This is a genomic window from Amycolatopsis sp. WAC 01416, assembly GCF_003947485.1.
GTDB lineage: Bacteria > Actinomycetota > Actinomycetes > Mycobacteriales > Pseudonocardiaceae > Amycolatopsis.
This window is the reverse complement of record NZ_QHHX01000005.1, coordinates 229542-284636: the sequence shown is the minus strand read 5'-3', so window position 1 is coordinate 284636 and position 55095 is coordinate 229542. Positions and strand designations below refer to the sequence as shown.

Sequence of the window (55095 nt, the reverse complement as noted above, 5' to 3'; positions counted from 1 at the left end):
CGTCGGCGCGGATCACTCGCGGCATCCAGGGGTTCTCGCGGCTGAAGACGACCTCGGTCATGACGCCCAGCCGCGGGCGACCTGGCTGAGGACGTCAACGATGCCGCGGGACACGACCTCCAGCTGACTGCGGCTGCCGATGATCGGCCGAGGGTAGGGCGGATCCGGATCGGGCTCGCCCCGGGAGCGGCGGATGGCCAGCGCCGGCGCATGCAGCATTTCGGGCTCACCCTGCCGCTCGCCGTCCGCGAGTACCACAAGGCCGCACTCCTGGGAGTTGAGTCCCCGCCCGAGCCGGACCGCCAGGCTGCACACGATCCGTCCCGCGGCGACCTCCACGGTGAACGACCGATGGCGCGCGTCCGGAACCCTCGATCCTCGCGAGACCTCGGCCCCGGCCGCGCGATACGCCCGCATGAACTCGCTCGCGGGGAGCGCGGCGAACGCGCCGCTGGCGGTGAGCAGGGAGTCTTCCTCGTAGGTACCCGTCGCCTCGGCCGCCCAGTCACGCTTGGCGTCGCACCAGCGGTACCAGTTCTCCGCGAAGTCGGTGCGCGCCAGGGCATGGGCGAGCGGTGAGAGGGTGGGGCTCGTCATGCTGTTCATCCTCGGTCCGTGGCGGCGTGCTCGAATGGCCGCATGAAGAAGACGAAACGCGGGCCTCTGCGGTTCCTCGTGATCGCACGCACGGCACCCGGGCGTCACCCCCACCCCATGGAGGTGGCCGTGCACCCGGCCGGCGCCGCTTCCCGCGTCTCGATCTCGGTCGGCCCGCATCCGGTGAACGCGGGTGGGCAGGTCGCGCTCTCCTCGGTGCTCGACGAGTCCCGGACCGGGCTCAGTCCGAACTGGGCGGAGGACTTCGACGAGGCGGACCTGCACTGGGTGGTGCCGTACCTGGTCCGCCTCCAGTCCGGAGAGGACACGACGGACGAGATCGTGGCGGCCTACACGGCACGGCACGGCAAGCCGCCCGCGACGATCCATCAACGCCGCTACGGCGTCTGATCAGGCGTTGAAGTGCGGTGCGGCAACTTCCGGGCGAGTCCACTCCGCAAGGCGCCGGGCCGTTTCCTCGTAGACAACGGCCCCGGTCGCCGCCGCGATCACCAGCTCGTACGCGTCGTCCTCCGGCGCTTCCAGGTCGGCACCGTTGAGGCCGTAGAAAACGAACACCGCCATCCAGCCCAGCCGCTTGTTGCCGTCGACGAGCGGATGGTTGCGGACGAGCGATTCCAGCAGAACCGCCGCTTTTTCGTGCAGACCCGGATAAGCGTCCTGCCCCATCAGCGACGACTGTGGCCGATGCGCCGCCGCGTCGAGCAAGCCCACGTCCCGAACCCGGGAAACACCCAGGTCGGTCGCGAGAGTGAGCAGGTCGTCCAGGGTCAGGTACTCGATCTTCACTGCGCCAGGCGATCGAGCAACGACGCGTAGCGCGCCCGCCCATCGCGCGACAGGGCACGCACTCGATCGTCACGGACAGACCGGGCCGCGGCGTCGGTGATCGCCCGCACGATCGCTTCGTGCTTGCTCACCCCGTTGGCCTCGGCGAGCAAGGCCAACGCGCGCTCCTGCTCGTCGTTCAGCCTCAACGTCATCGCCATGAGCCCATGATACCACTTCGGTATCATGATCAACTCCCGCTCAGACGTTGAAGCGGAACTCCACCACGTCGCCGTCGGCCATGACGTAGTCCTTGCCCTCCATGCGCACCTTGCCCGCGGACCGGGCGGCGGCCATGGAGCCGTGCTCGATCAGGTCGGCGAAGGAGACGACCTCGGCCTTGATGAAGCCGCGCTCGAAGTCGGTGTGGATCACGCCTGCCGCCTGCGGGGCGGTCGCGCCCTGCGGGATCGTCCAGGCGCGGGACTCCTTGGGGCCGGCGGTGAGGTAGGTCTGCAGGCCGAGGGTGTGGAAACCGGCGCGGGCCAGCGAGTACAGGCCAGGCTCGTGCTGGCCGACGGACTCCAGCAGCTCGCGCACGGAGTCCTCGTCGTCCAGCTCCAGCAGTTCGAATTCGACCTTCGCGTCGAGGAACACCGCGTCGGCGGGGGCGACCATCTTGGCCAGCTCTTCGCGACGGGACTCGTCGGTGAGGATGCCTTCGTCGGCGTTGAAGACGTAGAGGAACGGCTTCGTGGTGAGCAGGCTCAGCTCGCGCAGTGCCTCGAAGTCGACCTCCTTCTGCGCCTGGAACAGGGTCCGGCCGCCGTCGAGGATCTCCTTGGCCTTGACCGCGTTGTCGAGGGCGGGCTTGGCTTCCTTCTTGGTCCGCGCCTCCTTCTCGAGCCGGTGCAGCGCCTTGTCCAGGGTCTGCAGGTCGGCGAGGATCAGCTCGGTGTTGATCGTCTCGATGTCGCTCGCCGGGTCGATCCGGTCGTCGACGTGGATCACGTCCGGGTCGTCGAACACCCGCACGACCTGGCAGATCGCGTTGGCCTCGCGGATGTTCGCGAGGAACTTGTTGCCGAGGCCGGCGCCCTCGGAGGCACCCTTCACGATGCCCGCGATGTCCACAAAGGACACGACGGCGGGCACGGTCCGCTCGGAGCCGAAGACCTCGGCGAGCTGATCCAGCCGCGGATCCGGCAGCGGGACGACACCGACGTTGGGCTCGATCGTCGCGAACGGGTAGTTCGCCGCGAGCACGTCGTTGCGGGTCAGCGCGTTGAACAGGGTGGACTTGCCGACGTTGGGCAGGCCGACGATGCCGAGGGTGAGACTCACGGGCCAGAAGTCTACGTGCCGCCCGCCGCCCCATCCGCCGAGGCCTTGATCGCCGTGTCGGATTTCCGCCAGCCGCGCTCTCGGCCTGGTGGCACGATCGATGTCATGACAGAGCAGACCTTGGCCGAACGGGCCGTGTGGCGCGACACCGAACGGTGTTACCGCGCCGTCGCCGCCCGTGATTCCCGGTTCGACGGCCAGTTCATCATGGCCGTGGCCACCACCGGGATCTACTGCCGTCCGTCCTGTCCCGCGTCGACGCCGAAACAGCAGAACGTCCGTTTCTATCCGACGTCGGCGGCGGCGCAGGCCAACGGCTTCCGCGCCTGCCGCCGCTGCCTCCCCGACGCCGTCCCCGGCTCCCCCGACTGGGACATCCGGGCCGACCTCGCCGCTCGGGCGATGCGGCTCATCTCGGACGGGGCCGTCGAACGCGACGGCGTCCCGGGGCTCGCACGGCGGCTCGGCTATTCCGAACGCCAGCTCGGACGCGTCCTCACCGCGGAACTGGGTGCCGGGCCGCTGGCGCTGGCCAGGGCGCACCGGGCGCACTCGGCGCGCCTGTTGATCGAGATGTCCGGCCTCCCGCTGACCGACGTCGCGTTCGCGGCGGGTTTCTCCAGCGTCCGCCAGTTCAACGAGACGATCCGGGAGGTGTTCGCGACGACGCCTTCGCAGCTTCGCGCGGCGAGCCTGCGTCGCGGGCGTCGCAAAGCCGAAGAGTTGCCGACCGGCACCCGGCTGAGCCTGCGGCTGCCGTTCCGGAAACCGTTCGACGCGGGCGGGGTGCTGAACTTCCTGGCCGACCGGGCCGTCCCCGGCGTCGAGCACGTGACGCGTGACGAGTCCGGAGTCACCGGCTACGGGCGCACACTGCGGCTCGCGCACGGCTCCGGTGTCGTGTGGCTGACGGCGAAGGACGACCACGTCCGCAGCGATCTGCGGCTCACCGACCTGCGCGACCTGAGCAGCGCGGTGGCCAGGGTGCGGCGGCTGCTCGACCTCGACGCCGACCCGGAGGCGGTCGCGCGGGTCCTGGGGGCGGACCCGGCACTCGCGCCGCTGGTCGAGGCGATCCCCGGCATCCGGGTGCCCGGTACCGTCGACGGCGACGAACTCGTGCTGCGCGCGCTGCTGTCCCCCGCCGAGGCGGCGTCACTCGCCGAAGCCTTCGGTGAACGCCTGCCGAGCTGCGACGAGTCGCTGGAAGGATTGACCACGCTGTTCCCGACGGCGGCCCAGGTCGCCGAACACGGTCCGGAACGGGTGGCCGCCGTGGCCCGCGCGCTGGCGGACGGGGTTTCGGTCCACGTCGGCCGCGATCCCGCGGAGTTGCGCGCGGAACTGCTGGCGGTCCCGGGAATCGGGCCGCTGACCGCGGACTATGTCCTGATGCGCGTGCTGGGCGCGCCGGACGTCCTGCTGACCGGCGATCCGGCGGTGCGCCGAGGCGCGGCCGCGCTGGGGATCGCCGACGACGAAACGACGCTGGCCGAACGCGGACGGGCTTGGCAGCCCTGGTCCTCGTACGCCGGTATGTACCTGTGGCGCGCCGAAAAGGGAGAATGATGAGCATCGCGTACTGGTCCACGATGGACACGAAGATCGGCCCGTTCACCGCCGTGGTGGCGGGTGACGGGGCCGTGCTCGCCTCGGGCTGGACCGGCGACGTCGCCGAACTGACGCCGCTGATCTCGCCGTCGCTGGCCCCCGGCGAGGTGAAGGAGCGGCGCGACCTCGGACCGGTGAGCACCGCCATCCGTCGGTACCACGACGGCGACCTGCACGCGGTCGCCGACATCGAGGTACGGCAGCGCTCCGGCGCTTTCCGGGAGCACGCTTGGGAAATCCTGCGGAAGGTGCCCGCCGGCGAGCCGGTGAGCTACGCGGAGTACGCGGCGCTGGCGGGGAATCCGGCCGCGGTGCGGGCGGCCGCGTCGGCGTGCGCGAAGAACGCGGCGGCGTTGTTCGTGCCGTGCCACCGGGTGGTGCGGACCGGCGGTGGCGTGGGGAACTTCCGGTGGGGTGTCCCGGCGAAGCAGTGGCTGCTGACGCATGAAGCCGCCTGAATCCGCCTCCCGCAAGTGAGATGAAAGGCCCCTTCATTGCAAATTTTGCAATGAAGGGGCCTTTCATCTCACTTCACAGGCACGAGGTCAGGCGGCGTGGACCTCCACCGAAGAGCCAGTACGCGACTTCCGGATCCGCAGCCGCGTCGGGATCCGCTGCCGCAGTTCCTCCACGTGCGACACCAGCCCGACCACGCGACCGCCGGCGCGAAGCTCGTCGAGGATGTTCATGACGATGTCGAGTGTCTCGGCGTCCAGCGTGCCGAAGCCCTCGTCGATGAACAGCGTGTCCAGCAGCGCTCCGCCGGTTTCGGCGGCGACGACGTCGGCGAGGCCCAGTGCCAGTGAGAGCGACGCGAGGAACGACTCGCCGCCGGAGAGTGTCTTCGCGGGCCGGACGGTGCCGGAGTAGTCGTCGAGCACGTCGAGGCCGAGCCCGCCGCGGGTGCCCCGGGCCCCGGCCGCGTCGGAGTGCACGAAGGAGTAGCGGCCCTGGCTCATCGTCCGCAGGCGGGCGGTCGCCGCGACCGCGACCTCTTCCAGCCTCGCGGCGAGGACGTACGAGCGCAGCGACATCTTGCGCGCGTTCTGCCCGCGTCCGTTGACCACTTCGGCCAGCGCCTTCAGTTCGCGATACCGCTCTTCGACCGGCGCCAGTTCCGCCATGAAGGACGTCATCCGCTCGGCCAGCCCGGTCAGGTCCGTGTGCCGGGTCTTGGCCGCCCGCAGTGCCGCGAACGCCCGTTCGGCCTCGCCCCGGGTGTCCCTCGCCGCTTCCTCCGAGGTCGCGACGTCGATCTCGTCCTCCGGTGAGATGCCGAAGAGTTCCGGTTCGGCGAGGGCCTGCCGTTCGGCCTTCTCCATCACGTTGGCGTCGGCGAGGCTGTTCTCCAGTTTCGTGATCTGCTCGTCCGGCCGCGACGCGGCACGCATTTCGTCGAGGTCAGCGAAACCCTTGGCCCGCAAAGCTTCCTTGACCAGTTTCGCCTGCTCGTCGCGGCGTTCGCGGGCGCCGGCGACGGCGAGCCGCGCTTCGGCCAGCGCGTCGAGACGGGTCGCGAAGCCGAGCAGGTGCCGACGCTTCGCCCCGACGTCGGCGAACTCGCCGCGCGCGGATTCCAACCGTTCTTCGCGTTCGGCCAGCCGTTCGACGAGGCCTCGGGCCTCGGTCTCGACCTCGACGGCGGTCCGCTCGGCGGTGCGTCGACGTTCGGTCAGCTGCTCGATCTTCCGTTCCAGCGCACCGACCTGGGCCTCGAGAGCGGGCTTCCGACGAGCCGTCTCGGACAGCGTGGCGACCAGATCGCGTGCCTCGCCGAACTCGGCCCGCAGTGTCTCGGCGGTGTGCTCGCCCAGCCGCTCGACCAGGACCGTCAGGCGGTTTTCGGCTTCCTGCAACGCGGCTTTCGCCTTCTCGCGCCGCATATGCGCCTGCTGCTCCGCGGCTTCGGCGCGGCGTTCGTCCTCGGGATCGACCAGTCCGCCGGTGTGCGTCGCCGGCGACGGATGCTCGGTCGCCCCGCAGACCGGGCAGTCCTCGCCGTCGTGCAGACCGGCGGCGAGTTCGGCCGCCATCCCTTCGAGACGCCGCTCCCGCAGGTCCAGCCGGTGCTGACGGGCGTTCTGATGACCGTCCACGGCTTCACCGACCACTTCGCGCGCCTGCGTGACGGCCTGACGCGCCAGAGGCACTTCGTCGGCGTCGCGCACCAGCGCGGTCAGTTCGTCGGCACGGGTGCGAGCACCGTCGAGCTTCGCGTCGGCCTCGGCGGCAGCGGCTTCTTCGGCCCGCAAGGCCGCGAGCTTCTCCGGCACGGTGCCCAATTCGGCGGCGAAGTCTTCGGCCTGCTTCCGCGCCTTCTCCGCGGCGGCCTCCAGCTGCGCCAGACGAGCCAGATCCCGTTGCTGCTGCTCGCTTTCCGCCACGAGTTCGGCGAGCGCACCCGCCTCTTCACGCAGACTGCCGGCGCGAGCGCGAAGTTCGGCGGCGGAACTGGACGCGGCGTCGGGCACTTCCTGAGCACGGAGAGCTTCCGCGGCCTCGGCCTCCGCGAGCTGATCCAGCCTGCGTTCGAGGAGATCGGCCTCCGCGATCACGCCCGCCGCCCGATGAGCCGCCTCGACCTCTTCCGCCCACTCCGCGCGCTGCCCCGCCTGCTCGGCGATCGCCGAAAGGCGTGTGTACGCGGTGCGCACCCGGCGGATGCGTTCGGCGGCCGACCGGTTCTCCTGCCAGACGATCTCAGCCGTTCTCGCCGCCGCGCGAGCTTTCGCGTCCCGTTCCTGTGCTTTGGCGACCCGCTCGCCCGACTCGGTGAGCACCGCGTCGACCCAGTCGGCTTGGCCCTCTTCCGGCGCTTCCTCCTGTGCGACCTGTGCGAATCGCGCGACCCACTCCCGCAACGACTGCTGCCGTGCCGCCAGCTCGCGGCCACGTTCGGCACGCAGATTCGCGAACCAGTTCTCCACGTCGGAGAACCGCTCGGTGCCGAACAGCCGCTCCAGCAACTCCTCGCGTTCGGCCGTGTTCGCCCGCAGGAACCGGGCGAATTCGCCCTGCGGCAGCAAGACCACCTGGAAGAACTGCTCATGCGTCATGCCGATGAGCCGTTCGACCGTGCGTGCCACCTCGTCGATGCGCGTGATGCCTTCGGCGACGTGTCCGGCGGGCACCGTGCCGACCCAGCTCAGCACCGCCTTCGCCTGCTGGAGGGTCATTCCCTCGCCGCGGCGCTTGGGCCGCTGGTACTCGGGGTTGCGCGCGATCCGCATCCGCTGGCCCTGCACGGTCAGTTCGAGGACGACCTCGGTGATCTGGTCGGGCTCGGCGAGATCGCAGCGCAGCCGTTTGACCTCGCCACGTGCGCCGGGAACCGTGCCGAACAGCGCGAACGCGATGGCGTCGAGCAGTGTCGTCTTCCCCGCGCCGGTGTCACCGTGCAGCAGGAACAAACCGTCGGCGCCGAGCACGTCGAAGTCCACCACCTCGCGGCCCGCGTACGGCCCGAAAGCGGCGACCTCCAACCGGTGCAACCTCATACTTCGCGCTCCCTGCCCGCCGCGCCCAGTGCCGCCAGCACCAGCCGCTCCTCGCTCTCCGACGGCGCGGATCCGCGGCAGTCCTCGAGAAAACTGCGCGTGATCTCGACGTCGGACCGCCCGCGGACGGCTTCGGCGTATTTCAGCGCGGCTCCGTCATGCCCGCCCTCCGGCTGCCAGTCCATGTGCACGGCGTACGGGAACCGCTCACGCAGTTTGCGCATGGCGTCGACCGGGCGGACCCGGTCGGTCACGGTGAAGGACAGGAAGTGTTCGGTGAGGCCGTCGTGCGCCGGATCGGAAAGGAGGTCCGCCAGCTCGCCGCGCACCATCGCGAGATGTCGCGGCACCGGCAGCTCATGCCGCCGGACCTCGGCGAGCCCGTCGGCGTCGAGGTCCACCAGCCAGACGGATTTCCGTTGCCGTGTCTCGGAAAACGAATACGCCAGCGGACTGCCCGAATAGCGCAGGTGCTCGGCGAGGGTCTGCGGGCCGTGCAGGTGGCCGAGTGCGACGTAGTCGACGCCGTCGAACACCGAACCCGGCACCTGTTCGACGCCGCCGACCGCGATGGTCCGCTCGGATTCGGTCGGCTCGCCGCCGGTGACGAAGGCGTGCGCGAGCACCACCGACCGCGTCCCGGACGGCCGGGAGGCGAGATCCGCCCGGACCCGCCGCATCGCCTCGGTGAGCACGCCGGTGTGGCCACGGGCCTCGGGCACGCCGAGGGCGTGGCGCGCGGGCTCCGGTTCGAGGTACGGGATCCCGTAGAGCGCGACCTCACCGTGTTCGTCGGGCAGCAGCACCGGTTCGGCGAGACCGTCGATCGTGGCGCGCAGGTACAGACCGCCCGCCGCGGCGAATTCGGCGAACGCGCCCAGCCGCGGCGCGGAGTCGTGATTGCCGGGGGTCATCACCAGTTTCGCCCCGGCCTGCCGGAGCCTGCCCAGCGCGGTCGTGGCCACCCGGACGGCCTCCGCCGAGGGCACCGCGCGGTCGTAGATGTCCCCTGAAACGAGCACGACGTCGACCGACTCGGCGATCACGAGATCGGCGACGTGGCCGAGCACGGCTTCCTGTTCGGCGAGCAGATCGGCGCCGTGGAAGGTGCGGCCGATATGCCAGTCGGACGTGTGCAGGAGCTTCACGCAGCCCAAGGTAGGGCCGCGCACCGGCCGGAGAGGGGAGGCGCGCCCTTGGCGGCACCGCGCTTTCCGACACGCCGGGGACGGCGCAGGTCAGATACGGAGCGCGACCGCGCCGCCGCGTTTTGTCGGTGGGTTCCGCCATGATGTCCCCGACTCGGATCCGGAGGGGAGGTACCGGTGGCGACGGTGATCACCACCGCGGCCGTCGTGCTCGCGTTGCTGCTGCTCGCGGCCGTCGCGCTGCTGTGGCGGCTGTACAACGACGGCATGCGGCGGGCGGACGCCGCGGCGAAACTGGTCGCCGCCGAACGGTCGAAGGCGGATCAGCAGCAGCTCGCGCTGCGGCGGTACGAGGTGGCGTTCGCCTCGATCAGCGGCCGCGGCGAACTGGGCGAACAGGTACTCCTGGAGACCGCACGCGCGCTCGGGCTCCGCGAGGAGCTGCACTTCACCCTGCAAACGGATCTGGCGGGCGGCGGCGCCGCGAAACCGGACATGGTGCTGCGGGTCGGCGGCGGCCGGACCGTACCGGTCGACGCGAAGGCCAGCATGGCCTGCTGGGCCGAGGCAGTCGAAACGAACGACCCCGAGGAACGGCTGGACGCGCTGCGCGTCCACGTCCGGCAGCTCCGGTCGCGGGCGGCCGAGCTGGCAGGCAAGGGCTACCAGCGCTGGGCCGACGCGATCTACGGGACGATCATGTTCGTCCCGTCCGACGCGGCCGTGGTGGCCGCGCTGGACACCGACCCGGAACTGCTGCGCTGGATGCTGGACCGGCGGGTCTTCGTCTGCGGGCCGACCGGATTCGCCGTGCTGGCTTCCGCCGCGCTGTTCGCCGCCACCGAACGGGCACTGGTCGAGGACGTCGAGCAGGTCCGGGCGGGCGCCGCGGCCGCGCACCGGGCAGCGGGCAACGCGGTCGACGCGCTGAACCTGTCGAGCACCCACCTGCAGCGCTTCATCTCTGCCCGGCGGCGGGAACTGGAGGCGCTCGAGAGCTTCCGGAGCACGGTCTCCCCGCTGACGGACGCCGCGGGCAGCCCGGCGGCGGTCCCGCTGATCAGGAAGGCGGACGAACTCCCGGCCTCGTGAGCGGTGGGGGTCGCGAGTCGTCCATCCAGAGACACGTGTGTCGTCCAGCAGATCACGCGTGTCGTCCATCTGGACACGTGTGTCGTCCAGCCGATCACGCGAAACCGCCATCAGCCGCACCGTCCCAAGTACGTGAAGGACCCCTTCATGTACCTAGGCGCAATGAAGGCCCCCTTCATGTACTTCCGGAGGCCGGCGCGCCCGTACCGCACGGCCGATCACAGCCTTCCCCACCTGCGTTTTCCGGAACCCGAGGCTCCATTTCGCCCGGCCTGACAACCTTGTCGGCCACTTACTCGTAGTACCTCCCGTAAACACCCGGACAGCCCGTCCGGGTGGTCCGGAATGACCACTACCAGGCGATAGACACACCGCCTGTTGGCGGTATGCCCGCAGCTTGGATATACGGTGGGGCCTGTGACCGCGATTCGCGATCGCCAGAGCGATCCTGATGCCGACGACGTTCCCGTTGCCTGGGACGAGCGTCCGCTCGTCGGCGCCAGGCGCGGGCTGCCCTGGTGGGCTGCCGTCCTGGTCGGCTTCGGGCTCGCCATCCTTGGCGCCTTCGTCGACATGATGATGCAGAAGGACCTGGGCCTGCTGTTCAAAGCCTGCTACGCGCTCGGCGCGGTGGCCGCCGTGGTGGCCGTCCAGCGCCGCGGGTTGTTCGGCCCGATGGTGCAGCCGCCCCTGGTCCTCGCCGTGACCGTCCCGGGAGTGATCCTCCTGACCTCGGACGGCAGCAAGGGCACGGACCTGCTCTCGAGAGCCTTCGACGTCGGAACGCCGCTGATCAACGGCTTCCCGACGATGGCCATCACCACCGGCGTCACCTTGGCGATCGGCGTCTTCCGGATCTACCGGGAACGCGATCCCGACGCCCCGGTGAAGGTGAAGCCGGGTACCAAACCGGAACGTCGCGACGAGGCCAAGCCCGCCGTCCGTCCCGCGGCCGCCGCACCGGGTCGTGGCCGCCCCGCGTCCCGGACCGGGCAGACCCCGCCCCCGCCTTCCCGCCGTGGCGCTCCGCGAGACGGTGCCCCGCGAGAGGGTGCGCCGCCCCGCCGTCGTCCTGTCGACGACGAGCGCCGCCCCCGCCGCGTTGCCGAACCCGGCGCCCGCAAACCGCCGCCCCCGGGACGTCAGCCTCGACGGCCGCGGCCGCCTGAAGAGGGCGAACCCCGCCGCCGCGACCCGCGTGGCGAAAGCGCTCCCGGCGCCCCGCGCCGCCGTCCGCCGCGCGCGGACGACCCGCGCCGCGGAGGGCAGCCTCCCCGCCGCCGCCCATGGGACGACGAGCGGTGAAGCAAGGGACCTTTGCTCTCGCCTGAGCACCTGACCAGCAGAAAGGGCCGCCCGAGGAACTCCTCGAGCGGCCCTTTTTCGTAGCGGGCGTCAGGCCTTGGCGGCCTTGCGCAGCTCGTGCGGCAGCGCGAACGCGATCTTCTCGTTGGCCGTGGTGACCTCGTCGACGTTGTCCCAGCCGCGCTCGGCCAGCCACGCCAGCAGGTCCATGACCAGGACCTCCGGCACCGAAGCACCGCTGGTGACGCCGACGGTCTCGACGCCTTCGAGCCACGCTTCGTCGACTTCGTGCGCGAAGTCGACGAGGTGCGACGCGCGCGCACCCGCCTTCAGCGCGACCTCGACCAGCCGCTTCGAGTTGGACGAGTTCGTCGAGCCGACCACCAGCACCAGGTCGCACTCGGCGGCCATGGCCTTGACCGCGACCTGACGGTTCGTGGTGGCGTAGCAGATGTCGTCACTGGGCGGGTCGGCCAAGCCGGGGAACTTGTCCCGCAGCTGATCGACGCGCTCCATGGTCTCGTCCACCGAAAGGGTGGTCTGCGACAGCCAGATGACCTTCGACGGATCGCGGACCTCGACCTTGTCGACGTCCTCGGCGGTGTCGACGAGCTGCACCTTGTCGGGAGCCTCGCCGGCGGTGCCTTCGACCTCTTCGTGACCTTCGTGGCCGATCAGCAGGATGTCGTAGTCGTCCTTCGCGAACCGGTTGACTTCCTTGTGCACCTTCGTCACCAGCGGGCAGGTCGCGTCGATGGTCCGCAGGTTGCGCTCGGCCGCCTCGGCGTGCACCGCGGGCGAGACGCCGTGCGCGGAGAACACCACCAACGCGCCTTCCGGCACCTCGGAGGTCTCGTCGACGAAGATGACGCCGCGTTCGCGCAGGGTCTCCACGACGTGCCGGTTGTGCACGATCTCCTTGCGCACGTACACCGGTGCGCCGTAGAGCTCGAGTGCCTTTTCGACGGCGATGACCGCGCGGTCGACCCCCGCGCAGTAACCGCGGGGCTTGGCGAGCAGGACACGTTTGCCACCTGCCGGCACACCGGACTCGGTGATCGTCGGACTGCCGGCTGGCGTGATTCCGGGACTCGCAGAACTCATGCCCCCAGGGTACGGGCTGCCCTGGGGGCTCCTCGCACTCACGTTCAGGTGACCAGGGAACCCCTCGAAAGGATGTGCGTGGAGTCACGTCGGGTGAGCCGACCCACCCGTTCGGTTGGGCAGGATGGCCCGAATACGGCAGGCTGGACGCATGAAGCCTCTCCCGCTCCCCCTCCGGGTCGCCGCGGGCCTCGCCGTCACCACCGCCGAGCGGGTTCGCGAACTCCCCAAGCAGCTCACCGGGCTCCCCGTCACGGTGGTCAGCCAGGTGCTCCAGTTCTCCATGCGCGTGCAGCAGCACGTCACCGAACTCGCGATCAAGGGCGACGACGCGCTGTCCGTCCTCCGCCCGGTCGAGGACACGCCCAGCTGGGCCACCTTCGACGAGGATCTCCCGCCCGACGTCGGCGAACGCCGCTACGAACGCGACTCGTGCGTCATCCCGCTGAGGGAGGACACCGAGAACCCCGAGGTTCCCCGGCCGCGCGCCGAGACCAACGGCCACCTCCCCGACCTCGAAGCGCTCACCGAGGATCCGTGGGCCGAGGAGGAACGCGCGCTCGCCGAGGACCACGCCGACGGCGAGTTCGACAGTTCCGCGCCACTCGTCGACACGAATCCCGCCGGGCTGGACGACTACGACACGCTCACCCTGCCGCAGCTGCGCGCCCGCCTGCGCCGGTTCGACCTCGCGCAGCTGGAAGAACTCCTGACCTACGAACGCGCGAACGCCGACAGGCCGTCGTTCGTCGGCATGCTCGCGCGCCGTATCGGGAACGTGAAGAAGGCCGAGAGCGACGGCGACAGCGCGGAAGGCCAGTGAGCGCCGAGCCTGCCGCCGCTCAGGCCGGTCCGTCCACCACCGCCGAGAACCCGTGGCCGGTCCGCACGGTCGCCCGCAAGGTCGGCGAGTGGATCAACCGGCTCGGCGCGGTCTGGGTCGAGGGCCAGGTCACGCAGATCTCGGCCCGCCAGGGCACCAACACCGCGTTCTTGACGCTGCGTGACCCGTCGGCGGACGTCTCGATGTCGGTGACCTGCCCGATGGGGCTGCTGCGCACGATCGAACCGCCGTTGCGCGAGGGCGCGAGCGTCGTGGTGCACGCGAAGCCGACGTTCTTCATGAACCGCGGTTCGCTGAGCCTGCGTGCCAACGAGATCCGTGCGGTCGGCATCGGCGAGCTGCTCGCGCGGATCGAGCGGCTGCGGCGGCTGCTGGCCGCCGAGGGCCTGTTCGCGCCGGAGCGCAAACGCAAGATCCCGTTCCTGCCCAAGGGAATCGGGCTGATCACCGGACGCGCCTCCGCCGCCGAACGCGACGTGCTGGTGAACGCCCAGGCCCGCTGGCCGCATGTCGCGTTCAAGGTGATCAACACCGCCGTCCAGGGCTCGCTGGCCGTCCCGCAGATCCTCCAGGCACTGTCCAAATTGGACCGCGACCCGGATGTCGACGTCATCGTGATCGCGCGCGGCGGCGGCAGCGTGGAAGACCTGCTGCCGTTCTCCGACGAGGCGCTGTGCCGCGCCGTGTCCGCGGCCGGGACCCCGGTGGTCAGCGCCATCGGGCACGAACCCGACACCCCGCTGCTCGACCACGTCGCCGATCTCCGCTGCTCGACGCCGACCGACGCCAGCAAGCGGATCGTGCCCGACGTCCGGGAGGAGACCCAGCGCGTCCACCAGATGCGCGATCGCGGCCGCCGCGCCCTGCACGGCTGGGTGGACACCCAGGTCAGGCTGCTGAACCAGATGCGCAGCCGTCCCGTGCTCGCCGATCCGCTCGGCCCGATCCAGCGGCGCTCGGACGACGTCGAGATCCACCGCGAACGCGGCCGCCGCGCGATGCTCACCCTGCTCGCCAAGGACCAGGCCGAAATCGCCAGCGCCCGCGCGCGGCTGACCGCGCTCGGCCCGGCGGCGACCCTCGAACGCGGCTACGCCGTGGTGCAGTACACCGACGAGCAAGGCAACCTCCAGGTACTCCGGTCCGTCTCCGAAGTCGCGGACGGCGCGAAACTGCGCGTCCGCGTGGTCGACGGCGCGCTCGGCGCCGTCGTCTCGGGCGTGCCGGAGGAGGAGCGTTGACGGCGAGTTTCCTGCCTTTGACCATCGACGCCGCGAAGCGCGCGGACGCGCCAGAGGTACTGCGCAACGCGTGGCTGACCGACCGTGCCGCCGCCGAGTGCTGGACGGTGCTGCTCGCGGGGTGCCAGGCCGAGGCACTCTTTTCCGCCGAGGGCTCATCAGCGCCGTTCTCCACGAAACGCGGTCTCGACGCGCAGCTGCGCAAACTCTCCGAAGCGACGGCCGAGCACGTCGGCACCCGATGGTGGTTCGCGGACGGCACCGTGCACCGCAAACGGGTGGCGCGGGCCCAGGAGAACCTCGTCTCGGCGATCGCGGAGGGTGACGGCCAGGAGTTCGCTCTCGCCTTCGTGGGTTACGACAACGCCATGGCCGGCGCGGTAGTGTGCGCGGGTATCGGCAAGCACCGACGTCCGGTAGAAGGAAGCACAGCGTGAGCAAACCCGGTGGCGAGACCGCCGAACTCGGCTACGAGCAGGCCCGCGACAGGCTGGTGGAGGTCGTCCGCGAGCTCGAAGCGGGCGGGCTGTCCCTGGAACAGTCGCTCGCCTTGTGGGAGAAGGGCGAGCAGCTGGCGAAGGTCTGCGAGCACCATCTCGAGGGCGCGCGTGAGCGGATCGAGGCGGCGCTGTCCTCCGTCGAGGACCAGACCGGCAACGGTCAGTGACGTTCACCATGCTCCTGCGCCACCGAACCACCGTGGGTATCTGAGAGACTGTGACCCCGCCGAGTTCCTGACCCGGGAGGCCTCATGCCCACCCCCACCTCGTCCGCCAGCTCTTCTCGACGCCCTGAAGCGCCCGATCGCAACCTCGCGATGGAACTGGTCCGAGTGACCGAAGCCGCCGCGATGGCCGCGGGCCGCTGGGTGGGGCGCGGGGACAAGATCGGCGGGGACGGTGCCGCCGTGGACGCGATGCGCCAGCTGGTCTCGACCGTGTCGATGCGCGGTGTCGTCGTCATCGGCGAGGGTGAGAAGGACGAAGCCCCGATGCTGTTCAACGGGGAAGAGGTCGGCAACGGCGACGGGCCCGACTGCGACGTCGCGGTCGACCCGGTCGACGGGACGACCCTGATGGCCAAGGGCATGCCGAACGCGCTGGCCGTGCTCGCGGTCGCCGAACGCGGCGCGATGTTCGACCCGTCCGCGGTGTTCTACATGGAGAAGCTCGCCGTCGGCCCCGACGCCGCGGGCAAGGTCGACCTGGCGGCCCCGGTCGCGGAGAACATCCGCCGGGTCGCGAAGGCCAAGAACTCCAGCGTCTCCGACGTCACCGTGTGCATCCTCGACAGGCCGCGCCACGAAAAGCTGATCAAAGAGGTCCGCGAGGCGGGTGCCCGGATCCGGTTCATCTCCGACGGCGACGTCGCCGGCGCGATCGCCGCGGCCCGGCCGAGCACCGGCGTCGACATGCTGCTCGGCATCGGCGGCACCCCCGAAGGCATCATCGCGGCCTGCGCGATGAAGTGTCTCGGCGGCGAACTGCAGGGCCGCCTGTGGCCGAAGGACGACGCGGAGCGCGAGAAGGCGCTGGCCGCGGGCCACGACCTCGACCGCGTGCTCGGCAACGACGACCTCGTCCGCGGCGACAACGTGTTCTTCTGCGCCACCGGCGTCACCGACGGCGACCTGCTGCGCGGCGTGCACTACCGCGCGGGCGGCGCGACCACCCAGTCGATCGTGATGCGCTCGAAGTCCGGCACGGTCCGGATGATCGACGGCTACCACCGGCTGACCAAGCTCCGCTCGTACTCGTCGGTCAACTTCGACGGCCACCTCGACGATTCGCTGGAAGACGACGTCGTTCCTCCGCTCCCCTAAGGAGAATCCGTGCTGAAGCGCGTGCTCGTGGTCCTGCTCGCGGCGATGGTCCTCACGCCGGTCGGACAGGCCACGGGCGCGGGCGACCTCGTCGGCGGCAGAGAGGCCGACGAGCCGTATCCGTTCATCGCTTCCCTGCATTCGGCCTCCGGCAAGATCTTCTGCGCCGGGACGCTGATCGCGGCGGACTGGCTGGTGACGGCCGGGCACTGCGTCGAGGGCAAGAACCCGGCGAACCTGAGCGCGCGGATCGGCAGCAACGACAACACCCAGGGCGGCGAAATCGCGAAACCCGCCGAGATCGTCGTGAACCCGTCCTACAACCCCGCGCCCGAGCACGCGGGCGGCGATCTCGCCCTGGTGCGGCTGGCCGCCCCGGTGAAGACGGCGCCGATCACGCTCGGCGCCGTCGTGGCGCCGGGGACGCCGACGCGGCTGCTCGGCTGGGGTCAGACGTGCCCGACTTCGGGTTGCGGCAAGGGGACGGCGAAACTGCAGCAGCTGGACACGAAGATCGTCGAAGGTGTGCGCTGCACCGCGAAGTTCGACGGCGCCGTCGAACTGTGCACCGACAACCCCGGCGGGAATTCGGGCTCGTGCTACGGGGATTCCGGCGGTCCGGAGATCGCCAAGGTCGACGGGAAGTGGGTGCTGCTCGGGCTCATCAGCCGTCCGGGGAACGCCGACCCGGTGTGCGCGACCTCGCCGTCGATCGCGACTTCGGTGGTGGCCTACGCGCAGTGGATCGCGGAGAAGGTCACTCCGCCTACGCCCGCTCCGCCTGCCTGAAGTGCAATGGAAGGCTCTTTCCTTGCAAAATTTGCAAGGAAAGAGCCTTTCCTAGCGCGCTACTCCGCGTTACTGGAGTGCCCAGGGAACAGATGCGCGTCCGGATCCAGCATGACCGCGATGTTGTTCACCGCCGTCGCCGCTTCCCCGAATCCGGTCGCGATCAGCTTCACCTTCCCCGGATACGCCGCGACGTCGCCCGCCGCGTAGACCCGCTCCCGCGGGGTCGCCATGGTCGAGTCGACGGCGATCGCGCGATGGTCGATCTGGAGTCCCCAGCTTTCGATCGGCCCGAGGTCCGCGGTGAAACCGAGCGCGGCGACGACCGTGTCGGCGCGCAGCACCTCGGGCTCCGAACCCTTGACCTGGACCTCGACCTCCGCCAGCGCTCCGTCGCGGTCGAGGAACCGGGTGACCTCGGCGTCGGTGATGATCCGCACGCCGAGTTCCCGTGCCTGCCGCACGATCGACTCGGCCGCGCGGAATTTCGCGCGCCGGTGCACGAGGGTGACGTTCGCGGCGACCGGGTGCAGCGCGAGCACCCAGTCGAACGCCGAGTCCCCGCCGCCGACGACGACCACGTGCTGCTCTTCGTGTGCCTTCAACGAGGGCACGAAATGGACCATGCCGCGCCCGTGCCAGCCGTCACCGGCGGGCAGCGGCCGCGGGGTGAACTCGCCGATCCCGGCGGTGATCAGCACCGCTCCGGCGTGCAGGATCTGCCCGCCGTCGAGCGTGATGGTGACGCCGCCCTCGGCGCTTTCGAGTTTCTCGGCCTTGCGTCCGAGCAGATACGCGGGTTTGAACGGCGCCGCCTGCTCGAGCAGGCCCTGCACCAGATCGCGGCCACGGACCTCGGCGAACCCGCCGACGTCGTAGATCATCTTTTCGGGGTACATCGCGGTGATCTGGCCACCGGCCTCCGGCAGTGAATCCACGACGGCCATCGAAAGGCCGCGGAATCCCGCGTAGTAGGCGGCGAACAGACCCGTCGGACCGGCCCCGATGATGACGAGGTCGTACGACGTTTCCCCAGCGGACTCGCTCATTCGGCACTCTCCCGGCCGGTGGTGGGCGGCGTGATCGAGAACACATTCGATCCTAGCCCTCGCGTGCCGAAAGACACGGAGCGCGCCGGAGGTCCCTGCGCGAAACTTGAGGCATGGCTGAACAGGAATACCGGATCGAACACGACACCATGGGCGAGGTGCGCGTCCCCGTCGACGCCCTCTACCGCGCGCAGACGCAGCGCGCCGTCGAGAACTTCCCGATCTCCGGCCGTGGCCTGGAACGCGCCCAGATCCGCGCGCTCGGCCTGCTCAAGGCCGCGGCGGCGCGGGTCAACGCGCGGCTCGGCGTGCTGGACGCCGAGGTCGCCGAGGCCATCGCGAAGGCCGCGGACGAGGTCGCCGAGGGCAAGCACGACGCGCATTTCCCGATCGACGTGTTCCAGACGGGTTCCGGGACCTCGTCGAATATGAACGCCAACGAGGTCATCGCCACGCTCGCGTCGAAGGCACTGGGCCGCGACGTGCATCCGAACGACCACGTCAACGCTTCGCAGTCCTCCAACGACACCTTCCCGACGACGATCCACGTCGCCGCGACGGAAGCAGTGCTCTCGGACGTGATCCCTGCTCTGGAGTATCTGGCCGTCGCCATCGAGACGCGGGCGGCCGAATGGGCGGACATCGTGAAGTCCGGCCGTACGCATCTGATGGACGCCGTCCCGATCACCTTCGGCCAGGAGGCGGGCGCGTGGGCGTCGCAGGTCCGGTTCGGTGTCGAGCGGCTGAAGTCGGGCCTGCCGCGGCTCGGCGAACTGCCGATCGGCGGGACCGCGGTCGGTTCCGGACTGAACGCGCCCGAAGGCTTCGGCGGGGCGGTCTCACAGGAACTGGCTTCGGTGACCGGTCTTCCGCTGACCGAAGCGCGCGACCACTTCGAGGCGCAGGCGACGCAGGACAGCGTCGTCGAGACGTCCGGGCATCTGCGCACGGTCGCGGTGTCGCTGAACAAGATCGCGAACGACCTGCGCTGGCTGGGTTCCGGTCCGCGCACCGGGCTCGCCGAACTCGCGCTGCCGGATCTCCAGCCGGGTTCGTCGATCATGCCGGGCAAGGTCAACCCGGTGATCCCGGAGGCGACGCTGCAGGTGGTCGCCCAGGTGATCGGGAACGACGCGGCGGTGGCCTTCGCGGGCGCGGCCGGCAACTTCCAGCTCAACGTGAACCTGCCGGTGATCGCGCGCAACGTGCTCGAATCGGCGCGGCTGCTCGCGGCGGTCTCGCGTCTGTTGGCGGACAAGGTGTTCGCGGGCGTGACGGTGAACGCCGACCGTTCGCGCGAGTACGCCGAAGGTTCGCCGTCGATCGTGACGCCGCTCAACAAGTACATCGGCTACGAAGAGGCCGCCGCCATCGCGAAGCAGGCCCTCAAGGAGCTGAAGACGATCCGCGAGGTCGTGATCGAACGCGGTCACGTCGCGAACGGCAAGCTCACCGAAGCCCAGCTGGACGAAGCCCTCGACGTGCTCCGCATGGCGCGCGGAGGCCGCTAAACACCGAGAGCGACCACAGCCGCGTGGAGCGGTGAGGCGAGCGAAGCCGCCAGCCCACCCGAAGGCGGTGTCTCGGTGAACAGGTGCAGCCACGTCAGCACCGGGCCGAGCAGGATCGCGTGCACGAGAGCCGGCTCGGGCCGTCGAGAGAGTTCCCCTCTCACGACGGCCCGATCCAGCATCTGGACCAGATAGCCACGTTCGCGGCCGAGGAACACCTCACCGAACCGCGCTTCCAGCACCGGATCCGCCCGGACGTCGGCGAGCAGAGAAGGCAGCGCCTGCCGCAGTTCCACACCGTCCAAAGAGGACTGGATCACGTCGAGGACCGCCGCCACGTCGCCCCGCAGCGAGCCGGTGTCCGACGGCGGTTCGAGCTCGACGGGGTGGATCACCGCGGCGAACACGAGTTCCGCCTTCGACCGCCATCGCCGGTACACCGCAGCCTTGCCGACCCCCGCCCGCGCCGCGACCGCGTCGATCGTGCAGCGCTGGTAACCGGTTTCGGTCAGCAGTGCCCGCACGGCCTCGCGGACCGCGTCGTCGATGCCCTCTTCCCTCGGCCTGCCTCGCACCATGCGCCCCAGTTTACGAGACTGACAGTTCCGTATATCGTCCGGGTATGACCTGGACCAGAACCTCCCGCGAAATCCTGCCCTGCCCGCCGTCCGCGCTCTGGGCACCACTGGCCGATTTCACCCGGTGGCCCGAGTGGGATCCCGACCTCGTCAGCGTCGAACTGCACGGTCCCGCCGAGGTGGGCTCGACCGGTTTCCTCGTACCGAACGGCTTTCGCGGCCGCGTGCACTCACGGGTCGCCGAGCCCTTCACGATCACGTCCCTGACCGAGCACCGCGAGATCGCCCTCCGCCAGCCGATTCCGCTCGGCGCCATGGATCTCGTGCTGAGCCTGACCGAGGTCGACGGCGGGACGGAGTTCGCCCAGAAGGTCACCGTCGGCGGGCCGCTGCGCTCGGTCATGGTCGCGATCATCGGCGGCGACGTCGTGAAGCACTTCGACGTCAAATGCGCCAGGCTCATCGAGCTTGCGACGGCGCAGGCCGATCACGACGCCTGAAGACACCAGCGCGACCCCGATCACTTGGGAGAAGCGGAAATCCTGCATGCCCAGCAGGAGCGAGACGGCAAGCCCGGACACCGGCATCAGCCCCACCAGCACCCCGGCCCGATCCGCGCCCAGCATCGAAACCGCCGAGTACCAAAGAAGAAACGCGATCGCCGTGACGACGACCGTCAGGTAGCCGAGCGCGATCAGCTCACGCCCGTCCGGCCACCTCCAGGCGCCGGACGGGTCGGCGATCGTCCCGACGACAGCGCCGCCGGCACCCGCGGCGAAACACCCCCAGGTCGCGGTCGCCAACGGCCCGAGCCTCTCGAGCACGCCGACGGCCAGCAGCGTGAACAGTGCTTCGCACACCATGGCCAGCGCCGCGAGCACCAGCCCTTGCCAGCGCGCCGCGCCCCCGCCGGACAGCACGGCGATCCCGAGCCCGGCGAGCACCGCCCCGGTCACCGGCGCCCACGACGGCCGTTTCCCCTTGGCCAGCGGGCCGGCGAGCGCGAGCACGAGCGGCGTGCCGCCGAGGAACGCCGCCACCAGACCCGGCTCGGCGTAGCGCTGCGCGTACAGCAGGCACGCCTGGAACCCGATCATCCCGGTCGCCGCCAGTGCGATCAGCGACGGCACGTCGCGCGCTCCCGGCAACGGCAGCGGACGCCCGCTCAGCCGTGCCCACGCCAGCAGGAGGACTCCCGCCAGCGCGTAACGCAGCGCCTGTCCGGTGATCACCGGGTAGCCGTCGAGCATTCCCGTCACCGGCACGGACGCGCCGACGATCAGCACCCCCAGTACGCCGATCGTCACGCCTCTTCGTTCGTTGTCCATACCCTGACGATGCCTGCCCTTTGGTCCGAACCGAAGAGCCAAATCACGCTGGGTAGACAGGACCATAAGTCAGCCGAATGTCCCTGGGTCTGTCAGGACCAGGCACGCACCCCGCCCGATCCGGGATACTCGACGCCATGACCGAGACGGCCGAACTGGGCGACTTCCTCAAGGCACGCAGGGCCGCGCTGGACCCGGCGGACCTCGGCCTGCCGACGGGGTTCAACCAGCGGCGGGTCGCCGGGCTCCGGCGCGAGGAGCTGGCGCAGCTGGCCGGGATCAGCGTCGACTACTACACGCGCCTGGAACAGGGCCGGGCGCGCAACGTGTCCGATTCCGTCCTCGAATCGCTGAGCCGGGCGTTGCGCCTGCACCGCGACGAGGAGACCTACCTCCGCAACCTGGCTGCCCCGAAACGCAAACGCGTCGCGCGGCCGAAGGCGCGGCGGATCCGGCCGGAGCTCCAGCTGATGCTGCACGCGATCCAGACCCCGGCACTCATCTTCGACCGCTATGGCGACGTGCTGGCCTGGAATTCGCTCGGCGCCGCGCTTTCCCTCGATTTCGCCGAGCGGCCGGCGGGTGAGCGCAACATCCCGAAGATGTTCTTCCTCGACGAACGCGCCCGCGAGCTGCATCCGGAGTGGGAAACCGTGGCGAAGGAGATCGTGGCGAACCTGCGCGCCGAGAGCGGGAAGTATCCGGACGATCCGCGCTTCGCCCAGCTGGTCGGCGAACTCTCGCTCGGCAGCGAGGCGTTCCGGAAGCTGTGGGCGACGCAAACCGTGCGCGAGAAGGCGCACGCGTGGAAGGTCGTGATCAACCCGATCGTGGGTGAACTCCGGCTGCGCTACGAAACGCTGCGGCTGCCCGACGATCCGGGCCAGGCCCTGGTGATCTACACCGCCGAGCCCGGCTCCGACAGCGAACGCGCGCTCCGCCTGCTCGCCAGCTGGGTCGCCGATCCCGCGCACGCCTGAACCCGCTCGGCGCGAAACTGTCGGTGCCCGGGGTCATGATGGACCCATGTTGCTCACGGCGGTGGTGGCCGCGTCGGCCGAACTGGCCGCCACGAGGTCCAGGAAGGCGAAGATCGCCACCCTGGCCGCGGTGCTGCGTGCCGCGGGCGAGCTGGAACTGCCCGCGGTCATCGCGTTCCTCACCGGGCAGCCGACGCAGGGCCGCATCGGCGCGGGCTGGCGGACGCTGGCCGAGCTGAAGACGGCCCCGGCCGCCGAGCCGTCGTTGACCGTGGCCGAGGTCGACACGGCGCTCGGCACGGTGGGGGCGGCGTCGGGTTCGGGGTCCGTGAAGCTGCGCGCGGAGACGTTGCGGACGTTGTTCGCCAAGATGACCAAGGAGGAGCAGGACTTCCTGATCCGGCTGCTCACCGGCGAGCTGCGGCAGGGCGCGCTCGAAGGGATCATGGTGGACGCCATCGCGGCGGCGTCCGAGATCCCGGCCGAGGACGTCCGGCGGGCGTTCATGCTGTCCGGGCAGCTGCCGGTGACGGGCCTGGCGGCCATGGCAGGCGGCCAGGAGCGGCTGGCGGAGTTCAAACTGGCCTTGGGCAGGCCGATCCGGCCGATGCTGGCTTCCCCGGCGGAGTCTCTGGACGAGGCGATCACCGAGCACGCCGAGGCGATCGTCGAGTACAAAATGGACGGTGCGCGGATCCAGGTCCACCGCGACGGCGACGAGGTGCACATCTACACGCGGACGCTGCGGGAGATCACCGGCAGCGTCGGCGAGCTGGTGGATCTCGTGCGCTCCCTGCCTTGCACGTCGGTGGTGCTCGACGGCGAGACGCTGGCCCTGACCGACGACGGCAGGCCGAGGCCGTTCCAGGAGACGATGAGCCGGTTCGGCAGCAGCCGCGAGGAGCAGGTCAAGGCGCTGCTGCTGCGGCCGTATTTCTTCGACTGCTTGCACCTCGACGGCGTCGACCTGCTGGACGCGCCCCTGTCCGAACGGAACGTCGCCCTGCGGCAGGTCGCGGGCGAGCACGTCATCCCCGGCGAGATCGCGCCCGCCTCGGCCGAGAGCGTGCTGGACGCCGCGATGGCCGCCGGGCACGAGGGCGTGATGGTCAAGGACCTCGCGTCGCCGTACGCGGCGGGCCGCCGCGGGCGCGCTTGGCTCAAGGTGAAACCGGTGCACACGATCGACCTGGTCGTGCTCGCCGCGGAATGGGGGCACGGCAGGCGCACCGGCACGCTGTCGAATCTGCACCTCGGTGCCCGCGACCCCGACGGCGGGCCGCCGATCATGGTCGGCAAGACGTTCAAGGGCATGACCGACGAGCTGCTGGCCTGGCAGACGAAGACGTTCCAGGAGATCGAGACCCACCGCACGGACTGGGTGGTGCACGTACGGCCGGAGCTCGTCGTCGAAATCGAACTCGACGGGGCCCAGGTGAGCACGCGGTATCCCGGCGGGCTGGCGCTGCGCTTCGCGCGCGTCGTGCGCTACCGGCCGGACAAGGAGGCCGCCGACGCCGACACCATCGACACCGTCCGCGGCCTCCTCAAACCCGGCAATTAGTCACCTGCTTGCGATCCTTGCGTGTGCGACGACCGCAAGCAGGTGACGAATCGCGTCAGTAGCAGCGGTCCGAAGAGATCCGGTAGGTGTAGTTGTTCGAGAGGTTGGAGGTCACCTCGAACCGGATCTTGTGATACACCGGCGGCTCCCCGAGCACGCCGTGCTTGACCGTGCGCTCCTTGCCCGGCGCGATGGCCCCGCTCCAAAGGCCCTTGTCGAAGACGTCGTCGATGATCTGGACGAGCATTCCCCGGTAGTCGTGGTTGTGCACGGTGATGTCGATGCTCTGCCCCGCGCTCACCTCGACGACCTTCGTCTTCCCGCCCATCAGCGGTCCGCCCTCGCAGACCTTCGACGCCGCCGAAGCGGACGGTGCCATCAACAGGGTGCCTGCCAGCGCGACCGGGACGACGGCGAACAGCTTCTTCTTCATCGGTTCCCCACAACGGTCTTGACGACATTGGACTGGACGGCCAGGTCGAGGCCGAATTTTATGTTCCCGCCGCAATAGGCCTTCTCGCCGTTCTTGAAATGCACCGTCAGATCCCCGGCGCATTCGAAGACCTTGACGTCCCAGGTGCGCGTGCCCGGTTTCAGGCAGATCGCGTCCTTCCCGGCCCGGCGCATCCAGCCGTGGTAGCCGGATTCGCAGGTAATGATCGGATCACTGCCCGAAGCGGGCGCCGGGGCCGCCTGTGCGGCGGTGGCCGGCAGGAGCGCCACGGTGAGCGCGGCCCCGGCCAATGCGGCGACCTTGACGTACGGACGCATGGATTCCCTTTCCGCAAATAATGTGAGAGTGTTTCGGAAAATCCCCATCCGGAATTCCCGGACGCCGATGACGTTAAAGGCGCCCGAAGCCACTCGGGAAGCGATTCACGGCCGCGAAATGGCCATGGCCGGGGAATCGATGTCCATGCAGGTCAGCGCTTTGGCCACCGGGCCGGAAGGTCAAAGCACGCGGACCGAGAAGAACACGGCGCGGGTGTTCGGCAGCAGGATGTGGCCCTGGTCGTCGGCCATCTTCCAGTACACCTGACAGTGCCCGGGCTTGTCGGGCGCTCGCACCTCGACGGAGACGCGCACGTGCTCGCCGGGCGCGGTCTGCGGGACGGGCACGCGTTCGGGCGTGCCGCATTCGCCGGGGTTCCCGAAGGAACCGGCGCGGACCAGATACCGGCCGACCCATCCGACCGTTCCCGCGTTGCGGAACTCCCAGGTCTTCACAAAGGTCGACCCGGCCGCGACCTCGCTGCCGTCGGGCACGGTGATGTCGGCGACGAACTCCGACGCGTCGCCGGCCGGAACGGAGGGCTCGGCACCGAACGGGACGGCGAAGACGAACACGAGAGCCGCGACGAGGACGAGTGCCACGGCTCCGGCGAGCACGAACGCCGTCCGGCGCGAACGCTCCGGAGCGGGGCCGGGTCCGGCGGTCAGCGCGTCCCGCGCGCGTTCCCATTCGCCGCGCCACTCGTGGCGGACCTCGTCCTCGTCACGGCCGAGCACCCCGGCGGCCAGCACGCGGACGAACTCCCACGACGTCTCCCAACTGGGCAGACGTTCTCCGCGGGCGGCGGCCGAAAGCGCCGACTTCGACGCGAGCGCGCCGTACTCGTCGCGCATCCGATCGTAGGAAGGGTCACCGGCGGCCCGTTTCAGCTCCCACAGGCGCCGCGCGAATCCGGCGACGGGTCCGCTGTCCTCCGCCGGACCCCGCGCGACCCGTCCGCGGCGTCCGGGCCTCCGCTCGACGTCCATCGGTTCCCACGATATGACCCACCGGCCGGGAAGTCCCGGCGGCGTTCCGCCCCCGATCGAGTGGCGGCGTGCGGTGGTGACGGGACGTCTCCACCCGATCACCCATAAGGTAGGTGGAATGCAGGCTTCCAAGATCGCGCGTGCCTGGTTCGGCGCGACGGCGCTGGTGGTGATCGCCGGTCTCGCCGCCCAGATCCCGGTGTCCGCCGGCACCACCGGCGGCACCTTCCACACCCCGGCCGGGCGGGTGGCCAACCTGCTGGCCTTCTTCACCATCGACTCGAACATCCTGGTCGGCGTCGGCAGCCTGCTGCTCGCGCTCGGTGTCGCGGGCCGGTCGACCCTGTTCGGCGTGCTGCGGCTCACCGGCCTCGTCGGCATCACCGTGACCGGGGTCGTCTTCCAGGTCGCGCTCGCCGATCTCTACGAACTGCACGGCTGGGCCGTCTTCGCCGACACGATGCTGCACAAGGTGTCGCCGCTGATGTGCGTCGCGGGCTGGCTGCTGTTCGGCCCGCGCGGCCAGTTGTCGTGGCGGGTGCTGTCGTGGTCGCTGCTGTACCCACTGGGCTGGCTCGCGGTCACGCTGGTGCGCGGCGCCATCATCGGGTTCTATCCGTACCCGTTCGTCGATCCCGCCATCAACAGCTACGGCGGTGTCGCGTTCAACTGCGTGCTGGTCGGCGTGCTGTTCATCGGCCTCGCGGCGGCCGCGGTCGGCTTCGACCGCACGTTCAGCCGGCGCGATGACACCGACGACTACTTAGCCCCGGACCCGCCGGAAGGCGTTGAGCGGATCCGCGACGCCGGCTCGTACTAGCGTCCGGACCGCGCCGAGCCGCCGGTCCACCGGTTTCCCGGCGGCCACCCGGTGCATCTGCTGGGTGTGCCACTGGATTTCGAGCAGGCTGTCGGCCAGCCGGATGCCGGTCTTCGGGGCCGTGCGCCGGGCGCGGACGTCCTCGCCGCCCAGCAAGCGGCTGGGCAGTGCCGGGTCGACGATCAGCGGCCTGCCGAGGCCGATGACGTCCAGCGAGCCGGACCGCAGCGCGTCCGCCATTCCCGCCGGGCTGGCGAAGCCGCCGGTGACCATCAACGCGACGTCGCTGATCTGCCGCGCTTTCGCGGCGTAGTCGAGGAAGTAGGCCTCGCGGCTTGCGGTGCTCGACTTGGCCGACCCCATCATGGCGGCCTTCTCGTAGGTGCCGCCGGAGACTTCCAGCAGGTCGATACCGGCTTCACCCAGTTCGCGGACGACTTCGAGCGATTCCTCCTCGCTGAATCCGCCGCGCTGGAAGTCCGCGCTGTTGAGCTTGACCGCGATCGGCACGGCGTCGCCGACCTCGGCGCGCACGCGGGCGACCACTTCCAGCAGGAACCGCCGCCGCCGGAGTGCGTCGCCGCCCCAGCCGTCGGTTCGCAGGTTGGTCAGCGGTGAGAGGAACTGCGAGACGAGGTAGCCGTGCGCGCCGTGGATCTGGACTCCGGCGAATCCGGCGTCGACGACGGTTCGCGCGGCCACGCCGAACCGGTCGATGATCGCCTCGATCTCGTCGCCGGTCAGTGCCCGCGGCGTCGCGAACACCGAGCGGATGCCGCGGTCGCCGAACGGCACCGCCGACGGCGCGACCGGCTGACGGGTGAGGAAGCGCGGGCTCTGCCTGCCGGGATGGTTGAGCTGGACCCACAACCGGGCCTCGGTCCCGTCCGCCGACCGTGCCCACGGCTTGAATTCGGTGGCGTCCGGCTCCCGGGGCACCGCGACGTTGCGCGGTTCGCCCAGCGCGGTCGGATCGACCATGACGTTGCCGGTGATCAGTGTGCCGGCGCCGCCTCGCGACCACGTCCGGTACAGCTCGGCCAGTTCCGCGGTGGGCCGGTTGCGGCGGTCGCCGAGCTGCTCGCTCAACGCGGCCTTGGCCAGCCGGTTCGGCAGGATCGCGCCGCACCGCAGTTTCAGCGGCTCGGCCAGCAGTTCCTTGGGCTCGCTCATCGCGCTTTCTCCCGCCGTTACCTACCGGGCAGTATCCCTACTCGAAGTAACATACTCGCGGTATGTCGAGTACTCAAGGTGCGCCGACACCGAACGGATTGTCGATCACGTAGCGCCAGAACCCGTCCTCGCCACGTCGGGCGACGTCGGTGGCCGTCGCCGCGAGATGCCCTTCGATGACCCAGTCGACGATCAACAAGGCCAGGTCACCGGCCACGTGCACCTGACGCGGAGCGACCTTGATGGGCTGCCCGAGCGCGAGGATCCCGCCGTTCGCGGCCCGGCGTTCCGCGCCGGTCACCCGCACCCCGTCCCGGCGGACGAACACGGCGTCCGGCTCGTAGACCGTGTCGAGGATTTCGGCGGATCCGGTGTTGAAGGCGGCCTGGAAAACGAAGGGATGTTCGGCCGCGTCAATGGTCAAAGGCACACTGGGGGAATGCGTCATGCGGACAGCGAAACCGACCGCGAAGCAGGTCACCAAACGGAAACCTTCGACGGCGAACTCGTCCCGGACGCCCGCGGCCGCACCCGGCGGCCCGAGCCGGACTGTCCCGTCGAGGTCGCGCTCGCCGCGATTTCGGGCCGGTGGACGACGCTGGTACTGCGGGAACTCATGGGCGGGGCGCGGTCCTTCAGCGACCTTCGCGCGGCGTTACCCGACTTGTCCGCGAAGGTGCTGACAGAACGCCTCGGCGACCTGACCGCGCGACGCCTCGCCGTCCGCGACGAACTGCCGGGCTTCCCGAGCCGGACCAGCTACCGGCTCACCCCGGTGGGACTGGCCCTGCGGCCGCTGCTGATCGAGCTGTATCGCTCGGGCTCGGCGTTACTGGCGTTGTAGGCGCGGCGCGACGGGCTCCACCTGGGCACGCCCCTTCACCGCTTCGGCCATCTGCCGCGCCCAAACCTGCAGGCCGGGGATGTCGATCCCGTGCGGGCCGGCCTCACGGAACGGCTCGATGTTGTCCGCACCACGCTCCAGCAGCGAGGCCGCGCCGTTCCCGTTCCCCCTGGCCACGTGGGTCAGGCCCACGGCGAGCTGCGCGAGGCCGCGCCACAGCTCCCGTTCCGGCCCGTCGGTGGTCTTCCACGCGTCCTCGAACACCTCGTGCGCGTGGAACGGACGCCCCGCGTCGAGCAGGCGCTGGGCCTCGGAGATGGTGTCCTCCGGGCTCCGTTCGATGCCCTCGGGCTGGCGCTCGACACCGTCGGCGCCGTACGGGAGCGGCCTGCCGAGGCCGTCTCGCGGGCGCGCGTTACGGGCTCGGCCGGTTTCGTCACGGTCCCGGTCGGTCATGCCGACATTGTCCCACGCGGGTATCCTGGGGCCTCGTGCGCTTTCTCGACGGGCATCGGCCCGCTCACGACCTGACCTACGACGACGTGTTCCTCTTGCCGAACCGGTCGGACGTGGAGTCCCGCTTCGACGTCGACCTGTCCACTGTGGACGGCACCGGCGCGACGATCCCGATCGTGGTGGCCAATATGACCGCCGTCGCCGGTCGCCGGATGGCCGAGACGGTCGCCCGGCGCGGTGGGCTCGTCGTCCTGCCCCAGGATGTCGACGTGGCCGCGGTCGCCGACATCGTCACCTGGGTCAAGAGCCGTCACACCGTGTGGGACACCCCGCTCGTGCTGACCGGCGGGGACGCGGTGGCCGACGCGCTGAACCTGGTCGGCAAACGCGCCCACGGCGCCGTCGTCGTGGTGGACGAGGACGGCAAGCCCGTCGGCGTCGTCGACGAAGCGGCCTGCGCCGGTGTCGACCGCTTCGCGCGGCTGGCCGACGTCGCGGAGCCCGCGGTCGTCACGGTGCCCTTGAACACCCCGCCGCGTGAGGTGTTCGAGCGTCTGCACGATCACGGCGGCCGTCTCGCGCTCGGCATCGACGAGAACGGCAGGCTCGCCGGCGTCCTGACCGAGATCGCGGCGCTGCGCGCGGAGATCTACACCCCGGCCGTCGACGACGGCGGCAGCCTGCGCGTCGCCGCCGCGATCGGCGTGAACGGCGACGTCGCGGCGAAGGCCGAGGCCGTCCTCGCGGCCGGCGTCGACGTGCTGGTCGTCGACACCGCGCACGGCCACCAGGAGAAGATGATCTCCGCGCTCAAGGCCGTCCGTTCGGTGAACCCGCGGGTCCCGGTGGTCGCCGGGAACGTGGTCACCGCGGAAGGCACGCGCGACCTGATCCACGCGGGCGCGGACGTCGTCAAGGTCGGCGTCGGCCCCGGCGCCATGTGCACCACCCGGATGATGACCGGCGTCGGCCGCCCGCAGTTCTCCGCCGTCGCCGAATGCGCGGCCGCTGCCCGTGAACTGGGTAAACACGTCTGGGCGGACGGCGGCGTGCGGCATCCACGCGACGTCGCGCTCGCGCTGGCCGCGGGCGCGTCGGCCGCCATGGTCGGCTCGTGGTTCGCCGGCACCCACGAATCCCCCGGCGACCTGCGCTACGACGAGCAGGGCAAGCCGTACAAGGAATCGTTCGGCATGGCGTCGAAGCGAGCCGTCGGCGCCCGCACGCGCACGGACAACGTCTTCGAACGCGCCAAGAAGGGCCTGTTCGAAGAGGGCATCTCGGCGTCGCGGATGGCGCTGGACCCGGCCAGCCCCGGCGTCGAAGACCTGCTCGATTCCATCGGCTCCGGTGTCCGGTCTGCCTGCACGTACGCGGGCGCGCGGACACTGGAGGAATTCCACGAGCGCGCGCTGCTCGGGATCCAGTCCGCCGCGGGCTTCGCGGAAGGACGGCCGCTGCCGTCGGGCTGGTGATCCCAGGCACCTGAAGCACTAGGGTGCACCGGGTGAGACGCCTGAGACGGATCGTGGCGGCGGCACTGGATCGCCGCCACGCGGAAAACGGGGAAATCGCCGCACTACGGTCCGCGATCGCGGACCAGGCCGCGGAAATCGAGCGGCTGCGCGCGGTGCTGGAACATCACAACGCCTGGCTCGAGGATCACGGCGGAGCCCTGCGCGACGGCGACGCGCGCGCCACCACCGTCGAAGCCAGGCAAGCCGCCCTCGACACGCGGCAGGAAGCCCTCGACGGCTGGCTGAAAAGCCATGACACCGCCTTCGAAGGCCTGCATCTCCGGGCCGGAAGTCTCGAAGCCGCCCGCGACGTCCGCACGTTCACGCACTGGCTCGATCAGCACGAACTCCGGGCCACACCGAAGATTTCGATCGTCCTGCCGACGCACGACCGGGCCGCGCTGCTGCCCCGCGCCGTCGCTTCGGTGCGTGCGCAACGCTATCCGCACTGGGAACTGGTGATCGTCGACGACGCCAGTTCGGACTCCACCCCCAAGGTGATCGCCGGTTTCGAAGACCCGCGGATCCGGTCGATCCGGGTCGAACACGGCGGCGTCTGCGCCGCCCGCAACGCCGGGCTCGCCGAGGTCACCGGGGACGTCGTCGCCTACCTCGACGACGACAACACCCTGCATCCGTTGTGGCTCAAGGCCTTGGGCTGGGCGTTCGGTGAGCATCCGGAGATCACGGCGGCCTACGGCGGCTTCGTCATCGACGACATCGGCGGCCTGCCGGAGCTGTTCTTGCGGCGCTACGACCGGGAAACGCTGCTGCGGGAGAACCTCGCCGACATCGGCGCCGTCGCACACCGGGCGGGTCTTCCCCAGGCCCGGTTCGACGAGTCGCTGGTCGAGATGGGCGACTGGGACCTGCTCCTGGCGCTGACCGCGGACCGCGAACCCTTGGTCGTCCCGGCGATCTCCTGCTACTACACCACGACTTCCGGGGACAGGCTCTCCCACGGTCCGACCTACGACGACGACTTCGCCGCCATCCGCCGCAAACATTCAGGACCGGAGCACCGATCATGACCGAACCCGCCAAGATCCTCGTGGTCGCGCTCGACGCCTGCGACCCCGGCACGATCCGCGATCTCGCCGCGGCGGGTGAGGTACCGACGTTGGCGCGTCTGCTCGAAACCAGCGCTTCGGCGACCACGCACAATCCCTACGGCCTGTTCGTCGGCTCGCTGTGGAGCAGTTTCTTCACCGCGCGCACCGCCGCGCGGACCGGATTCCACTGCTGGGAAGAGGTCGACACCAAGACCTACGAACGGCGGCTGACCAGCCCGCTGGAAATCCGGGGCACCCCGTTCTGGGAGACGCTTTCCGACGCCGGGAAACGCGTCGCCGTACTCGACGTCCCGCATTCCCGCGCGGACAAGCCGCTCAACGGGGTCATGGTGAGCGAGTACGCCTGCCACGACCGGCATTTCGGCTTCCACACGTCACCGCCGGAGCTGGCGAAGGAGATCGAAGCCGACATCGGGCTCACTCCCATCCTCACCGCCGAGCCCGATCTGGTCCGTGACTGGGCACCGGACGACTACCTCCACCGCGAAGGTCCACATCGGACACCCGAGGAGGAGCGCGCGCTGACCCACGGCCTCGTCGCCGGGATCGGGCAGAAGACGCAGGTGTCGACCAAGCTGCTCGCCGAAGGTGACTGGGATCTTTTCCTTTCGGTGTACGGGGAATCCCACAGCATCGGCCATCAGCAATGGCATCTGCACGATCCCGCGCACCGCGACCACGACGCCACGCTCGCGACCGAACTGGACCCGATCCGCTCGGTCTACCGGAGTCTCGACGACGCGATCGGCGGGCATCTCGCGCTGGCCGGGCCGGACACGGCGGTCTTCGTGCTGCTGAGCCACGGCATGGGACCTCGGTACGAGGGAAGCCATCTGCTGCACGAAATCCTGCGGCTTCTCGACACGGTGGAGACCGAAGGACTGCGTGGCGGCGGCGCGATGACGCTGGCCAAACGCGCCTACTCCGCGTTCCCCGGTCCTTTGCGGACGAAACTGGCGTCGGCCGCGATGCCACTGCTGCGCAAGCGGCTGGCGGCGGCCCCGCTGCCCGCGGTGCCGAACTGGGCGACCGCCGAACAGCGGTCGAAGCAGCGGTTCTACCTGTCCCCCAACAACTTCGTCTTCGGCGGGGTGCGGATCAACCTGGCGGGCCGCGAACCGCACGGCGTCGTCCGGTCCGGCGCGGAGTACGAGGCCGTCTGCGAGCAGCTGACCGAAGACCTGCTCTCGCTGGTGAACGTCGCGACCGGGAAGCCGGTCGTACGCGAGGTTTCCCGCACGAGCGACCACTACGACCGCGAGGCCGACGACACCCTGCCGGATCTGCTGATCGACTGGGCCCGCACCGGTCCGATCGAGACGGTCTGGTCGCCCAAGACCGGCGTCGTCTACGGACCGGACGAGCACTGGCGCACGGGAGACCACCGGCCGGACGGGCTGCTCCTCGCCAGCGGGGCCGGTTTCGAACCGGGCGCGAAACTGCCGGACCTGGACGTCGTCGACCTGGGCGCGACGCTTTCGGCCATGCTCGGCGTCGAACTCACCGACGACGTGGACGGACGGTCGCTCCCCTGGGCGAAACCGGTCACCTAGCCGCCATGAAAGGTCCTTTCCTTGCAAATTTTGCAAGGAAAGGACCTTTCATGGCACGTGCTCAGCCGTGATCCTCCAGCATCTCGGTGACAAGCGCCGCGATCGGCGACCGCTCGGACCGGGTCAACGTGACATGCGCGAACAACGGGTGACCCTTGAGCTTCTCGATCACCGCCGAAACGCCGTCGTGCCGCCCGACCCGCAGGTTGTCGCGCTGCGCGACGTCATGCGTGAGCACGACCCGCGAGGCCGTGCCGAGCCGCGAAAGCACGGTCAGGAGCACGTTGCGCTCCAAGGACTGCGCCTCGTCGACGATGACGAACGTGTCGTGCAGCGACCGGCCGCGGATGTGGGTCAGCGGGAGCACCTCGAGCATGCCGCGGTCGAAGACCTCGTCGAGGACGTCCTGGCTGACCAGGCCACCGAGGGTGTCGAACACCGCCTGCGCCCACGGCTGCATCTTCTCGCTCTCGGAACCGGGCAGGTAGCCCAGATCCTGGCCGCCGACCGCGTACACCGGCCGGAACACCACGACCTTGCGGTGCTGGCGGCGTTCCATCACCGATTCCAGGCCCGCGCAGAGCGCGAGCGCCGACTTGCCGGTACCGGCGCGTCCGCCCAGCGAGACGATGCCGACATCGGAGTCCAGCAGGAGATCCAGCGCCACCCGCTGCTCGGCGGAGCGGCCGTGCAGGCCGAACGCCTCCTTGTCACCCCGCACGAGCCGGATCCGCTTGTCCGCGGTGACCCGGCCCAGCGCGCTCGAACTGCCCGCGAGCAGCCTCAAACCGGTGTGACAGGGCAGTTCACCGACTTCGGGCATCCCGAATTCCGCCGGATCCGCGGACGACGCGCCGAACAGCGCGTCGATCAGGGTCTGCGGGACGTCCACGTCCGCCATCCCCGTCCAGCCCGAGGGCGTCACCTCCTGCGCGCGGTACTCGTCGGCTTCGAGACCGACGGCGCCCGCCTTGACACGCAGGGGGATGTCCTTGGTCACCAGCGTGACCGACGCGCGTTCCGCCGCCAGGTTGAGCGCACAGGCGAGGATGCGGTGGTCGTTGGAGTCGGTGCGGAAGCCGACCGGGAGCACCGTGGGATCGGAGTGGTTCAACTCCACCTGCAGGGTGCCGCCGTGCTCACCGATCGGGAGCGGCGCGTCGAGCCTGCCGTGCTGACGACGCAGGTCGTCGAGCATGCGAAGCGCTTCGCGCGCGAACCACCCCAGTTCGGGATGGTGACGTTTCGCCTCCAGTTCACTGATGACGACCAGCGGAAGCACGACCGCGTGTTCGGCGAAACGAGTCACCGACCAGGGGTCAGAGAGCAGGACCGACGTGTCGAGCACGTAAGTGGACCGCTGGGATTCGGGCGAGATCGAGGCTTTCTCCGGGCCAGGGGCACCGGTCGAAGAACGGCCAGAGGCCTTGCGGGGTGAACGCTGCGCAGTCACGACGGCATCTCCCTCGTGGGCGTGGCACCACGCCCGCACTCGCTGGGCCGGGCACTTCCCTGGCTAACCGTTCCTCCCGACGCTCACCGCGTCAGTCGGCACGGCCACGAGGGCCGGGTGCCGGCCCGCTCGTGCATCCACTGGGCGGCTGTGCCGCCCTGTCGACTACCGCCACGACCAGGGCCTCCCGTGAGAGTCCGCATGGGACGCGAACCCTCACTTCCGGAAGGTACCTGCGTCCGGCCGATCGCGCAGGCAGCCACCACGGTGATTCGCCAAACCGTCATCTCACTGTCGGTCGCGTGACATCAACGCCTCGTCACCATCACGGTGTGTAGTGATGATCTCCATTCAGGGACGCTCGTCGACGTGACCCGGATGGATTAACGCGACGCAGGGCGTTCACCTGATGGGATCGAGGGTTCTACCACGCTTGGTAGCGGCCCGCATTTTGTGGCCGAGACAGAGAACCTTACCGAGTGAAACGCGCCTTTTCGGCCTCACACAATGGGCTTACGAGACGGTCACAACTTCTGAATAGCGAGTAATTTTCTCACTGCGGGACACCCCCACCGGATTTCGGTGCCCCCGATCCCTGAATATCTCTACCAAGGAGTGTGCGAAGTGCTGAAGAAGGCTGGTTTCGTTTCCGCCGTCGCCGCGGGCATCATGATGGTCGGCGGAACCGCGTTCGCCGCGACCGGTGACACCACCGGCACCCCGGACCCGACGTTCGGCGACGCCTACAACACCTTCATCGAGGGCGGCGGCGCGCTGGGTTACGGTGCCGCTTCGCTGGTCGCCGGTGCCTACACGGGCATCGCCACCACCCCGGCCCTGATCCTCCACTCGCTGGAGCACAACCACTGATCTTCAGTGACGACGTCGAAGGCCCCGGAGTGCACGCCGGGGCCTTCGTCATGTCACGGGTCAAGAACCGAAGCGCCGGTGCCGCCACGCGTAATCACGCATGGCCCGCAGGAAATCGACCCGGCGGAACGCGGGCCAATAAGCTTCGGTGAACCAGAATTCCGAATGCGCCGATTGCCAGAGCAGAAATCCGGAAAGCCGCTGCTCACCCGAGGTGCGGATAATCAGATCCGGATCCGGCTGACCAGAGGTGTACATATGCTCGGAAATATGGTCGACGTCCAGGATCTTCGCGAGCTCGCGGATCGACGTGCCCTCGTCGGCGTGCTGGAGCAGCAGTTTGCGGACCGCGTCGGCGATCTCCTGACGCCCTCCGTAACCGACCGCGACGTTGACCTCCATCCCGGAGCGCCCCTCCGTGCGCTCCGCGGCCGCGCTGAGGGCCTTCGCGACCTCCGGGGGCAGCAGGTCGAGGGCTCCCACGATGCGGAGCCGCCAGGGCGTGTGCGGCGCGGCCAGTTCGTCGGTGACGTCGGTGATGATCTTCAGCAACGGGCTCAGTTCCTCGGCCGCGCGGCCGAGGTTGTCGGTCGAGAGCAGCCACATGGTGACGACCTCGACGTCGGCCTCGTTGCACCAGCTCAGGAAGTCGGCGATCTTCTTGGCGCCCGCGCGGTGCCCGTCGGCGACGTCGGTGAAGCCCGCTTCGCGCGCCCAGCGGCGGTTGCCGTCCAGCATGATGGCGATGTGGCGTGGATGGCGCCCCTTGGCCTGCTGGATCAGGCGCCTGCCGTAGGCGCTGTACACGACGTCTGACAAGAAGGACCGAAGACTCACGCCATTGGAGAGTAGTCACCCCGCGGGCCCCAGTGGGACGCGCCACGGACACTGGCGAAAAACCTACGGTGCCGTAACCTGGGAAGAGTGAGCGTAGAGTCCGAACAGCAGCCGTCCGGCCCCGCGCCCTTGGTGGACACACGTCCTCGGTTGCGGGGGCACATCCACTTCTGGTCCTTCTTCGTCGCAGTCGCCGGAGCCGTGACCCTCATCAGTCTCGCCGCGTCCACTGTGTCGCCTATAGCCGCTTTGTCCACTTCGGTCTATGGGCTGACCGTGCTCGGCCTCTTCGGCGTCAGCGCGCTCTATCACCGTCGCTTGTGGAGCCCACGAGCATACGAATGGATGAAGCGCGCCGACCATTCGATGATCTTTCTGTTCATCGCCGGCACCTACACGCCGTTCACCCTTCTGGCGATGTCCCAGCCGACCGGGTACATCGTGCTGGCGATCGTCTGGGGCGGCGCGATCGGCGGCGTCACCCTGAAGATGCTGTGGCCGAACGCGCCCCGCTGGCTGGGCGTGCCGATCTACATCGCACTGGGCTGGGTCGCCGTCTTCGTCCTGCCCGAACTGGGCTCCCACGCCGGCGTCGCGGCACTCGTCCTGCTCTGCGTCGGCGGGCTGTTCTACACGCTGGGCGCGGTGTTCTACGCGGTCAAGTGGCCGAACCACTTCCCGGAGACCTTCGGGTACCACGAGTACTTCCACGCCTGCACGGTTCTCGCGGCGACGTCGCACTACGTCGCGATCTGGCTGGCGATGTACGCGTAACTCGGCGTCAGCTCTCCTCAGTCCAGAACAGCTGAAGCCTCGCGATAGCCTCGGCTTTGGTCATGGCCGCGACCTCGGATTCAGGCAGACCGACCCGCGATAGCAGCATGTGCACCAGGTCGGCAGGCAAAGCTTCAGCCTGCGGCACTGGCACTCCGCGGTCAGGTTTGACGCCGTCCCGCACACACGACCAGAAGCACGGCTCGTCAACGTCGAGCTGGTCGCGGAGGATGTGCCTCCAGATACTCTTGCCGTACCCGGTCCGGTCCACCGGATGCGAGATCCGGGTTCGCAGGATGCGGCCGTCCAGGAGGTCGAACTCGTAGGTGACGTGGTGCGTGCCCGTCCGGCCGCGGGCATCGCGAACTCGGCGCCACTCCTCGACTTGGCAGAACGACTCGTGGTCCTTGCGGATGGGTTGTGGCCAGTTCACCGCGCGGTACCCGCCAGCCAATCGCGCAGCTGATCGTCATCGCTCAGGCTGATCAGCTGGACCAAGCCCCAGTTGTCACGGTGATTCGGAGCATCGAGCAGCCGCGACTGCCAGTCTTCCGCGTACTCCCGCAGAGCGTCGACCATCTCGGTCAGCGCTTCGTCGAAGGTGGCACCGTCCGCGGCTACCGGCAAACCTGGAATGAACACGGACCAGCCTCCATCCTCGGCTACGACCTGGGCAGACGCCGGCAGGAGCGACGCGAGGAAGTAGCGCAGACGCTCGACGTCCACGACAGCGGCCTGAGCCGAGTCACGCCGAACCGTGGCGACGCGACCTTTCTCCGCGGCATCCAGCAGATCCTTCAGATGCGCGCGAGCTTCGGTGTAGCTGTCGTAGTGGAGCGCTGACACAGGGCCTCCCGATAGGTCGTAACCCAGTCTGCCCAAGTACGTCAAGTACGTCAAGTACGTCCGCTGTTCACACGACCACGGTGACCAGGACGGACACACGCGTGTTCCCTCTGGCACAAGAAAGTGCCTTCTTCCGCGCCCCCACCGCGCGAGCCATGATCACCACCATGGCCAAGAACGCACCGCCCCGCCCCCTCGACGACGCGGCTCTCAGCGACTTCCTCGCCGAGCACGCCTTCGGCGCCCTCGCGACCCTCAAGCGCGACGGACGCCCTCACCTCTCCACGGTCGTCTACACGTGGGACCCCGAGGCCCGGACGGTCCGGATCAGCACGACCGAAGACCGCCTCAAGGTCAAACAGCTCCGCGACAACCCCACCGCCTCGCTCTACGTCTCCAGCGCCGACCACTGGAGATTCGCGGTCGCGGAAGGGAAAGCGGAACTCTCCGAGGTCACCCGGACACCCGGTGACACGGCAGGGCTCGAATATCTCGCCGCCCAGAGCCAAAAGCCGGAGGACGAGGCCGAGTTCCTCGAGACCATCGCCGCCGAACGAAGGCTCTACATCACCCTCAAAACCGACAAACTCTATGGAACGGCCCTCGACATCGCTTAACGTGCACCTGGAAAAGGCCAGGTGAGGAGACGCCCGATGTGGGAAAAGCGGATGGAGTGGCCGCTCAACGCCGCCGCCGTACTGTTCCTGGCTGCCTACGCGTGGCCGATCCTCCAGCCCTCGCTCGGCCACACCGGCCGGGTCTGGTGCGAGGTCGTCACGTGGGTCGCGTGGGCGGTCTTCGCCCTGGACTACGGCGTCCGCCTCAAGCACGCCAAGGACAAGCGGGACTTCCTCAAGAAGAACCTCTTCGATCTGCTGATCATCGTGCTCCCGCTGATCCGGCAGCTTCGGCTGCTCCGGCTGGTCACGGTGCTGAACGTCCTCAACCGCAACGCCGGCCTGTCGTTGCGCGGCCGCGTCGTGGTCTACACGGTGGGCGCGACGGCGCTCGTCGTGTTCTGTTCGGCGCTCGCCGTACTCGACGCCGAACGCACTCAGGCGGACGCGCCGATCACCGACTTCCCGGACGCGGTGTGGTGGTCCGTCACGACGATCACCACGGTCGGCTACGGCGACCGCTATCCCGTCAGCGGCACCGGCCGGATCGTCGCGGTCGGGCTGATGGTGGCCGGGATCGCGCTGCTCGGTGTGGTCACCGCGACGCTGGCGTCGTGGCTGATCCGCCGGGTGACCGAGGCCGACGAGAACGCGCAGGCCGTGACGCGCGAGCATCTCGACGAGCTGACCCGCGAGGTCAAGGCGTTGCGGGCCGAGCTCGCCGAGCAGCGCGCCGGGATCAGTCCCGCAGCATCGGAGCCGCTAGGTACTGCTCGGGGATAGCGAAGGCGTCCACGAGTGTCCGCGCGTGCGGGCGCAGGTCGGCGCACAGGGCGTTCACCGCGGCGGTGACGGCCTTCGAGCGCCCGGAGGTCAGGCGTCCGTGTTCGAGGAACCAGCCACGATCCGCCTCGATGTTCGCGAGCGCGTAGAGGTCGCACACCCGCTCCAGCAGTTCGCGGGCCTCGCCGTCGGCGCAGCGCTCGATGGCGTCGACGAACGCTTCGAGCACCACCCGGTCGACGTGCGCGCGTCCGGCGCGAAGCACGTGGTCCTGCGCGTCGTTGAAGACACCGAAGACGCCGGAGGGGTCCGAGCTACCTTTTCGCAGGCGCTGCGCGACGCCGCCGAGTACGTGTTCTTCGCGGTCTTCGAACAGCTTCAGGTGCCACTCGCGGGAGTACAGCACGTCGCCGTCGTCGGCCTCGGTGAGCCGTTCGACGACCTTGCGCGCGGACGTCCGTTCGATCACGGCTTCGACGAGCTGCTCCGCCACGAAACGCGCGGTCGCGAGCGGGCTGAGGTCCTCGAAGTGGTCCTTGTAGCTGGTCAGCAGGCCCTTCGCGACCAGCTGCAGCAACACGGTGTTGTCACCCTCGAAGGTGGTGAAGACGTCCGTGTCGGCCTTCAAACCGGGAAGCAGGTTTTCCGAGAGGTAGCCCGAACCACCGCACGCCTCACGGGCGGCCTGGATGGTCGCCGTCGCGTGCCAGGTCGAGACGGCCTTGATCCCGGCCGCACGCGATTCCAGCTCCCGCTGCTCTTCCTCCGGCGCGTCCTCGGCGATGTCGTTCAGCTTCGAAACGAGTGCTTCCTGCGCGAAGTGCAGGGCATACGACGTCGCCAGTGCGGGCAGCAGTTTCCGTTGGTGTGCGCGGTAGTCGAGGATCACGACCTCCTCGCCGCCGGGCCGCGCGAACTGCCTCCGCTGCTCGCCGTACCGGATGGCCAGCGCGAGCGCGCGCTTCGTCGCGCTGCCGGCGCTGCCCGCGACGCTGACCCGGCCGCGGATGAGGGTGCCGAGCATCGTGAAGAACCGGCGACCGTCGCTTTCGATCGGGCTGCGGTACGTGCCGTCCTCGGCGACGTCGCCGAACCGGTTGAGGAGTGCCTCGCGCGGAACCCTCACCTGGGTGAAGGTGAGCCGTCCGTTGTCGACGCCGTTGAGGCCCGCCTTGCGGCCGCAGTCCTCGATCTCGACGCCGCTCACGCCCTCGCCGCGGATCGGCACCAGGAACGCGTGCACTCCGCGTGATTCACCGCCGGTGATCAGCTGTGCGAACACCACCGCGAGTTCGCCGTCGCGGGCGGCGTTGCCGATGTACTCCTTCATCGCGCCCCGGTCCGGCGTGTGCACGACGAATTCGCGGGTGGCCGGATCGTAGGTCGCGGTGGTGCGCAGATGCTGGACGTCCGAGCCGTGGCCGTGCTCGGTCATCGCGAAGCAGCCCAGCAGCTCCAGATCCTTGATCTTCCGCAGGTAGCGCTCGTGGTGGCGTCCGGTGCCGAGCAGTTGCACCGCGCCGCCGAACAGACCCCATTGGACACCGGCCTTGACCATCAGCGAGAGGTCACCGAAACCCAGCATCTCGAACGACATCACCGAGCCGCCGACGTCACCGCCACCACCGTGCGCCGGGTCGAAACCGAGCCCCGGCCGGTCGGTGCGGGCGAGCAGGCGCAGCCATTCGAGCACCTGGGCGCGGTGCGCTTCGACGTCGAGGTCGACAGGGTCCTTGAAGTCCTCCGCGGCCATCTGCGCGCGCACCGCGCGACGGAGCTCCGCCCACCGTCCATCGAGGACGGTGGTCAGCGCGTCCGGGTCGATCTTCGCGGGAAGTCCTGGCGTGTCCACGATTCCTCCGATGCGGTGCGGTCTGCGTTCAGCCTGCCGCACCGCATCCGGGGACGCAGCACGAACTCCGGCCTCAGGAAAGGTCCGGTCCCTGTGAGCGGAGATCGTCCACCTTGGTCATCGCCTCCCGGAGCTCGGCGAGCCAGGCGTCCGCGTGCTCCCCGACCAGCCGGACGGCCCACGCGAGCGCCTCCGACCGCGACCGCGCGACGCCCGCGTCGACGAGGGTGTCGAGGACCAGGCGTTCCGGCTGCCTCAGCCTGGTCATGACCGGCGCCGAATGGGTGGTGAACAGGTGCCTCGTGCCGCCGAGGCTCGCGCCCCAGGCGACCTTGCGCTGATACCGGTGCTCGGCCTGGCGCGCGATCTCGATCCGCTCCTCGCGGGTCTCCTCGCGGAACCGGCTGATCCGGCCGTCCTCGGCCGCCGCACGGGCGGCGTCGTCGGCGTACTCACCGGTGAGCGGCTGGAGTTCGCCGACGATGACGATCTCTTCGCGATCCACCGTGACCTCGGGGTCTCCGGTGAACCAGCCCTCCGGGAGCCGTCCGCCGAACCACGCGGCCGCGTCGTCCGCCGAGGGGATGTCCGCCTGCTGCCAGCCGCCCCGGCCCTTCCAGCCACTTCGTCCCATATGCCTCGCCGCCCTGAAGTAGGTGTGCATGCTCGCCTCCGCGATTACATGATTACAACGCTACCGACGCTACGCTCGCAACGGCCGAGATTCACTCGTGTTCTCCCCCGGCGAAACCCGAGGCAACCTGATGACCTGCGCCGACGTGTTCCCACCAGCAGATGACGGAAAAGGGGACCTCATGCTGAAAAAGGCCATGATCGGCGCTGTCATGCTCGGAGCGGCCCAGCTCGCCGTGGTCGCACCGGCGGCGGCGGAAGCCAAGGACGTGTCCTGGTTCTTGCATCCGACCGAAGTCGAACCCGGCGGGGAGCTCTACGCCGAGACGAAGGCCGCGATGGGCGGCTGCGGACCGGCGACCCCGGTGACATCGCCGGGGTTCTCGGCGCCGCTCCAGTGGACGATCGGCGGCAACTGGGGGAAGGCCGCCGGCTACGGCAAGGCAGGCAAGACGCCGGGCAAGTACACGGCGACGTTCACCTGTTCGGACGGCACGAAGACCTCCCGCGCTTTCACCATCATCGGAACGCCGCCGACCACCACTACCAAGCCGCCGACTTCCACGAAGCCGCCGAAGCCGACGAAGTCCACCACGACGAAACCGAAGGCGCCGCAGGTCGCGGTCAAGCCGACGGGGGCTCCGCAGACGGGCGGCGGCGCCTTCGGCCCTATGGCGTGGGATTGGTGAGCTGAGCGCGCAGATCCTCGGCGGTGGTGACCGGGCGTTCGCAGACATAGCCGCGGCACACGTACGCGGCGGCGGCGCCCCCCACCAGCGGCCGGTCGGCGAGCAGCGGCACTCCCTCGGCGTCCGGGACACCACTCACGACGACGGCGCCGTCCGGTGCCGACGCGACGGCCGCGGCCAGCAAATCCTTGCGTGCGGCGGCATCCGGCCCGACGACGGCCACCTGCACCGGACCGGCGGCCGCGGCTTCGGCGACCGTGAGCCAATGCCCGGCGAACCGCGGCGCGTGGGCGGCGAGCCGTCCCGCGCGCGCCAGCGCCTGCTCGGCCGCCTCGCGGTAGCGGCCCACCTGGTCGTGCCCCGCCAGCACGGAGGCCGTCAGCAACGCGTTGGCCAGCGCCGAAGCCCCCGCCGGGCTCGCGTTGTCGGTCGGGTCGGAGGGCCGCTGCACCAGCACTTCCGCGTCGTCGGCCGTGTCGTAGTAGGCACCCGTCGAGTCCGGGACGCCGAAATGGGCCAAGGCGAGGTCCAGCAAGGTGACCGCGTCGGCCAGCCAGCGCGGCTCGCCGGTCGCCTGGTGGAGTTCGAGCAGCCCCTCGGCGAGGCACGCGTAGTCCTCCAGCACGCCCGCCGTCGTGCCGACGACGCCGTCGCGCGAGGTCCGGCGCAGCCGCCCGTCCACGAAATGGTCGTCCATCAGGAAAGCCGCGGCACGAGCCGCCGCGTCGATCCACTGTGGATGGTTCAGCCGCGAGCCCGCCTTGGCGAGCGCGCCGATCGCGAGCCCGTTCCACGCGGCGATGACCTTGTCGTCGCGGGCGGGCTGAGGACGCTCGTTTCGCGCCGTCAGCAGCGTGCGCCGCACCCGCTCGTACCGTTCCGCGTCCTCGGGACGCGGCTCACGCAGCCGCAGAGTCGACGCGCCGTGCTCGAAGTTGCCCCGTTCGGTCACCTGGAACAGTTCGGCGGCCCAAGCGCCGTCCTCCTCGCCGAGCACTTCGGCGAGTTGCGCGGGAGTCCAGACATACGTGAGGCCCTCGACGCCGTCGGTGTCCGCGTCGAGCGAAGCGGCGAAGCCTCCTTCGGCCGTCCCGAGGTCGCGCAGCAGGAACTCCGCGGTCTCTTCGACCGTCCGCCGCGCGTACTCGAGCCCGGTCACGCCGTGGAACTGCGCGTAGAAACGCAGGAGCAAACCGTTGTCGTACAGCATCTTCTCGAAGTGCGGCACTTCCCAGCGCGGGTCGACGGAGTACCGTGCGAACCCGCCCGCCAGCTGATCGTTGAGCCCGCCGAGCGCCATCGCCTCCGCCGTGTACTCGACCGGGGAGAGATCGGAGCCGGTGCGCTCGTGGCGCCGGAGCAGGAAGTTCAACGCCATCGTCGGCGGGAACTTGGGCGCTCCGCCGAACCCGCCGCTCGCGGCGTCGTATTCCTTGCGCAGTGAAGCGACCGCGGATTCCAGCGCCGCACCGTCCACAACGGACTCCGGCAGCGGCCCGCTCTTCTCCGTGAGGTGGGCGATGATCTGCCGGGCGCCGGAACGCAGTTCGTCCGGGCGCTCACCCCAGGCTTCGGCGACCGCGACGAGCAGCTGCGGGAACGACGGCATCCCCGGCCGCGGCGACGGCGGGTAGTAGGTGCCGCAATGGAACGGTTCACCCTCCGGGGTCAGGAAGCACGTCATCGGCCAGCCGCCCTGACCGGTCATCGCCTGGGTGGCCGCCATGTACACCGAGTCGATGTCCGGCCGCTCCTCACGGTCCACCTTGATGTTGACGAAGTTCGCGTTCATCAGCGTCGCGGTGGCTTCGTCCTCGAAGGACTCGTGCGCCATGACATGGCACCAGTGACAGGCCGCGTAGCCGACCGAAAGGAGAATCGGCACGTTCCGCCGTTTCGCCTCGGCCAGCGCCTCTTCACCCCAGGGCCACCAGTCCACCGGGTTCTCGGCGTGCTGCAGCAGGTACGGACTGGTCGCGGCCTTCAGGCGGTTCGACATGTCACCAGGGTCGCACGCGGAAAAGCGGGCGCGCCGAACGGCCGTCTGCGCGACACTCATCCGGTGCTCCTGACCATGACGACCACCCGGAACCCCGCCACCGACCTGGGCTTTCTCCTGCACAAGCATCCGGAGAAGGCGCAGTCGTTCACGCTCTCGGCCGGGAAGGCGCACGTCTTCTACCCCGAGGCGGCCGAGCAGCGCTGCACGGTGGCCCTGCTGGTCGAGATCGACCCGGTCGAGCTCGTGCGCGGCGGCGGGACGTCGCTGACCCAATACGTCAACGACCGGCCGTACGCGGGCGGCTCGTACCTGGCGGTGGCGCTGCGGGCGGTCTTCACCACGGCGCTGGCCGGGCGGTGCGCGAACCGGCCGGAACTGGTCGACGAGGCGTTCCCGCTGGAGATCCGCGTGCCGTCGCTGACCGCGCGCGGCGGCGCGGAGGTCGTCCACAAGCTGTTCGAACCCCTCGGCTGGCAGGTCGAGGCCAAGGCCATCCCGCTCGATCCCGAGTTCCCGCAGTGGGGCGATTCCCGCTACGTCGGCCTCCGGCTGACCGGGACCCAGCGCGTCGTCGACGCGTTGCGGCACCTGTACGTCCTGCTGCCCGCTCTCGACGGCGACAAGCACTACTGGATCGGCCAGGACGAGGCCGACAAGTTGCTGCGCGTCGGCGAAGGGTGGCTCGCGGGACATCCGGACCGGGAGCTGATCACCAACCGCTACCTCGAACGCCGGCGTCCGATCGTTTCGTACGCGCTCACCCGGCTGGCGGAAGCGGACGACGTGCCCGCCGAGGCCGAAGCGCGGGTCACCGAACTACCGGACCGGCCCGAACCGCTGGCCGTCCAACGGCACGGAAGCGTGCTCGCGGCTCTTCGGGCGGCGGGCGCGCGGCGGGTGCTCGACCTCGGCTGCGGCGGCGGCGCGCTGTTGCGCGTGCTCCAGAAGGAACCGTCGTTCACCGAGATCGTCGGAGTCGACGTGTCCGCGAGCGCGCTCGACATCGCCGACAAGCGGCTGAAAGACAAGACGCGGATCATCCTGAAGCAGTCCGCGCTGACCTACGCGGATCCGTCGCTGGCCGGATACGACGCGGCCGTGCTGATGGAGGTGATCGAGCACGTCGACGAGGAGCGCCTGCCCGCGCTGGAGCACGCCGTGTTCGGTGTCGCCGCGCCGCGGACCGTACTCGTCACGACGCCGAACGCCGAGTACAACCGGCACTTCGAATTCCTCGAAGAAGGCCGGTTCCGGCACGCCGACCACCGTTTCGAGTGGACACGCGAGCAGTTCCGCTCGTGGGCCGGCGGCGTCGCCTCCCGTCGCGGCTACGACGTCCGCCTGCTCCCTGTGGGACCCGAGTCCCAAGAATCAGGACCGCCGACCCAAATGGCGGTCTTCACGTCTCGGAAGGAGGCCGTGGCATGAAACTGACCATTCCCGACATGTCCCTCGTCGTGCTCGTCGGGGCCTCCGGCTCCGGCAAGTCGACCTTCGCGCGGACGCATTTCGCGCCGACACAGGTGCTGTCCAGCGACTACTTCCGCGGCCTGGTGGCCGACGACGAGAACGACCAGAGCGCGTCGGCCGCCGCTTTCGACGTGCTCCACTACGTCGCGGCGAAGCGGCTCGAAGCGGGCCGGATCACGGTGATCGACGCGACGAACGTCCAGCGTGCTTCCCGGGCGAGCCTCTTGAAGCTGGCCAAGGAGTACGACGTCCTGCCGACGGCGATCGTGCTCGACCTGCCGGTGAAGGTCTGCCAGGAGCGCAACGAATCCCGGCCCGACCGTGACTTCGGCGAGCACGTCGTCCGGCGCCAGCGCGGCGAGCTGCACCGCTCGCTGAAGTCGTTGGAGCGCGAGGGTTTCCGGCGCGTGCACGTGCTGCGGAGCGAGGCCGAGGTCGCCGAAGCGGAGATCGTCGTCGAGCCGCTGCGCAACGACCGGCGTGAGCTGGCCGGGCCGTTCGACGTCATCGGCGACGTCCACGGCTGCCGCGAGGAACTGGAGGAACTGCTCACCGAACTGGGTTACGTCGACGGCGTGCATCCCGAAGGCCGCACCGCGGTCTTCGTCGGCGACCTCGTCGACCGCGGACCCGACACGCCCGGCGTGCTGCGCCGCGTGATGGCGATGGCCGAAGCAGGCAGCGCGCTGGTCGTTTGCGGGAATCACGAACAGAAACTGGTCCGCGCGCTCGACGGGCGCAAGGTCAGGACGGCGCACGGACTCGCGGAGTCGCTGGAGCAGCTTTCCGCGCAGGACGAGGACTTCCGCGCGAAGGCGCATGCCTTTTGTGAAGGACTCATCGCGCACTACGTCCTCGATGGCGGCAAGCTCGTCGTCGCGCACGCGGGTCTGCCCGAGAAGTTCCACGGGCGCGCGTCCGGCCGGGTGCGGAGCACGGCGCTCTACGGCGACACCACCGGCGAGACCGACGAGTACGGTCTGCCGGTGCGGCTGCCGTGGGCGCGTGACTACCGCGGCAAGGCGATGGTCCTCTATGGACACACGCCGACGCTGGAGCCGGAATGGGTCAACGGGACCATGTGTCTCGACACGGGCTGCGTCTTCGGCGGCAAGCTGACCGCTTTGCGTTACCCGGAGCGGGAAGTCGTCTCGGTGAAGGCGAAGAAGGTCTGGTACGAGCCGTCACGTCCGCTCGAACCCGCGCGGCCGCTGGGCGGACGTGAGCCCGCGGTCCTGGAACTGGGCGACGTCACCGGGAAGCGGATCGTCGAGACACGACACCACGGCCGGGTCGGGGTCTCCGCCGAACAGTCTGCGGCGGCGCTCGAGGTGATGAGCCGCTTCGCCGTAGACCCGCGCTGGCTGCCGTACCTGCCGCCGACGATGGCGCCGTGTTCGACGTCCGCCACGGACGACTACCTCGAACACCCCGAGGAGGCCTTCGCCGAGTTCCGCGCGGCAGGTGTCGATCATGTCGTGTGCGAAGAGAAGCACATGGGCTCGCGTGCCGTCGTGCTCGTGTGCCGTGACGACGACGTGGCTCCCGCGCGGTTCGGGATCCAGGGGCCGGGCGCGGTGTACACCCGCACCGGGCGGCCGTTCTTCACTCCGGAACAGAACGCGCGGCTGCTCGATGGTGTGCGGGAAGCGTCGTCGGAACTGTTCGAGGAGCTGGACACCGGCTGGCTGCTGCTCGACACGGAACTGCTGCCGTGGAGCGCGAAAGCGGGCTCGCTGATCTCGGGACAGTACGCGGCCGTGGGTGCGGCGGCCCAGGCCGTGCTGCCCGCCGCCGTCGCTTCACTGGACGCCGCCGCGGCTCGCGGGGTCGATGTGGCGGAACTGATGGAACGGACCCGGGTCCGCGAGTCCACTGTGGACGCGTACCGGCAGGCGTACCGGCGTTACTGCTGGCCGACCGACGGCCTCGACGGCGTCCGGCTGGCACCGTTCCAGGTGCTGGCTTCGGAAGGGCACGCGTACCACGACCGGCCGCACGAGTGGCACCTTTCGCTGCTGGACCGGCTCACCGGCGACCTGTTCACCCGCACGCGGATCCTGCCCGTCGACACCACCGACCCGGCGTCGGTGGCACGCGGCGTCGACTGGTGGCTGGACCTGACCGGCGCGGGCGGCGAGGGCATGGTCGTCAAACCGGCGGCGAACCTGACCCGCGGCGCGCGTGGGCTTGTGCAACCGGGAGTGAAGGTGCGCGGGCGGGAGTACCTGCGGATCATCTACGGGCCCGACTACACGCTGCCGGAGAACCTCACGCGGCTCCGCAAACGCGGGCTGAACCGGAAGCGGGCGCTGGCGCTGCGCGAGTACGCGCTGGGGCTGGAGGCGCTGGAGCGGCTGGCACGCGCGGAACCGCTGTGGCGGGTGCACGAGTGCGTGTTCGCGGTGCTGGCGCTGGAGTCGGATCCGGTCGACCCACGCCTTTGACGCGCTTCGGGAATGCAATGAAGGGGCCTTTCATAGCAAAATTTGCTATGAAAGGCCCCTTCATTGCAGCGCTCAGTCGGACTTGGCGGTCGGCTTCTCCGTCTTGGCGACCGGCTCGGAGTCAGCCTTCGAAGCCTCGGGAGCCTCCTCGGCCGGCGCCTCCGAAGAAGAAGGGGCCGCAGGCTCGTCGAAGCTCTCCGGAAGCCGCTTCAAGTGCTTGGTCATCGACCGCACCAGCAACGCGACGGCGATCAAGAACAGGATCAGGATCAGGAACCCCACCGGCGACGACTTGCCGAAGTCCTCACCTTGGCCGCCGTTGTCGCCGTTGCCGGGCTGCTGTGCCAGGAACTGCGACGACACCGTCACCGGAACGACGGCGAACGCCGGCACCACGAAACTCATCAGCCCTCCTTCAAGCCGGCGAACAGATCGTCCTCCGGCAGGGTGCTGTCCACCAGTGAGCGGACCAGCTCGTACTCCTCGGTCGGCCAGACCTCGCGCTGCAGATCGCGCGGGACGGCGAACCAGCGGCTGTTCGGGTCGATCTGGGTGGCGTGCGCCTTCAGTGCGTCGTCACGCTGCTCGAAGTAGTCGCCGCATTCGACGCGGGTGGTCACCCGCTCCATGACGTCGGCCTTCTCCGGGTCCCACGACTTGAGCCACTCCTCGTACGGCGACTCCAGGCCGCGGGCGAGCAGGGCCTCGTGGAACACGGTCATCCTGGCGCGCGAGAACCCGTGCACGTAGTACAGCTTCATCGGCTGCCACGGCTCGCCCGCGTCCGGGTAGCGCTCGGCCTCGCCCGCCGCGTCGAAGGCCGCGACCGAGATCTCGTGCGTGCGGATGTGGTCGGGGTGCGGGTACCCGCCGTTCTCGTCGTAGGTGACGATCACGTGCGGACGGAACTCGCGGATGACCTTCACCAGGGCACCGGTGGACTCCTCGAGCGGGATGACCGCGAACGAGCCCTCCGGGACCGGGGGCAGCGGGTCGCCCTCGGGCAGGCCCGAGTCGACGAAGCCGAGCCAGGCGTGGCTCACCCCGAGGATCTTGGCCGCGCGGGCCATCTCCTCGCGGCGGACCTCGGTCATGTTGGCCACTACTTCGGGACGGTCCATGGCCGGGTTCAGCACACTGCCCGCTTCGCCGCCGGTGCAGGTCACGACCATGACCTCGTGCCCTTCGGCGGCGTACCTGGCCATGGTGGCCGCGCCCTTGCTCGACTCGTCGTCGGGGTGCGCGTGCACCGCCATCAGGCGGAGGCGTGACTTCGGCGGTTCATTGGCTAGCACCATGCTCCGAACGTCCCCTTCTCGTTCCCTATTCCCCTGCGACCCTGCCTGACGGCCCGCCCTGCCGGGCGCGGATACTCGAGGGGACCACTCGCATACGACCCCTATTGTCCCTGCGAGCACGACGACACCGACCGGGAGGCCCGGGTTGAGCACGGGACAGGACGCTCCCACCGCGGAAAGCACCCGGATGGACGTGCCGGAAGGCCGGTACGGCAAACCCCGTGCCGCGAAGCCCGCCGGCTGGCGGCGCCTGGTGTTCGTGGTGATCGCACTGCTGGTCAGCGGCGGTATCGCCTATGTCGCGTACGCGAACTTCGGCAGCGCGCCCATCGAGGGCGAACGCGTCTTGTTCGAGGAGAAGCCGGGCGACGCGATGGAGATCACCATCAACGTGACCAGGGACGACGTGAATCGTCCAGGGGTGTGCGTCGTCCGCGTCCGTGACAAGGCCGGGGCGGAGAGCGGACGTAAAGAGGTCCTGATTCAGCCTGGTTCGAAGAACAGCAGGGTGACTACCACCATCAAGAGCATCGGAAAGCCGGTCACGGCTGATATCTTCGGATGCTCATACGACGTACCACGGTACCTGTCAAGGCCATAGCGGCCAACGGGGTGAAACGGGCGCCCAACGCCGAGGCGCGACCGAATTCGACCGGCGGCGATGCCTCGCGCCGTGTTACTCTGATCTACCGGCACGGCCCAAGACGGGCCGTGTTTTTCCTTTATCTCAGCCAGGCCGGCGCGCCATGCCGGCCCGGTGGCCGGCTTGTACACCCAAGCCTGGCAGGCCCTACTAGGAGATGGTGACCGTGAGCGACACAAAGGTGACCTGGCTGACCCAGGATGCCTACGACAGGCTCAAGCAGGAACTCGACCACTACATCGAGCTCCGCCCGGTCATCGCTGCGAAGATCAACGACAGCCGGGAAGAGGGCGACCTCAAGGAGAACGGCGGTTACCACGCCGCCCGCGAAGAGCAGGGCCAGCACGAGGCCCGCATCCGCCACCTCCAGGAGCTCCTCCGTTCGGCCAAGGTGGGCGAGCCGCCCGCCAATGACGGCAGCGCGGGACCGGGCAAGGTCCTCACCGTGCGCTACGACGGTGACGACCAGGACGAGAACTTCCTCTTGGCGACCCGCGAAGAGGGCACCGAGGGTGGCCTGGACGTCTACTCGCCGGAGTCCCCCCTCGGCAAGGCGCTGCTCGGCGCCAAAGAGGGCGAGACCCGCGAGTACGAGCTGCCCAACGGCAGCATCCAGAAGGTGACGCTCGTCAAGGCCGTGCCGTACACCGCCAAATGAGCACTCCTCGCGCCGCTTCGCGGCCGAAGGCCCCGGAAACTCGATGAAGGGGCGTCCTCCGCACACAGTGCGAGTCGCCTGCGAACCGGCACCTCTTCGGCGAGTTTTCGTCGGCGCGCGACAATGAACACTGCGCGCCCGGCCCGATATGGCCGGGCGCGCATACGAGCCGTTAGCGTGACTTCCGGAGAAATCTGGAGGGAAACGATGAGCGAGCTACCGATCTGCGTCGCCTGCGGCATGCAGTACGCGGAACCCCGGTCCGACTGCCCGATCTGCGACGACGAACGTCAGTACGTCCCGCAGGCCGGACAGCGGTGGACCGATCTGAACACCGTCCGCGCGAGCGGGACGTACCGAGCGCGTGTCGAGGAGCAGGGACCCGGCCTCATCGGAGTCGGGTCCACCCCGAACTTCGCGATCGGCGAGCGCGCGCTGCTGGTCAAGGCCGAATCCGGCAACTTCCTGTGGGACTGCGCGGGTTACCTCGACGACGAGCTGGTCGCCGAGGTCCGCGAACTCGGCGGGCTCACCGGCATCGCGATCAGCCATCCGCACTACTACACCACCATGGTCGAGTGGGCCCACGCCTTCGACGTGCCCGTGTACCTGCACGAAGGCGACCGGCAGTGGATCGGCAGGCCGGATCCGGCGATCAAGCTGTGGAGTGGCGCGACCCTCGATGTCGCCCCCGACCTGCGGCTGATCAATCTCGGCGTGCATTTCGACGGCGGGACCGTGCTGCACTGGCCCGACGGGGAGAACGGCCGCGGGGCGCTGCTCTCGGGCGACATCCTGCAGGTCATCCCGGACCGACGCTTCGTCGGCATGATGTACAGCTACCCGAATCTGATCCCGGAACGCCCGGAGGTCGTCCGCCGCGCCGCCGAAATGCTCGAACCGTACGAGTTCGAGGCGATCTACGGCGCCTGGTGGGACGCGATCATCCGCGCCGACGGGCACGAGGCGGTCCAGCGGTCGGCGAAGCGGTACCTCGGCCAGATGGGCTAGCTCCGCGCCAGCCGTTCCAGCAGCGGCCGTACGCGCGGCGGAACCGGCGTCGACAACGCGATCGACGTCGACGTCCGCCGCACGTACGGCGCGCCGACCACCTCGTCCACCACCCGCTGCAGGTCGTCGTTGTTGCGCGCCACCATCCGCACGAAGAGGTCGCCCTGACCGGTCGTCGCGTAGACCTCGCACACCTCGTCGATCGCGGACAGCGCCTCCGCGACCTCGGCCCGGCGGCCCTGCGCGATCTCCAGGACGGCGAACGCGGTGAGGCCGTATCCCATCGCCGCGAGGTCGAGTTCGGGCGGGAACCCGCCGAGGATCCCGCGTTCGGTCAGCCGGTCCAGCCGGGCCTGCACCGTGCCCCGCGCGACGCCGAGACGGCGGGCGCATTCGAGCACCCCGAGCCGGGGCGAATCGGTGAGCAACAGCAGCAGCCGCGCGTCCAGCGCGTCGAGTGCTTCCGACATCGGGCCTACTTCCTACACAGGTTGTCCACTTTGACCGCGCTCGCGCAGCCATCACTGGTCATAGTGCACAGCGAAATCTTTGACCATTGCACATTTTGTCACGCGCTCGGATCCTTCATGGCATGACGCACACAGTGGAACCCCAGGGTGCTCTTGACGACGTGAGCTACGACCAGCTGCGTCAGCTCGTCGGCCTCGTCGACCACGACTCTTCGACCGACCCCTTCCCGGTGAAGTCGATGGACGCGGTGGTGTTCATCGCGGGCAACGCCACGCAGACCGCGTGGTTCTACCAGGTCGCGTTCGGCATGCGGCTCGTCGCGTACTCCGGCCCCGAGACCGGGAACTTCGAGCGCAAGTCGTTCGTGCTGAAGTCCGGTTCGGCGCGCTTCGTGATCACCGGCGGCGTCAAGCCCGACTCCCCGCTGCTCGACCACCACCGCCGCCACGGCGACGGCGTGATCGACCTCGCGCTCGAGGTCGCCGACGTCGACCGGTGCATCGAGCACGCCCGCTCGCAGGGCGCCACCGTCCTCGAAGAGCCGCACGACGTCTCCGACGAGCACGGCACCGTGCGCGTCGCCGCGATCGCGACCTATGGCGAGACCCGCCACACGCTGGTCGACCGGTCGAAGTACACCGGCGTGTACCTGCCCGGTTACGAGCCGCGCGAGAGCAGCGTCGTCCGCCCCGAAGGCGCGCCGAAGCGGCTGTTCCAGGCCGTCGACCACTGCGTCGGCAACGTCGAACTCGGCAAGATGGACTACTGGGTCGACTGGTACCACCGCGTCATGGGCTTCGTGAACATGGCGGAGTTCGTCGGCGACGACATCGCGACCGAGTACTCGGCGCTGATGAGCAAGGTGGTCTCCAACGGCAACCACCGCGTCAAGTTCCCGCTCAACGAGCCGGCGATCGCGAAGAAGAAGTCGCAGATCGACGAGTACCTCGAGTTCTACGGCGGCGCCGGCTGCCAGCACATCGCGCTGGCCACCAACGACATCGTCGCGACGGTGAAGGCGATGCGCGCGGCGGGCGTCGAGTTCCTCGACACCCCGGACTCCTACTACGACGACCCGGAGCTGCGCGCCCGGATCGGCGAGGTCCGGGTGCCGATCGAGAAGCTCAAGGAGCACCGCATCCTGGTCGACCGCGACGAGGACGGCTACCTGCTGCAGATCTTCACCAAGCCGATCGGCGACCGCCCGACGGTGTTCTACGAGCTCATCGAGCGGCACGGTTCGCTCGGTTTCGGCAAGGGCAACTTCAAGGCCCTGTTCGAGGCCATCGAGCGTGAGCAGGAGCGCCGAGGCAATCTCTAACGGCGAGGCGCCATCGGCGCAGCGCCGCGGCAACCTCTGACCCCGGCAGTTCGCAGGGCGTGAAAGGGCTCTTCATCGCACTTTGTGCGGCGAAGGGCCCTTTCGCTGCGTGACGGGGCCGACTTTGTCGTCCCGGAGTGGTACACCGGATGAGCACTAGGCTGTTCGACGAAACTTTGCGCACACCGGAACCGGTGGCGTCTTCGGACCGTCAGTGTGAAGACGTCAGCATGCAGCTTTTGGAAGGGTCCCGATGCCGGACAACGTCGACGCCAGCGAACGAATGGTGGACAACTGGACGAAGCAGATCCAGGAGACCGCCGCGCGCTATCAGGCGATGGCCGCCCGCATGCAGGGCCAGACCGTGACGGAGCGGTCGAAGGACAACACCATCGAGGTCACGATCGACTCGAAGGGGCTGCTCACGAACCTCGTCATCGCCGAAGCCGCGAGCGGCAAACGGATGGCGGAGGTCTCGTCTCAGGTCATGCGCCTCGTCCAGCTCGCGCAGTCCCGCATCCCGGAACTGCTGCAGGCGGCGATGGCCGAGACCGTCGGAACCACCGACGAGACCGCGAGCCGGGTGATCGCGGAAGCGCAGAGCACCTTCCCGGAGGCTCCTCCGGAGGACGACATCGCCCCGCCCGAGCCCGAGCGGCACCACCGCTTCGGCCCGGAAGAGGAAGAGCCCCCGCCGCCGCCCGCGCAGGCGAATCCGCCCCAGAATCCACCTCAGCCGAAACCGATCCCGCGCCGCCGCCGCACGCAGGACGACGATGACGACGAATTCGGCGGCAGCATCCTTTCGTAGACGTTCATCCGGCCTGGTAGAGGGGAGAAACCATGGCAGGCAAGGGTTATGAGCTCGGTGCCGACCTCGACGCGCACGCCAAGCAGATCGACGGCATCGCCGACGGGCTGCGCACGGCGGTCGACGCCGCGCAACAGGTGAGCATGCCGACGGACGCGTACGGGATCATCTGCCAGCCGTTCCGGATGATGCTCGACCCGGTCGAGGAGTTCGGCATCA

The 55095-nt window shown here is 69.4% G+C and carries 58 protein-coding genes and 2 pseudogenes (2 of these 60 running past the window's edge); 33 read left to right on the top strand and 27 right to left on the bottom strand.

The genetic code is table 11. The features are described 5' to 3' along the window. Together DL990_RS41870 and DL990_RS18600 are read right to left on the bottom strand one after the other, a co-directional pair. Positions 1 to 25 (bottom strand): annotated as a pseudogene (locus DL990_RS41870) (DUF6357 family protein) (it extends 1927 nt beyond the left edge of the window). Positions 26 to 57: 32 nt separating this feature from the next. Further along, complete coding sequence (locus tag DL990_RS18600; RefSeq protein ID WP_125799409.1) at positions 58 to 597, bottom strand: hypothetical protein; 540 nt, start codon at positions 595 to 597, stop codon at positions 58 to 60. 42 nt (positions 598 to 639) lie between these two features. On the opposite strand from DL990_RS18600, the gene DL990_RS18595 reads away from it, so the two are divergent. Beyond that, positions 640 to 1008, top strand: coding sequence for a hypothetical protein (locus DL990_RS18595; protein WP_125789406.1), 369 nt, complete (start codon positions 640 to 642; stop codon positions 1006 to 1008). On the opposite strand, the gene DL990_RS18590 is transcribed toward DL990_RS18595, so the two are convergent. From DL990_RS18590 to ychF, 3 genes are read right to left on the bottom strand one after another with little or no spacing between them, the layout of a single operon-like run. After that, on the bottom strand, positions 1009 to 1407 hold the full coding sequence (locus DL990_RS18590; protein ID WP_125789407.1) for a type II toxin-antitoxin system death-on-curing family toxin: 399 nt from the start codon (positions 1405 to 1407) through the stop codon (positions 1009 to 1011). Next, positions 1404 to 1607 carry a CopG family transcriptional regulator gene (locus DL990_RS18585; RefSeq protein ID WP_125674014.1) on the bottom strand — a complete coding sequence of 68 codons (204 nt, stop codon included), beginning with the start codon at positions 1605 to 1607 and terminating at the stop codon, positions 1404 to 1406. The genes DL990_RS18590 and DL990_RS18585 overlap by 4 nt, the downstream gene beginning before the upstream one ends. Positions 1608 to 1647: 40 nt before the next feature. After that, entirely contained in the window at positions 1648 to 2730 is a 1083-nt protein-coding gene (gene ychF / locus DL990_RS18580; protein WP_125789409.1) for a redox-regulated ATPase YchF, read from the bottom strand. 105 nt (positions 2731 to 2835) lie between these two features. Between ychF and DL990_RS18575 the strand changes: the two genes are divergently transcribed. Then, positions 2836 to 4299 (top strand): DNA-3-methyladenine glycosylase 2 family protein, encoded by a 1464-nt coding sequence (locus tag DL990_RS18575; RefSeq protein WP_125799408.1) that lies wholly within the window; start codon positions 2836 to 2838, stop codon positions 4297 to 4299. Then, positions 4299 to 4799: a methylated-DNA--[protein]-cysteine S-methyltransferase gene (locus tag DL990_RS18570; RefSeq protein ID WP_125799407.1), complete on the top strand. Its 501-nt coding sequence runs from the start codon at positions 4299 to 4301 to the stop codon at positions 4797 to 4799. The genes DL990_RS18575 and DL990_RS18570 overlap by 1 nt, the downstream gene beginning before the upstream one ends. An 87-nt stretch (positions 4800 to 4886) precedes the next feature. Here the strand turns inward: DL990_RS18570 and DL990_RS18565 are convergent, their stop codons facing one another. Together DL990_RS18565 and DL990_RS18560 are read right to left on the bottom strand one after the other, a co-directional pair. Further along, positions 4887 to 7838 (bottom strand): AAA family ATPase, encoded by a 2952-nt coding sequence (locus DL990_RS18565; protein WP_125799406.1) that lies wholly within the window; start codon positions 7836 to 7838, stop codon positions 4887 to 4889. Then, positions 7835 to 8986 (bottom strand): exonuclease SbcCD subunit D, encoded by a 1152-nt coding sequence (locus tag DL990_RS18560; RefSeq protein WP_199746459.1) that lies wholly within the window; start codon positions 8984 to 8986, stop codon positions 7835 to 7837. The genes DL990_RS18565 and DL990_RS18560 overlap by 4 nt, the downstream gene beginning before the upstream one ends. A gap of 177 nt (positions 8987 to 9163) precedes the next feature. Here DL990_RS18560 and rmuC point away from each other — a divergent pair, with 177 nt between their 5' ends. Next, positions 9164 to 10078 (top strand): DNA recombination protein RmuC, encoded by a 915-nt coding sequence (gene rmuC / locus DL990_RS18555; RefSeq protein WP_125799405.1) that lies wholly within the window; start codon positions 9164 to 9166, stop codon positions 10076 to 10078. Between the two features lie 417 nt (positions 10079 to 10495). Further along, entirely contained in the window at positions 10496 to 11383 is an 888-nt protein-coding gene (locus DL990_RS18550) for a DUF6542 domain-containing protein (protein WP_125799404.1), read from the top strand. A 90-nt stretch (positions 11384 to 11473) separates the two neighbouring features. Here DL990_RS18550 and DL990_RS18545 read toward each other — a convergent pair whose 3' ends face one another. Next, a complete protein-coding gene (locus tag DL990_RS18545; protein ID WP_199746457.1) occupies positions 11474 to 12487 on the bottom strand; it encodes a 4-hydroxy-3-methylbut-2-enyl diphosphate reductase in 1014 nt (337 codons plus the stop codon). A 151-nt stretch (positions 12488 to 12638) separates the two neighbouring features. On the opposite strand from DL990_RS18545, the gene DL990_RS18540 reads away from it, so the two are divergent. The 6 genes from DL990_RS18540 (at position 12639) to DL990_RS18515 (ending at position 17183) form a co-directional block, all read left to right on the top strand. Then, positions 12639 to 13310 (top strand): lipid droplet-associated protein, encoded by a 672-nt coding sequence (locus DL990_RS18540; protein ID WP_125799403.1) that lies wholly within the window; start codon positions 12639 to 12641, stop codon positions 13308 to 13310. Further along, positions 13307 to 14572 carry an exodeoxyribonuclease VII large subunit gene (xseA, locus tag DL990_RS18535; RefSeq protein ID WP_125799402.1) on the top strand — a complete coding sequence of 422 codons (1266 nt, stop codon included), beginning with the start codon at positions 13307 to 13309 and terminating at the stop codon, positions 14570 to 14572. Before DL990_RS18540 ends, xseA begins: the two co-directional genes overlap by 4 nt. After that, complete coding sequence (locus DL990_RS18530; RefSeq protein WP_125799401.1) at positions 14569 to 15009, top strand: hypothetical protein; 441 nt, start codon at positions 14569 to 14571, stop codon at positions 15007 to 15009. Before xseA ends, DL990_RS18530 begins: the two co-directional genes overlap by 4 nt. After that, positions 15006 to 15239: an exodeoxyribonuclease VII small subunit gene (locus DL990_RS18525; RefSeq protein ID WP_125789418.1), complete on the top strand. Its 234-nt coding sequence runs from the start codon at positions 15006 to 15008 to the stop codon at positions 15237 to 15239. Before DL990_RS18530 ends, DL990_RS18525 begins: the two co-directional genes overlap by 4 nt. An 84-nt stretch (positions 15240 to 15323) precedes the next feature. Further along, the gene (glpX, locus tag DL990_RS18520; RefSeq protein WP_199746455.1) at positions 15324 to 16394 is read left to right on the top strand and encodes a class II fructose-bisphosphatase; all 1071 of its coding nucleotides are present in this window, start codon (positions 15324 to 15326) and stop codon (positions 16392 to 16394) included. A gap of 9 nt (positions 16395 to 16403) precedes the next feature. Next, complete coding sequence (locus tag DL990_RS18515; protein WP_125799400.1) at positions 16404 to 17183, top strand: trypsin-like serine protease; 780 nt, start codon at positions 16404 to 16406, stop codon at positions 17181 to 17183. A gap of 59 nt (positions 17184 to 17242) precedes the next feature. On the opposite strand, the gene DL990_RS18510 is transcribed toward DL990_RS18515, so the two are convergent. After that, positions 17243 to 18232: an NAD(P)/FAD-dependent oxidoreductase gene (locus DL990_RS18510; RefSeq protein WP_125799399.1), complete on the bottom strand. Its 990-nt coding sequence runs from the start codon at positions 18230 to 18232 to the stop codon at positions 17243 to 17245. A gap of 113 nt (positions 18233 to 18345) precedes the next feature. Here DL990_RS18510 and DL990_RS18505 point away from each other — a divergent pair, with 113 nt between their 5' ends. Then, on the top strand, positions 18346 to 19743 hold the full coding sequence (locus tag DL990_RS18505) for a class II fumarate hydratase (RefSeq protein WP_125799398.1): 1398 nt from the start codon (positions 18346 to 18348) through the stop codon (positions 19741 to 19743). On the opposite strand, the gene DL990_RS18500 is transcribed toward DL990_RS18505, so the two are convergent. Further along, a complete protein-coding gene (locus tag DL990_RS18500; protein ID WP_125789422.1) occupies positions 19740 to 20321 on the bottom strand; it encodes a TetR/AcrR family transcriptional regulator in 582 nt (193 codons plus the stop codon). The two genes, DL990_RS18505 and DL990_RS18500, sit on opposite strands and share 4 nt — an antisense overlap. A gap of 44 nt (positions 20322 to 20365) precedes the next feature. Here DL990_RS18500 and DL990_RS42415 point away from each other — a divergent pair, with 44 nt between their 5' ends. Continuing rightward, positions 20366 to 20821 carry an SRPBCC family protein gene (locus DL990_RS42415; protein WP_370451354.1) on the top strand — a complete coding sequence of 152 codons (456 nt, stop codon included), beginning with the start codon at positions 20366 to 20368 and terminating at the stop codon, positions 20819 to 20821. On the opposite strand, the pseudogene DL990_RS18495 reads toward DL990_RS42415, so the two are convergent. After that, positions 20819 to 21649, bottom strand: a pseudogene (locus DL990_RS18495) (DMT family transporter); the annotation flags it as partial. The gene DL990_RS42415 and the pseudogene DL990_RS18495 sit on opposite strands and share 3 nt — an antisense overlap. A 137-nt stretch (positions 21650 to 21786) precedes the next feature. Between DL990_RS18495 and DL990_RS18490 the strand changes: the two are divergent. Together DL990_RS18490 and DL990_RS18485 are read left to right on the top strand one after the other, a co-directional pair. Next, positions 21787 to 22629, top strand: coding sequence for a helix-turn-helix domain-containing protein (locus tag DL990_RS18490; protein WP_125789423.1), 843 nt, complete (start codon positions 21787 to 21789; stop codon positions 22627 to 22629). 46 nt (positions 22630 to 22675) lie between these two features. Next, complete coding sequence (locus DL990_RS18485) at positions 22676 to 24193, top strand: ATP-dependent DNA ligase (RefSeq protein ID WP_125799397.1); 1518 nt, start codon at positions 22676 to 22678, stop codon at positions 24191 to 24193. Between the two features lie 55 nt (positions 24194 to 24248). On the opposite strand, the gene DL990_RS18480 is transcribed toward DL990_RS18485, so the two are convergent. The 3 genes from DL990_RS18480 to DL990_RS18470 form a co-directional block, all read right to left on the bottom strand. After that, a complete protein-coding gene (locus tag DL990_RS18480; RefSeq protein ID WP_125791894.1) occupies positions 24249 to 24626 on the bottom strand; it encodes a hypothetical protein in 378 nt (125 codons plus the stop codon). Next, complete coding sequence (locus DL990_RS18475; protein ID WP_125799396.1) at positions 24623 to 24964, bottom strand: hypothetical protein; 342 nt, start codon at positions 24962 to 24964, stop codon at positions 24623 to 24625. The genes DL990_RS18480 and DL990_RS18475 overlap by 4 nt, the downstream gene beginning before the upstream one ends. Before the next feature lie 180 nt (positions 24965 to 25144). Continuing rightward, the gene (locus DL990_RS18470; protein WP_125789426.1) at positions 25145 to 25954 is read right to left on the bottom strand and encodes an NBR1-Ig-like domain-containing protein; all 810 of its coding nucleotides are present in this window, start codon (positions 25952 to 25954) and stop codon (positions 25145 to 25147) included. 118 nt (positions 25955 to 26072) lie between these two features. Between DL990_RS18470 and DL990_RS18465 the strand changes: the two genes are divergently transcribed. Further along, positions 26073 to 26774, top strand: coding sequence for a Pr6Pr family membrane protein (locus tag DL990_RS18465; RefSeq protein WP_125789427.1), 702 nt, complete (start codon positions 26073 to 26075; stop codon positions 26772 to 26774). Here the strand turns inward: DL990_RS18465 and DL990_RS18460 are convergent. Together DL990_RS18460 and DL990_RS18455 are read right to left on the bottom strand one after the other, a co-directional pair. After that, positions 26718 to 27947 carry an NADH:flavin oxidoreductase/NADH oxidase family protein gene (locus DL990_RS18460; RefSeq protein WP_125799395.1) on the bottom strand — a complete coding sequence of 410 codons (1230 nt, stop codon included), beginning with the start codon at positions 27945 to 27947 and terminating at the stop codon, positions 26718 to 26720. The genes DL990_RS18465 and DL990_RS18460 overlap by 57 nt on opposite strands. A 73-nt stretch (positions 27948 to 28020) precedes the next feature. Beyond that, complete coding sequence (locus tag DL990_RS18455; RefSeq protein WP_233620505.1) at positions 28021 to 28377, bottom strand: DUF4440 domain-containing protein; 357 nt, start codon at positions 28375 to 28377, stop codon at positions 28021 to 28023. Positions 28378 to 28386: 9 nt separating this feature from the next. On the opposite strand from DL990_RS18455, the gene DL990_RS18450 reads away from it, so the two are divergent. Beyond that, positions 28387 to 28791 carry a helix-turn-helix domain-containing protein gene (locus tag DL990_RS18450; RefSeq protein ID WP_125799393.1) on the top strand — a complete coding sequence of 135 codons (405 nt, stop codon included), beginning with the start codon at positions 28387 to 28389 and terminating at the stop codon, positions 28789 to 28791. Here the strand turns inward: DL990_RS18450 and DL990_RS18445 are convergent. Continuing rightward, a complete protein-coding gene (locus DL990_RS18445) occupies positions 28777 to 29247 on the bottom strand; it encodes a DUF309 domain-containing protein (RefSeq protein WP_125789431.1) in 471 nt (156 codons plus the stop codon). The genes DL990_RS18450 and DL990_RS18445 overlap by 15 nt on opposite strands. A 35-nt stretch (positions 29248 to 29282) precedes the next feature. On the opposite strand from DL990_RS18445, the gene DL990_RS18440 reads away from it, so the two are divergent. Genes DL990_RS18440 through DL990_RS18430 form a run of 3 tightly spaced genes read left to right on the top strand, consistent with a single transcriptional unit; the run spans position 29283 to position 33390 of the window. Next, on the top strand, positions 29283 to 30722 hold the full coding sequence (locus DL990_RS18440) for a GuaB1 family IMP dehydrogenase-related protein (RefSeq protein WP_125789432.1): 1440 nt from the start codon (positions 29283 to 29285) through the stop codon (positions 30720 to 30722). A gap of 32 nt (positions 30723 to 30754) precedes the next feature. Beyond that, entirely contained in the window at positions 30755 to 31795 is a 1041-nt protein-coding gene (locus DL990_RS18435; protein WP_125799392.1) for a glycosyltransferase family A protein, read from the top strand. Next, on the top strand, positions 31792 to 33390 hold the full coding sequence (locus tag DL990_RS18430) for an alkaline phosphatase family protein (RefSeq protein ID WP_125799391.1): 1599 nt from the start codon (positions 31792 to 31794) through the stop codon (positions 33388 to 33390). Before DL990_RS18435 ends, DL990_RS18430 begins: the two co-directional genes overlap by 4 nt. Before the next feature lie 61 nt (positions 33391 to 33451). Here DL990_RS18430 and DL990_RS18425 read toward each other — a convergent pair whose 3' ends face one another. Continuing rightward, the gene (locus DL990_RS18425; RefSeq protein ID WP_125799623.1) at positions 33452 to 34738 is read right to left on the bottom strand and encodes a PhoH family protein; all 1287 of its coding nucleotides are present in this window, start codon (positions 34736 to 34738) and stop codon (positions 33452 to 33454) included. 729 nt (positions 34739 to 35467) lie between these two features. Here DL990_RS18425 and DL990_RS18420 point away from each other — a divergent pair. Next, on the top strand, positions 35468 to 35713 hold the full coding sequence (locus DL990_RS18420) for a hypothetical protein (protein WP_125674040.1): 246 nt from the start codon (positions 35468 to 35470) through the stop codon (positions 35711 to 35713). 60 nt (positions 35714 to 35773) lie between these two features. On the opposite strand, the gene DL990_RS18415 is transcribed toward DL990_RS18420, so the two are convergent. Beyond that, positions 35774 to 36550, bottom strand: coding sequence for an isoprenyl transferase (locus DL990_RS18415; RefSeq protein ID WP_037306485.1), 777 nt, complete (start codon positions 36548 to 36550; stop codon positions 35774 to 35776). Between the two features lie 132 nt (positions 36551 to 36682). Between DL990_RS18415 and DL990_RS18410 the strand changes: the two genes are divergently transcribed. Continuing rightward, complete coding sequence (locus DL990_RS18410; protein WP_125789458.1) at positions 36683 to 37324, top strand: hemolysin III family protein; 642 nt, start codon at positions 36683 to 36685, stop codon at positions 37322 to 37324. A gap of 7 nt (positions 37325 to 37331) precedes the next feature. Here the strand turns inward: DL990_RS18410 and DL990_RS18405 are convergent, their stop codons facing one another. Further along, positions 37332 to 37757: a cytotoxic translational repressor of toxin-antitoxin stability system gene (locus DL990_RS18405; protein ID WP_125799390.1), complete on the bottom strand. Its 426-nt coding sequence runs from the start codon at positions 37755 to 37757 to the stop codon at positions 37332 to 37334. Next, positions 37754 to 38170, bottom strand: coding sequence for a prevent-host-death protein (locus DL990_RS18400; RefSeq protein ID WP_125789435.1), 417 nt, complete (start codon positions 38168 to 38170; stop codon positions 37754 to 37756). The genes DL990_RS18405 and DL990_RS18400 overlap by 4 nt, the downstream gene beginning before the upstream one ends. A 167-nt stretch (positions 38171 to 38337) precedes the next feature. Between DL990_RS18400 and DL990_RS18395 the strand changes: the two genes are divergently transcribed. Both DL990_RS18395 and DL990_RS18390 read left to right on the top strand, forming a co-directional pair. Continuing rightward, entirely contained in the window at positions 38338 to 38787 is a 450-nt protein-coding gene (locus tag DL990_RS18395; RefSeq protein ID WP_125799389.1) for a pyridoxamine 5'-phosphate oxidase family protein, read from the top strand. A 36-nt stretch (positions 38788 to 38823) separates the two neighbouring features. Then, positions 38824 to 39570: a potassium channel family protein gene (locus DL990_RS18390; RefSeq protein WP_125799388.1), complete on the top strand. Its 747-nt coding sequence runs from the start codon at positions 38824 to 38826 to the stop codon at positions 39568 to 39570. Here DL990_RS18390 and DL990_RS18385 read toward each other — a convergent pair. Then, the gene (locus DL990_RS18385) at positions 39527 to 41422 is read right to left on the bottom strand and encodes an acyl-CoA dehydrogenase (RefSeq protein WP_125799387.1); all 1896 of its coding nucleotides are present in this window, start codon (positions 41420 to 41422) and stop codon (positions 39527 to 39529) included. The genes DL990_RS18390 and DL990_RS18385 overlap by 44 nt on opposite strands. A gap of 73 nt (positions 41423 to 41495) precedes the next feature. Next, the gene (locus DL990_RS18380; protein WP_125789460.1) at positions 41496 to 42056 is read right to left on the bottom strand and encodes a hypothetical protein; all 561 of its coding nucleotides are present in this window, start codon (positions 42054 to 42056) and stop codon (positions 41496 to 41498) included. Between the two features lie 181 nt (positions 42057 to 42237). On the opposite strand from DL990_RS18380, the gene DL990_RS18375 reads away from it, so the two are divergent. After that, on the top strand, positions 42238 to 42744 hold the full coding sequence (locus DL990_RS18375; protein WP_125799386.1) for a hypothetical protein: 507 nt from the start codon (positions 42238 to 42240) through the stop codon (positions 42742 to 42744). Here DL990_RS18375 and DL990_RS18370 read toward each other — a convergent pair. Beyond that, positions 42725 to 44743, bottom strand: coding sequence for a thioredoxin domain-containing protein (locus DL990_RS18370; protein WP_125799385.1), 2019 nt, complete (start codon positions 44741 to 44743; stop codon positions 42725 to 42727). The two genes, DL990_RS18375 and DL990_RS18370, sit on opposite strands and share 20 nt — an antisense overlap. 63 nt (positions 44744 to 44806) lie before the next feature. On the opposite strand from DL990_RS18370, the gene DL990_RS18365 reads away from it, so the two are divergent. Together DL990_RS18365 and DL990_RS18360 are read left to right on the top strand one after the other, a co-directional pair. Beyond that, positions 44807 to 46174, top strand: a complete 1368-nt coding sequence (locus tag DL990_RS18365) for a 3' terminal RNA ribose 2'-O-methyltransferase Hen1 (RefSeq protein ID WP_125799384.1) — start codon at positions 44807 to 44809, stop codon at positions 46172 to 46174. After that, positions 46171 to 48663 (top strand): polynucleotide kinase-phosphatase, encoded by a 2493-nt coding sequence (locus DL990_RS18360; RefSeq protein WP_125799383.1) that lies wholly within the window; start codon positions 46171 to 46173, stop codon positions 48661 to 48663. Before DL990_RS18365 ends, DL990_RS18360 begins: the two co-directional genes overlap by 4 nt. 72 nt (positions 48664 to 48735) lie before the next feature. Here the strand turns inward: DL990_RS18360 and DL990_RS18355 are convergent, their stop codons facing one another. Together DL990_RS18355 and mca are read right to left on the bottom strand one after the other, a co-directional pair. Continuing rightward, positions 48736 to 49068: a hypothetical protein gene (locus DL990_RS18355; RefSeq protein ID WP_125789443.1), complete on the bottom strand. Its 333-nt coding sequence runs from the start codon at positions 49066 to 49068 to the stop codon at positions 48736 to 48738. Then, the gene (mca, locus tag DL990_RS18350; protein WP_125791875.1) at positions 49068 to 49961 is read right to left on the bottom strand and encodes a mycothiol conjugate amidase Mca; all 894 of its coding nucleotides are present in this window, start codon (positions 49959 to 49961) and stop codon (positions 49068 to 49070) included. The genes DL990_RS18355 and mca overlap by 1 nt, the downstream gene beginning before the upstream one ends. 145 nt (positions 49962 to 50106) lie before the next feature. Between mca and DL990_RS18345 the strand changes: the two genes are divergently transcribed. From DL990_RS18345 to DL990_RS18335, 3 genes are all read left to right on the top strand, one after another. Next, complete coding sequence (locus DL990_RS18345; protein ID WP_125799382.1) at positions 50107 to 50562, top strand: DUF4307 domain-containing protein; 456 nt, start codon at positions 50107 to 50109, stop codon at positions 50560 to 50562. Positions 50563 to 50761: 199 nt separating this feature from the next. Beyond that, on the top strand, positions 50762 to 51262 hold the full coding sequence (greA, locus tag DL990_RS18340) for a transcription elongation factor GreA (protein WP_125789446.1): 501 nt from the start codon (positions 50762 to 50764) through the stop codon (positions 51260 to 51262). 207 nt (positions 51263 to 51469) lie between these two features. Further along, positions 51470 to 52273 carry an MBL fold metallo-hydrolase gene (locus tag DL990_RS18335; RefSeq protein WP_125799381.1) on the top strand — a complete coding sequence of 268 codons (804 nt, stop codon included), beginning with the start codon at positions 51470 to 51472 and terminating at the stop codon, positions 52271 to 52273. Here DL990_RS18335 and DL990_RS18330 read toward each other — a convergent pair. After that, positions 52270 to 52743 carry an Lrp/AsnC family transcriptional regulator gene (locus DL990_RS18330; protein ID WP_034305441.1) on the bottom strand — a complete coding sequence of 158 codons (474 nt, stop codon included), beginning with the start codon at positions 52741 to 52743 and terminating at the stop codon, positions 52270 to 52272. The two genes, DL990_RS18335 and DL990_RS18330, sit on opposite strands and share 4 nt — an antisense overlap. A gap of 122 nt (positions 52744 to 52865) precedes the next feature. Between DL990_RS18330 and hppD the strand changes: the two genes are divergently transcribed. The 3 genes from hppD to DL990_RS18315 form a co-directional block, all read left to right on the top strand. Then, the gene (hppD, locus tag DL990_RS18325; protein WP_125782657.1) at positions 52866 to 54065 is read left to right on the top strand and encodes a 4-hydroxyphenylpyruvate dioxygenase; all 1200 of its coding nucleotides are present in this window, start codon (positions 52866 to 52868) and stop codon (positions 54063 to 54065) included. Between the two features lie 253 nt (positions 54066 to 54318). Then, a complete protein-coding gene (locus DL990_RS18320) occupies positions 54319 to 54876 on the top strand; it encodes a YbaB/EbfC family nucleoid-associated protein (protein WP_125799380.1) in 558 nt (185 codons plus the stop codon). 32 nt (positions 54877 to 54908) lie between these two features. Further along, positions 54909 to 55095 carry the 5' portion of a type VII secretion target gene (locus DL990_RS18315; protein ID WP_125782653.1) on the top strand. It continues 128 nt past the right edge of the window, so 187 of the gene's 315 nt are visible here — the first part of the coding sequence; the start codon lies at positions 54909 to 54911; its stop codon lies beyond the right edge, outside the window.

Bases quoted from the DNA above. Each gene is read 5' to 3' on its own strand.
- DL990_RS18600 (WP_125799409.1), bottom strand. From the start codon at position 597: ATGACGAGCCCCACCCTCTCACCGCTCGCCCATGCCCTGGCGCGCACC.
- DL990_RS18595 (WP_125789406.1), top strand. From the start codon at position 640: ATGAAGAAGACGAAACGCGGGCCTCTGCGGTTCCTCGTGATCGCACGC.
- DL990_RS18585 (WP_125674014.1), bottom strand. From the start codon at position 1,607: ATGGCGATGACGTTGAGGCTGAACGACGAGCAGGAGCGCGCGTTGGCC.
- DL990_RS18575 (WP_125799408.1), top strand. From the start codon at position 2,836: ATGACAGAGCAGACCTTGGCCGAACGGGCCGTGTGGCGCGACACCGAA.
- DL990_RS18570 (WP_125799407.1), top strand. From the start codon at position 4,299: ATGAGCATCGCGTACTGGTCCACGATGGACACGAAGATCGGCCCGTTC.
- DL990_RS18565 (WP_125799406.1), bottom strand. From the start codon at position 7,838: ATGAGGTTGCACCGGTTGGAGGTCGCCGCTTTCGGGCCGTACGCGGGC.
- DL990_RS18545 (WP_199746457.1), bottom strand. From the start codon at position 12,487: ATGAGTTCTGCGAGTCCCGGAATCACGCCAGCCGGCAGTCCGACGATC.
- DL990_RS18540 (WP_125799403.1), top strand. From the start codon at position 12,639: ATGAAGCCTCTCCCGCTCCCCCTCCGGGTCGCCGCGGGCCTCGCCGTC.
- glpX (WP_199746455.1), top strand. From the start codon at position 15,324: ATGCCCACCCCCACCTCGTCCGCCAGCTCTTCTCGACGCCCTGAAGCG.
- DL990_RS18510 (WP_125799399.1), bottom strand. From the start codon at position 18,232: ATGAGCGAGTCCGCTGGGGAAACGTCGTACGACCTCGTCATCATCGGG.
- DL990_RS18505 (WP_125799398.1), top strand. From the start codon at position 18,346: ATGGCTGAACAGGAATACCGGATCGAACACGACACCATGGGCGAGGTG.
- DL990_RS18500 (WP_125789422.1), bottom strand. From the start codon at position 20,321: ATGGTGCGAGGCAGGCCGAGGGAAGAGGGCATCGACGACGCGGTCCGC.
- DL990_RS42415 (WP_370451354.1), top strand. From the start codon at position 20,366: ATGACCTGGACCAGAACCTCCCGCGAAATCCTGCCCTGCCCGCCGTCC.
- DL990_RS18490 (WP_125789423.1), top strand. From the start codon at position 21,787: ATGACCGAGACGGCCGAACTGGGCGACTTCCTCAAGGCACGCAGGGCC.
- DL990_RS18485 (WP_125799397.1), top strand. From the start codon at position 22,676: ATGTTGCTCACGGCGGTGGTGGCCGCGTCGGCCGAACTGGCCGCCACG.
- DL990_RS18480 (WP_125791894.1), bottom strand. From the start codon at position 24,626: ATGAAGAAGAAGCTGTTCGCCGTCGTCCCGGTCGCGCTGGCAGGCACC.
- DL990_RS18475 (WP_125799396.1), bottom strand. From the start codon at position 24,964: ATGCGTCCGTACGTCAAGGTCGCCGCATTGGCCGGGGCCGCGCTCACC.
- DL990_RS18470 (WP_125789426.1), bottom strand. From the start codon at position 25,954: ATGGACGTCGAGCGGAGGCCCGGACGCCGCGGACGGGTCGCGCGGGGT.
- DL990_RS18465 (WP_125789427.1), top strand. From the start codon at position 26,073: ATGCAGGCTTCCAAGATCGCGCGTGCCTGGTTCGGCGCGACGGCGCTG.
- DL990_RS18460 (WP_125799395.1), bottom strand. From the start codon at position 27,947: ATGAGCGAGCCCAAGGAACTGCTGGCCGAGCCGCTGAAACTGCGGTGC.
- DL990_RS18450 (WP_125799393.1), top strand. From the start codon at position 28,387: ATGCGTCATGCGGACAGCGAAACCGACCGCGAAGCAGGTCACCAAACG.
- DL990_RS18445 (WP_125789431.1), bottom strand. From the start codon at position 29,247: ATGACCGACCGGGACCGTGACGAAACCGGCCGAGCCCGTAACGCGCGC.
- DL990_RS18430 (WP_125799391.1), top strand. From the start codon at position 31,792: ATGACCGAACCCGCCAAGATCCTCGTGGTCGCGCTCGACGCCTGCGAC.
- DL990_RS18395 (WP_125799389.1), top strand. From the start codon at position 38,338: ATGGCCAAGAACGCACCGCCCCGCCCCCTCGACGACGCGGCTCTCAGC.
- DL990_RS18390 (WP_125799388.1), top strand. From the start codon at position 38,824: ATGTGGGAAAAGCGGATGGAGTGGCCGCTCAACGCCGCCGCCGTACTG.
- DL990_RS18380 (WP_125789460.1), bottom strand. From the start codon at position 42,056: ATGGGACGAAGTGGCTGGAAGGGCCGGGGCGGCTGGCAGCAGGCGGAC.
- DL990_RS18375 (WP_125799386.1), top strand. From the start codon at position 42,238: ATGCTGAAAAAGGCCATGATCGGCGCTGTCATGCTCGGAGCGGCCCAG.
- DL990_RS18370 (WP_125799385.1), bottom strand. From the start codon at position 44,743: ATGTCGAACCGCCTGAAGGCCGCGACCAGTCCGTACCTGCTGCAGCAC.
- DL990_RS18360 (WP_125799383.1), top strand. From the start codon at position 46,171: ATGAAACTGACCATTCCCGACATGTCCCTCGTCGTGCTCGTCGGGGCC.
- DL990_RS18355 (WP_125789443.1), bottom strand. From the start codon at position 49,068: ATGAGTTTCGTGGTGCCGGCGTTCGCCGTCGTTCCGGTGACGGTGTCG.
- mca (WP_125791875.1), bottom strand. From the start codon at position 49,961: ATGGTGCTAGCCAATGAACCGCCGAAGTCACGCCTCCGCCTGATGGCG.
- greA (WP_125789446.1), top strand. From the start codon at position 50,762: ATGGTGACCGTGAGCGACACAAAGGTGACCTGGCTGACCCAGGATGCC.
- DL990_RS18335 (WP_125799381.1), top strand. From the start codon at position 51,470: ATGAGCGAGCTACCGATCTGCGTCGCCTGCGGCATGCAGTACGCGGAA.
- DL990_RS18330 (WP_034305441.1), bottom strand. From the start codon at position 52,743: ATGTCGGAAGCACTCGACGCGCTGGACGCGCGGCTGCTGCTGTTGCTC.
- hppD (WP_125782657.1), top strand. From the start codon at position 52,866: ATGACGCACACAGTGGAACCCCAGGGTGCTCTTGACGACGTGAGCTAC.
- DL990_RS18320 (WP_125799380.1), top strand. From the start codon at position 54,319: ATGCCGGACAACGTCGACGCCAGCGAACGAATGGTGGACAACTGGACG.